Origin of the sequence: Actinomadura sp. NPDC048955 (assembly GCF_040649435.1) — a bacterium.
Classification (GTDB): domain Bacteria; phylum Actinomycetota; class Actinomycetes; order Streptosporangiales; family Streptosporangiaceae; genus Spirillospora; species Spirillospora luteofluorescens.
In genome coordinates, this window is sequence record NZ_JBEZJI010000063.1 from 1 (window position 1) to 50,871 (window position 50,871).

Here is a 50,871-nt window from a genome sequence, read left to right on the forward strand (position 1 = left end):
TTGTCCTCGGGCCTGGCCTCGGCCAGAAACCCGTCCACACCCGCCTCATCGGCGATCGCCTTGGCGGTCAGCGGATTGTCACCCGTGATCATCACGGTGCGGATGCCCATCCGGCGCATCTCCTCGAACCGCTCCCGCATACCCTGCTTGACCACATCCTTGAGGTGAATCACCCCCAGCACACGTGCCCCTCCACCCGCGGACTCCCCGACCACGAGCGGCGTCCCGCCGGACGCGGAAATGCCGTCCACGATCTGACCGAGCGCCGGCGGCACCGCACCACCCTGCCGCCGCACCCACTCGGCGACCGCTCCCGCCGCGCCCTTGCGCAGCGACCGCCTCGGCCCCTCGTCCAGGTCGACGCCCGACATGCGGGTCTGGGCGGTGAACGGCACCCACTCGGCGTGGGAGAGTTCCCCCGGCGTGCGCTCGCGGAGTCCGTACCGCTGCTTGGCCAGGACGACCACCGAGCGGCCCTCGGGCGTCTCGTCGGCGAGGCTGGACAGCTGCGCCGCGTCGGCCAGCTCGTCCTCCGTCACCTCGTCGAGCGGGAGGAACTCGGCCGCCTGCCGGTTCCCGAGGGTGATGGTGCCGGTCTTGTCCAGCAGAAGAGTGTTGACGTCGCCCGCCGCCTCCACCGCGCGCCCCGACATCGCCAGCACGTTGCGCTGCACGAGACGATCCATCCCGGCGATGCCGATGGCGCTGAGCAGCGCCCCGATCGTCGTCGGGATCAGGCACACCAGCAGCGACACCAGCACGATCCCGGTGACCCCGTGGGCATCGAGGGCCAGCGAGTCCGGCACGCCGGGATTGGTGTCCTTGGAGTAGATCGCCAGGGGCTGGAGCGTCGCGGTGGCGAGCAGGAAGATCAGCGTCAGTGCGGCGAGCAGGATGTTCAGCGCGATCTCGTTCGGCGTCTTCTGCCGGCTCGACCCCTCCACGAGCGCGATCATCCGGTCGATGAAGCTCTCACCGGGCTTCTGGGTCACCCGCACCACGATGCGGTCCGACAGCACCTTCGTCCCGCCCGTCACCGCCGAGCGGTCCCCGCCCGACTCCCGGATCACCGGGGCCGACTCCCCCGTGATCGCCGACTCGTCCACGCTCGCGATGCCGTCCACGACGTCGCCGTCCGCCGGGATGATCTGCCCGGCCTCGACGACCACGACGTCGCCCTGCGCGAGCTGGGGCGCGGGGACCGACTCCTCCCGCACGTCCACCGCCGCGGGCCGCCAGCCGACCAGGCGCCGGGCCGTCATGTCCCGCTTGGCCCGCCGGAGCGTGTCCGCCTGGGCCTTGCCGCGGCCCTCGGCCACCGCCTCGGCCAGGTTGGCGAAGACCACCGTGAGCCAGAGCCAGCCGACGACCAGCCAGGCGAACCACGTCGGATCGGTGGCCGCCAGAACCGTGGACCACACGGCGCCGATCTCGACGATCAGCATCACCGGGTTCCGCCACAGCGTCCGGGGGTCCAGTTTCCGGAGCGCGTCCGGCAGGGACCGCAGCATCTGCCGCGGGTCGAGCAGGCCGCCCTGGACGCGGCCCGAGGGTTCGGGAGCGGGTGACTGCGCGGGGACCCGCGCGGTCTGCGTCGTGGTCATCAGTGGATTCCTTCTGCCAGCGGCCCGAGCGCGAGCGCGGGCAGGAACGTCAGCGCGACGAGGACGACGGTGACGCCCGCGACCAGCCCGACGAACTGGGGCCGGTGCGTGGGCAGGGTGCCGTCCGATTCGGGGGTGTGCCCCTGGCGGGCCAGCGAGCCGGCCAGGGCGAGCACGAAGATGATCGGCAGGAACCGGCCGAAGGCCATGCACAGGCCGAGCGCCGTGTCGTACCAGACCGTGCTGACCGTGAGGCCGGCGAACGCCGAGCCGTTGTTGTTGGAGGCGGAGGTGAACGCGTACAGGACCTCCGACAGTCCGTGCGGCCCGGAGTTCAGCAGGCCCGCGCGGCCGCTCCCGGTCGCCATCGCCGCGGCGCTCCCGGTCAGCACGAGCGCGGGCGTGACCAGGAAGTACAGCGCGGCGAACTTGATCTCCCGGGACCCGATCCGCTTGCCCAGGTACTCGGGCGTGCGGCCCACCATCAGCCCCGCCACGAACACCGTGATCACGGCGAGGACCAGCATCCCGTACAGGCCCGCGCCCACGCCGCCGGGCGCCACCTCGCCGAGCATCATGTTGAACAGCGTCATCATGCCGCCGAGGCTGGTGTAGGAGTCGTGGAAGGAGTCCACGGCGCCGGTCGAGGTCAGCGTGGTCGCCGCGGCGAACACCGCAGAGTTCAGCACCCCGAAACGCGCTTCGGTGCCCTCCGTCGCCGCGCCGGCCGCGGTCGGCACCGTACCGTGGTGCAGGCCCTGGAAGATCATCGTGAGCGAGACGCTCACCAGGGCGAGGAGGGCCATGACCGCCGCGATCGCATACCCCTGGCGCGGCTGGCCGACCATGCGGCCGAAGGTCCGGGTCAGCGCGAACGGGATGACCAGGATCAGGAAGATCTCCAGCCAGTTCGTCCACGCCGAGGCGTTCTCGAAGGGGTGCGAGGAGTTGGCGTTGTAGAAGCCGCCGCCGTTCGTCCCGAGTTCCTTGATCGCCTCCTGGGACGCAACCGGGCCGCCCGTCAGCGTCTGGGCGCCCCCGGCGATCGTGTCCACGGTGTGGTGCGCGGGATCCCAGAAGTTCTGCACCAGGCCGCCGGACACCAGCACGACGGCGCCGACGAAGGCGATGGGCAGCAGGACCCGCAGCGAACCCCTGGTCAGGTCGACCCAGAAGTTGCCGAGGTGGTCGCTCCTGCGGCGCGCGAATCCGCGCACCAGAGCGACGGCCACGGCCATGCCCACGGCGGCGGAGACGAAGTTCTGCACCGCGAGCCCGGCCATCTGCACCAGGTGGCCCATCGTCGACTCGCCGGAGTACGACTGCCAGTTGGTGTTGGTCACGAAGCTGACGGCGGTGTTCCAGGCCTGGTCGGGCTTGACCGGGTCGAACCCCAGGCTGAGAAGCAGGTGGTTCTGCAGGCGCTGGAAGCCGTAGAGGAACAGCACGCTGACGGCGGAGAAGGCCAGGACGCTGCGCGCGTAGACGCTCCACCTCTGCTCGGCCTCGGGATCGACCCCGACCAGCCGGTAGAGCACGCGCTCCACGCGCGAATGCCGCGTCCCGGAATAGACCCTGTACATGTAGTCGCCCAATGGCCTGTGCGACAGAGCGAGGGCGAGCAGGAGAGAGCCGAGGAAAAGGACCCCGGCGACCGTGGGGCTCACTAGAAACGCTCCGGGAAAAGAAGGGCCGCGACCAGGAAGGCGACCAGCAGGACGGCCAGCGCCAGGCCGATTCCGTTCTCTACGGTCACAGTCGCTCGACCGCCTTCACGACCAGTGCGAACACGGCGAAGACCGCCACCGTGAGCAGGATGAACGCCAGATCTGACATCTCTCGGTTCCTTGGAGGGCGGCGCGCGGCCGCCGTGGTGCGCCGGGTGCTCGTCACACCCGCACCCGCTTCGGGGGTGCATCAGGCAGTTAACGGCACTTTCCCGGCATCTCCCCAGGTCGTTGACGCGTTCTTAGCGCAACGACGCGGTGCTTAACGCTTCTTTAACGCCGAACGGATTCGCGCGTCCGCCGAAGGCGCCCGTTCCCCCCGCCCCGGGGGTTTACCGGCCCTGCGCCCGCCGGGGAGCCCGCTCGGCCCGCCAGCGGTCGACCAGGGCGGGCAGCTCGCGGAACATGAAGCCGTAGAAGTCGCGCATCTCCTCGAGGCGGCGCGCGGCGAGGCTGTCGTGACCGGCGGCGGCGATGCCCTGCTCGGCGGCCTCGAACATGGCCTGGATCAGCCCGTTCTGCGTGGACATCAGCGTGGCCCAGGCGCCCTCGCGGAGCCGGTAGTGCTCCCGGCGGCTGCCCGGCGCGGGAACGCGTTCGATCAGCCCGACCGTGGACAGCATCTTGATCGCCCCGGACACCGACCCGGAGCTGATGGAGAGCCGTTCGGCCAGCTCGGGGGCGGTGACGCTGTCGGTGTCGGCGAACATCAACGCCGCCAGCACCCGCGCGTTCGCCTTCTGCAGGCCCCCCTCGGACAGGGTCAGCGCCATCCGCTCGGCGGCCTCGCCGGTGTCTGCCACGGTGCTCCCTCTCCCCCACGGTCCCTACGGAAGCTTAACAGCTCAGAATCTTCAGAAAACTTTGAAAGTTCTGATACTTTTCGGGGCATGCACACGCTGATCGAGCTGACCGAGCTCACCAAGGACTACGGCCCACGGCGCGCCCTGACGGGCTTGTCGCTGCGGGTCGGCGCCGGCGAGGTCGTGGGCTACCTGGGCCCCAACGGCGCCGGGAAGTCCACCACCATCCGGCTGATGCTGGACCTGATCCGTCCCTCCTCCGGCAGCGCCCGGGTGCTCGGCCTGGACCCGCGCTCCGACGCGGTCGAGCTGCACCGCCGCGTCGGCTACCTGCCCGGCGACTTCGTCGCCGACGGCCGCCAGCGCGCCGGGGAGTGCCTGATGTTCCTGGGCCGCCTGCGCGGCGGCGTCCCCGCCCGCCGGATCGCCGAGCTGGCCGAGCGGCTGGAACTGGACCTGGCGGCGCGCGTCAGGAGCCTGTCCAAGGGCAACCGGCAGAAGGTCGGCCTGGTCCAGGCGTTCATGCACGACCCCGAACTGCTGATCCTGGACGAGCCCACCTCCGGCCTGGACCCCCTGGTGCAGCAGACGTTCCTGGAGATGGTGGCCGAGGCCCGCGACGCCGGGCAGACCGTGTTCATGTCCAGCCACATCATGAGCGAGGTGGAGGCCGTCGCCGACCGAGTCGCCATCATCCGCCAGGGCCGGCTGGTCGCCACCGGGACCGTCGCCGGCCTGCGCGCCCGCTCCTCCCTGCGGGTGCGGATCGGCTTCGCCGCCCCGGTGCGGGACGCCGAGTTCGCCGCCCTGCCCGGCGTCACCGGCGCCGTGGTGGAGCCCGCCGCGGACGGCTGCGTCCTCACCTGCCGCGTGGACGGCAGCCCCGACGCCCTGGTCAAGGCCGCGGCCCGGCACACCGTCACCCGCCTGCACGCCGACGAGCAGGACCTCGAAGAGCTCTTCCACGCCTACTACACCGGCGACGACGGCGTCCCCACCGCCTGACCGGCCCCCACCGAGCGCCCCTCTCCGCCAAGGACGAAGCCATGACGACCACCGCCCGCAGCGCCGCACAGCCCGGAGCCTCCGGCCCCGCCCGCGCGTTCAGCCGTTCGATGTTCACCAGGACGCTCTTCGACAACCGGCGCGTCCTCACCGCCTGGGCCGTGGCCACCGGCCTGCTCGCCATGGCGTACGCCGGCTTCTACCCGCAGGTCACCGCGGACGCGGCCGGTGACGTGCCCGAGGCCATGAGCGGGTTCGGCTTCGACGACCCGACCTCGGCCGCCGGCTACCTCCAGGGCGCGGTGTTCGGGCTGCTCGTCCCATTGCTGGCCACCTTCTACGGCGCGGCCACCGGCGCCCGCATGATCTCCGCCGACGAGGAGTCCGGCTACCTGGACCTGCTGCTGGCCCATCCGATCGGCCGCACCCGCCTGCTGCTGCACCGCTTCGCCGCCCTCGCGGCCGGAGCCGTCGCGATCGCCGGCGCGGTGCTGGCCGCGATGCTCGCCGTCCGCACCGGCGCCGGACTGGACGCCGTCGCCGTCTCCGGCTTCGCCGCCCAGACCCTCAACCTGGCCCTGCTGGCCCTCGTCTTCGGCGCCCTTTCCACCGCTCTCGGCGCGGCCACCGGAAAAGGTCGCGCGTTCGTCTTCGGCGTCACCGCCGGGGCGGGCGTGCTGGCCTACGCCCTGAACGGCTTCGCCCCCCAGATCGGCGCCGACTGGCTCCGTGCCCTGACACCCTTCCACTACTACATCGGCGGCGAACCGCTGAAGAACGGCTTCCAGCTCATCGACGCGGCCGTCATGGCCCTGGCCGCCGCGGCGCTCCTCGCCCTCGGGGCCTGGCGGTTCGGCCGCCGCGACCTCGGCCGCTGATCGCGCCTCCCACCGGCCTCAGCGCCACCATTGGAGCCCGGTGGGGGCGCTGCGCAGCACGTTGGTCCCGCAGTGGATGGACCCCAGGCGGACGTGGTAGTACCAGGCCTCCACCCAGCTCACCCGGTAGCCGATCCGGTCGGCGACGGCCTCGGTCCAGGCTTCGAAGAGGTCGACCTTGCGCTCGGGGATCTGCAGCTTCCGCCAGGCACTTCCCCTGAGGAAGCCCCGCGAGTCGAACGCGCCGGGGTTGGCCCGGACGATCTCCTGCCGGATCTCCCCGCGATCGCTGTCCTTGGGCCAGCCGTCGCGGAACGCGGAGGTCAGCTTCTCGGCGTCGTCCCCGGCGAGGTCGCCCGCTATCGAGCCGGGACGCGCCCAGTGGACCGTGCGGTCGAGTCCGCGGGAGCGCAGCCACTGCGGGGTGAACCGCGACGCCTTCACGTCCCCGACCTGCTCGGCCACCACGCGCAGCACCCGGACGGCCGCCTCGACGTCCATTCGCGGGCCGTGCGGCCGCGGGACCAGCAGCCAGGGGGCGGCGATCTGGAGGTTCGCCAGGTTCGGGGTGAAGGCGGCGGTCTGCTCGGCGAGGGCCGACCGGTCGTCGAAGACGACCGGGAGCTTGAGGATGGGGATCGCGCCGTACTCGGTGGTGAGCTTCTCCTCGGTCTCGGTGAGCTGCCCCTTCGCCGGGATGGACGCACCGTCCGGGCCCGTCCGCGGTCCGGCCGGTTCGGGGTCCTCCAGGTCCTCGTTGGTGCCGTCGCGGAAGTGGTCCAGCTCGAAGATCGAGATGCCGGCCGGCAGCGAGGGGGTGACCGGCCGCCACGGCGAGTCGGGCAGCGGGAGCGGGGAGTTCTGGATCGGGCCGGTGAGGACCCGGTACAGCGCGGCCATCGACAGGTAGATCTCCGGCGGCTCGATCGGCAGGAGCTGCCCCTTCTCGTGCTGGTGCAGCCACTGCATGCCGCGAAGCAGATGGGTGACCGGGTTCGCGCCCTCGTAGGTGAGGCGGGTGCGGGGCGTGGGCAGCCAGTTCTTGTACCGCGTCAGCTCGCCCGGCGACAGGCCCGCCATGAACTCCTGCCGTGCGGCCTCGATCAGGCGCAGCGCGACGAACGGCGAGGATCGCAGCACGGCGCCCTTCTGGCTCTGCGGGTCGCGCAGGTCGGGGACGAACGCGAGGACCTCGTCGACGTGGCCGACGTCGAGCCAGCTGGTGTCGACCTCCAGCGTCCGCTGGCGGCCCTGCGCCTGCCCGCGCAGGAAGGCCAGCAGCTCGGGGTCCATGTCGGTGGCGGTGGACCCGTCCGGCTGCGGTGTGGTCTGGTTGCCGACGACCACCACACCGGCCGGGGCCTTGGCGTGCGGCGGCCCGACCTCGATGTTGCCGCCGAAGTTGTGGCTGGAGTGCCACTGCTGGAGTCGCTTCTCCAGCCGCCCCACCTCCGCCTCGGACATCAGGAACTCCTGCTGCGGCAACCTGCCCACGGCGGGCAGCCGCAGCCGGAGCTGGGGCGCGCCCTGCGGGACCGGGATCTCCCGCCTGACGTCCTCGACCTGCTTCTCGGCGTTCTGGACGAGCCGGCCGAGCTTGTCGTGCTGCTTGTACCAGGGCGAGTCCGGACGTTCGGCCGCCGACCTGGCGACCTGCTTCAACCGGCCGGCCAGCGCGGGCAGCTCGTTGCGGGCGCGGAAGAACTCGACGGTCGCGTCCCCGAACAGCGCCACGGTCGTGTTCAGCTCGACGTCGGTGCCGATCCGCGCGATGGACTCCATCAACTGCCGCCGCAGCATCTTCACCCGGATCATGATCACCAGGGCGCGGTCGCTGCCGGCGAAGCCGAGCCGCCCGGTCGTGCCGTCCGGGGAGGTGATGGTCAGCTCCCTGTCCCAGAACGACTGGCAGACCCCGAGGTTCCGGCTCGGGAAATGGCCGGTGACCACCGAGCTCAGGTTGGGCGCGACGACTCCCCGGGCGGCGTCGGAACGGGTGCGCGGCGTGTGGAGGAGCACGCGCAGCGGGCCGTCCGGCGTCTCGGTGAAGGCGAGCTGGTACTGGTCCTGGATCCAGCTGTCGCCGCCGTGCGCCTCCATCGGGATGAGGGTCGGCGCCACGCCGAGCGGCTGGAGCGCGGCCCGCACCTCGGCGACGGCGGGACCGTTGTCGTCCAGCGGCCTGGCCGGGTCGTCCGCGGTGACCTGGCACATGTAGAGCCGTTCCAGCGCGCCCGCGTTCCCGATCAGGACGAGCGGGGACAGGGTGAACAGCACCTCGTCCTCGACCACGGTGCCGGCGGGGTCGTCGCGCTCCAGCCAGACCGTGACCCGGCCGCCCGGGAGCGCCGGGGCCGGTCCGCTGAGCACCGTGGTAGCCGACGGCGCGGCCGGCAGGTCCACCGCCTCCAGCGCGAGCCTGCGGGGAAACGGGGCGACGGGCAGCCGGAAGCGGACCCGGTCGCCCGTCCCGGCCCCGGCGAGCCGCCGGCCGGTGGCGTCGACCACCGCGCACCGCAGGGCGTCGGCGCCCCGCAGCACGACGAACAGCGGTCCCGGGGCCGCGGTGACCTCCTCCACGAGGAGGCCGGCCGGTTCGTCGTCCCCGGCCGTCTTCACCGGAAGCTCGCGGTCCAGCCGGACGGGGTCGCCGGGGGTGACAGCCGCGGGCAGCCGCCGGGCGTCGCTGTCCAGGTTGGCGCGGACCAGCGCCCCCGGCGGCGCCTGCCGCCGCGCCCACTCGCCCGGCCGCGCGGTGAGCCGGCCGTCGCGGTCGAAGTCGGCGTGCAGCCGGTAGGCGGTCATCGGCCGCTCGCGGCCTCGTGCCCGGAGACGGGGGAAGCGTCCCCGGGCACTTCGGTCCCGGCGGCGGCCGGCCCGTCCGCCAGCGCCACCGGAGCGCCGGGCTTCAGCGCGTCCCGCAGCGGGGGCACGTCCGAGACGTCCTGGACCAGCACCAGGTCGGTGGGGACGACCACCTCCCAGGGCTTGGATCCCGCCGGGTACGGGACGCCGTTGTCGAGCTTGCCGAGGTTGGTGGTGATCTCGTCGATGATCGGCACGTACAGGTCGTCGTCGATCCGCGGTACGTCGTTGCCGTCCCAGATGTTGCCGGTGTAGACGAAGTAGGCGACGGCGCTCTCGAAGCCGGGCCGGACCGGGACCTGGACGCGCGCGGCGCCGGCGCGCAGGAAGGCGGCGAAGTCGGCGTCCGGGTCGGTGATGTTGAGCGCGGAGATCCACCGGGCCCGGCGGCCCCACATGTGGGGGTAGCAGACGTAGAGCATGTTCTGCCACTCGAAGGCGTTCTCCAGGAACCGGATGAACTTGCCGTTGGCGTTGGCCTTGTCGAGGTCCAGGATCGGCTCGGGCGGGGTCATGGGCACCGGCGGCTGGAAGGAGTCGAGGTTCAGGTCGGGCTTCTTGGCCAGCATCATGATGACCCACTTCTTCAGCTCGTCGCGCTCCACCCGCCGGTTGACCAGGGGGTTGCGTCCGAACTGCTGGTTGGTGCTGCGCTGGAGCTCGCGCTGCGCGGCCCGCTCGTTGTACTCCGCGAGCTGCTGCTGGTAGGCGGCGATGACGGCGTCGTAGACCGACTGCTGCCACCGGGCCTCGGCCTCCGGCGTGACGACGCACTCCACGTCCACGCCGACCGACCAGCACAGCGCCGTCACGGCGATCGAGATGGACAGCTCCTTCTCCGCGGCGGCGGTCCCGCTCTTGGCGCCGAAGATGTCGGTGTAGACGTACAGCTGACCGCCGATCACGATGTGGAAGTTGTGCACGCTGCCGGCCTCGAACAGGTGGGTCGCCTGCACGGTCACGCTCTTGGCCGCGTACCCCTCCGGGATCTCGATCTTGCCGGAGCGGCCGAAGTTGGTCGTGGTGGTGCCGTCCTGCTTGTCGGAGAACGTGACCGTGCGGGTCGACGGCGGCGGAGCGGGCGCGTTGACGACGCGGTACCGGGCGACGAACTCGGTGTAGTTGCCTCGGGTCAGGTAGGACGGTCGCAGCGGCTGCCCGTCGGGGGTGGCCGGAGCCTGCGGCTTCACCAGCTCGCTGTCCTGCGGCGGGTTCTCCACCAGCCCGTAGAGGTAGTAGGCCGCCGGCTCGGGCACGACGAAGTCGAACATGAACCGCTGGCCGTAGTTGAAGACCTGCGCGTCGTAAACCTTGTTCAGCCACCGGTAGATGCCGCGGACGTGCTTGGTGAAGTTGTTGCTGAACGCGTGCCGGTTGGTCTCCTCGAACTCCTCCAGCGTCCGCCGCCGGACGAGGCTGCGGACGCGCTCGCGCACCTTCTCCGCCGTGCGCTGCGTGACCTCCTGGCTGAACGAGGAGGCCTTGCGCTGGGACTCCTCGGTCGAGGTGGAGCTGCCGGCCTTGACGCTGGAGGAGAACGAAGCGGCCGGGCCGTAGCTGCCGCTCACCTGGAGCCCGGCCTCGATGTCGAGCTGGCTCTTGACGTGCTTCTCCGCCTCGTTCTGCAGCTCGTCCCGCTCGGTGGACTGCAGGTCCCGCTCCTTCTCGGTCTCGGTCTCCGTCTCGTCCTCCGTGGTCACCTCCACCTGGGTGAGCCGGCGGGTCGAACGCTCCCGGGTCTCCCCCGCCATGATGTTCTCGACGTGGGCGAACTCCCCCAGCTCGTAGGCCTTGATCTTCTGCCGCACCACCAGCAGGTCGGCCAGGCCGGCGGCGGAGTGCTGGGGCGCGGGCGGCGGATCGGCGGCGAGCCCCTCGCCCCCGCCGCTCATGGCCCGGTGGAACCGGTGCAGGTCGATCTCGCCCCCGTCGAAGGCCAGGGTCCCGCCCGGCCGGACGTCCGCCGCGACCCGCCCGGCCGCGTGGTGCAACTCGGCCTCGATCGCGGGGATCGCCCGGAACGGCCGCAGGTCGCCGGCGAGGAGGCCCAGCCGGTCCAGCACTCCCCGCGTCCGCTCGCCGAGCCCCGCCACGGCATCGGCGGAGAGCCGCGGCTCGGCACTCGCCGCCTCCGGGGCTTCGGCGGCGGCGCCCGGAACCGCCGCCGCGGTCACCGACGAGAAGACCAGGTGCCTGCCGTCATGGACCAGCCGGAGCAGCTCCCGGTGCGCGCGTCCCAGGTCGTCAAGCCACGTCCGCGCCTCGTCATCGCTTTCCGGCGGGACGGGCGGCGCCGGTGCGGACGCCCGAGCCGTGGGGAGCCGCGCGAAGAACGCCGGCAGCGTCGCCGGGGCGCCGACGACGTCTCCGAGTGACCGCTCCGGCCCGAACGCCGCGGCCGTGGCGGCCAGCCCGAGCAGCTTGGCGTCGAGGAGATCCCGCTCCGCGGTCCCCGCGGCGTCGCCGCGCAGCGCCGCCACCAGCAGCCGGTCGCTCAGCTCCGCCCGGGCCGCGGCGAACTCCGGGGCCTCGACCAGCTCGTCCAGGGACAGCCCGTAGGCACGCGAGACGCAGCCGCCCAGGTCGGCCTCCTCCAGCGTGCTCTTCTCGTTCGCGTAGAACCAGGCCCGCAGCGGGGCGAGGTCCAGCTCGGCGGCGCGCGCGGCCTCGTCCGGCGGCTGCCGGTCGCCGGCGATCTCGCGGAGCCCCTCCCTGCCGACGCCCGCCGCCGCGGCCTCGGCGAGGCGCCGGTACAGCCCGGACGACTCGACCATGACCGGCAGCCCCGCATGGGTCGCCTGCTTGCGCGCAGGGCGCACGGTCATGAACCGGAATATGCCTTCACTCGCCATCGAGGTTCCTCCACGGTCTTCCCGGCCGCCGTTCTGATGGACGGCTGCGAGCGGCTCACCGAAGAGTGCGCTGAGTAGCCGCCTTGCTACATCGTGGAAACCACTACCTTCGGCGGCCGGACCGCGCCACTCGGTTGCGGGAAACCCCGAGCACGTCCCTCATCTGCGTGTGGAGGAGGTCATCTCTGGTCGAAAAGGCGGGCTCGGTGGGCCCACGCGGCGGCTTCCAGACGGGTCGTCACGCCCAGCTTGGCCAGGATGTTCGACACATGGACGCCGGCGGTCTTGGCGGAGATGAACAGCCGCTCGCCGATCTGGCGGTTGCTCAGGCCGGCCGTCAGGAGCTCCAGTACTTCGAGCTCCCGGCCTGTGAGCCCGGCCGGGGCCTCCTGCCGGGCGGGCGCGGCGGTCGCGCCGGAGGGCAGGCGGGACCGCTTGGCCAGCTTCTCGACCTCGGTGCGCAGGGGCGCGGCCCCCAGCCCGGCCGCGATCGACGCCGCTTCGGTCAGGAGGACGGCGGCCTGCTTCCTGTCCTGGGCGGACAGGGCGGCGCGGGTGGCGCGGACCAGGGTCTCGGCCAGGGCATGGGGCTGCTCCAGGTCGCGCCACGCCGCTATCGCCTCGTGCCACGCGTCGAGGCCGTCCTGCCTCGTCTCGGCGTCGAACGTCGCCCGGTACGCCCGCTGGAGCCGCCCGGTGACCGTCAGCTTGCCGCTCCAGGTGATCAGTCGCTCCCTCGGGCTCCCGGCGCGCGGGTGGTCGTTCAGGCCCTGCGCGGCGGCGAGCAGCAGGGGCCAGCCGTACCGGGGGCTGACCAGCAGATCGTGGTCGTCGAGGACGTGGCCGATGATCGCGGCCACCGCGCCCGCGTCCTGCCTGGCCCGGGCCAGCCTGCACTCCAGCAGGTCGGGTTCCAGGCACGACTCCTCGCCGCGGCTGTTGCCGCGCATGACGGCCCTGGCCTGCCCGGCCGCCGCTTCGGCCCGGTCGAACTCCCCCCGCCTGAGGTCGACGGTGGCCTGGATGATCCGCAGGTACGCCTGGTAGAGCGGCGGCGGCGCCAGACTCAGCGCGTTCCGGTTGACCTCGCTCGCCTCGGCCCAGCGGCCGAGTGAGAGCAGCGACTCCGACAGGTTCGGCGCCAGGAGCGTGCCGCGGGTACGGGCCAGTCCGAGACCGTCCGCGAGGGCCATGCCCTCCTGCGCGACCTGCGCCGCCCGGGCGTGCTCGCCGGCGGCCTCCAGGGCGTCCGACTCGGTGACCGCCACGAGGAGCCGGGTGTCATGCGCCCCGGCGTCGGAGGCGGCCGCGCCGGCCTGGCCGAACAGCTCGCTCGCGGCCGCCAGGTCCGCGTTCGCCGCGGCCAGGGCGGCGAGCGTGACGAGCGCCTTCGCCTGGACGACGAGGTCGCGGGTCCCCCGCCCGATCTCCAGCGCCTCCTCGGCCGACGCCCTGGCCGGCGCGAGCCGGCGGTGGTTGCGCTGGGCGGTGGCCAGCTCGGCCAGCACCCGGCCGCGCACCGCGGAGGGCGGGGCCGACGGGAGCGAGCGGGCGGCCCTCACCAGGTCGGGCAGCGGATCCTCGCCGTTGCGGTCGCGCATCGCCGCCCGCGTCTCCAGCAGCACCGCAGTGCGCTCGGGGCCGGGCGACTCGTCCAGCGCGGCGGTCGCGGCGGCGATCCCGGCGTCCAGTTCGCCCGCGTTCAGGCATGCTTCGGCGGCCATCTCCATGACCGTGGCCCTGTCGGCGCCGATCCGCTCCGGCAGATCCGGCAACCGGTCCCACAGGCGCAGGACGCGGTCCAGCATGCGATGGCGCTCCGCGTACGCGTACGCGCGGCGGGCCGACTCGGCGGCCTGCCAGGCGGCCTCGGCGGCGCGGGCGTCCTCGCCGGCCGCGTGCCAGTGCACGGCGATCTCGACGGGCGCGCGGTCCGCGGGGACCAGCCGCCGGTCGGCGCTGATCGCCTCGGCGCAGCGCCGGTGGAGCCGGACGCGCTCGCCCGGCAGCAGCCCCTCGTAGACCGCCTCGCGGATCAGGTCGCGGCGGAAGGCGTACCCGCCCTCGACCACGTCCAGGAGCCTGCGGCGCACGAGCGGCCGCAGCGCGTCCTCGAACTCCAGGTCGCCCATCCCGGTGAGCGCGGCCAGCAGGGCGTGGTCCACGGGCCCGGCGGCCACCGCGGCCGCGTGCACGACCCGCCGGCTCGGCTCGGGCAGGCGCTCGACGTCCGTCCGCAGCAGTTCGCGCAACGACCGGGCCGGGGCGTCTCCGGCGTCCACCAGGGCCTCGACGAACAGCGGGTTCCCTCCGCTGCGGCGGAAGATCCGGTCCACCCTCGGCGCGTCGGGCTCGTGGCCGAGCAGCGCGGCGACCTGCCGCTCCACCGCGTCCCTGGCCAGCCCGGCCAGCGCGATGCGGTGGACGTTCTCCCCGCGCGTGACCAGCGCCCGCAGCGGGTGCGCGGCGATGATCTCGTCGGGCCGGTACGTCCCGACCAGCAGCAGGCCGGGCCCGCTGACGTTCTGCGCGAGGAAGGCCAGGAGTTCGCCGGTCGACCGGTCGGCCCAGTGCAGATCCTCCAGCACCACGACCAGGGGCCGGTCGGCCGCGCCGCCCTCCAGCAGCAGGAGGACCTCCTCGAAGAGCCGGGCACGGCCGAGGGCGCGGTCCGGGTCGCCGTCGTCCTCTCCCAGCTCCGGCAGCAGCCGGGCCAGCCCGCGCCGGCCGCCGCCCGGAAGCAGGCCCGTCGCCGCGGGGACTCCCATCGCGCGGACCAGCCGGCGCAGGGCCGTCACGAAGGCGCCGAAGGGCGGCCCGTCGACGCCCAGTTCGGTGCACCCGCCCGTCACCGTCCGCGCGGAGGACCCCAGCCCGGACGTGAACTCCCGCACCAGCCTGGTCTTGCCCATCCCGGCCTCACCGCCGACGAGCACCAGGGTCGCCGCGTGCCGGGCCTCACCGTGCGCGGCGAGCAGCGCCGCTCGCTCCGGCCCCCTGCCCACCAGCACCGGGCTCACCAAACGGCTCGCCATGGTCACAGAATAGCCCGCGCCCGAAATCTAAAGAGCCGATGCCGGTTCGCCTGGGGCATCAGCCCAATGTGCCGGGTCCCCGCGCCCGAGATGCTGGACGGACACCGAACCGAAAGGCACACCTCATGCGCATCCGCACGCACATCGCCGTCAGCGTCGACGGTTTCATCGCGTCACGGGAGGGGCTGCCCACGATCCTGACCGCGCCGGACTTCGAGTCCGGCGTCTCGCACGGCCATCCCGAGTTCATCGCCGGCTGCGGGGCGGTGGTCATGGGCCGCAACACCTTCGCTCCGGCGGTCGGGTCGTCGCACTGGCCGTGGCCGAACCTGCGGGTCTTCGTGCTGACCGGCGGCCCGCTCCCGGAAGGGACCCCGGCCGACGTCGTGTCCGCCTCGGACCCCGCCGAACTGCACCGGCTCATGCGCGAGGCGGACTTCGCCGGGGACGTGCATCTGGTCGGCGGCCAGCAGACGATACAGGCCTTCCGCGACATCGACGCGCTCGACGAACTCGGCGTGGTCGTCATGCCCGTCCTGCTCGGCGACGGCCTCAGGCTCACCATGGACAAGAGCGGCACCACCCCCCTTCAGCTCACCGGCTCCCGCACCTTCCCCGACGGGTCCGTCGAGCACCGGTACACCGTGGTCCGCGACCGCGACTGACCGGGCGCACCGGCGGCAGGCCGCGGTGGTCCGGTGAACGGGCCACCGCGCCGCACGCGGGCTTCCGAGGGGTGTGACGGAGAACGAAATCGGGTTATGTTGATCTCCAATTCCGCGCGGACCGGTCCACCCTTTCCGAAGATGTGAAGGTGGTGCAGGCATGACCCCGAACCCTGCGAACTTCCGTGACCGCGGCTGGTGGCGGGACGAGACCTTTCTCGACGACCTCCGGCGGCATGTGCGCGAAAGGCCGGAGAAGACGGCGGTGGTCACCCGGCGCCAGTCCGACGGGCGGACGCACCGGCTCGACTACGTGCGGCTCGCCGCCGCCGCCGACAGGTTCGCCGGCGCCCTGGTCGAGCTCGGGCTGCGGCCCGGGGACGTGTTCGCGGCGCAGCTCACCGACCGGTGGGAACTCGCCGCGATCACGCTCGGCTGCATCCGGGCCGGGGTCGTGTACTGCCCGCTGATGAAGACCTACCGGCGCCGCGAGCTCGACGTCATGCTGCGCGTCACCGAGGCGAAGGTCCTCGTCACCATGGCCGAGGACAACGGGGACCGGCTGGGTGAGCTGGGGGCCGAACTCGCCGCCGAACTGCCGTCCCTGGGGCGCGTGTTCGTCGCGGACGGCCAAGGGCCGGACGGCACCGAGGACTTCGAGTCGTTCTTCTTCGGGACCGCCTGGGAGGAGCGGCACGGCCACCTGCTCGACGAGCGGGAACTCGGCCCCGACGACCCGTACCTCGTCCTGTTCACCTCGGGGACGACGAGCGATCCCAAAGGGGTCCTGCACAGCCAGAACACGCTGTACGCCGCTGTTCGCGGCGAGGCGGAGACCTTCGGTCTCGACGAGACGCTCGTCATGTACACCACCGCGCTCTACACGCACTACACCGGTGTCGTGCAGGGCATGCTGATGCCGCTGTCGCTGGGGGGCACCATGGCGTTCCAGGACGCCAAGGAACCGGGGGCCGCCCTCGACCTCATGGCCGAGCACGGGGTCACGTTCTTCTACTGCGCGCCCTTCTACCTGCTGAGCCTGATCAAGGAGCAGCGGTCCGCGCCGCGCCCGCTGCCCGCGCTGGCGTGGCTGGTCAGCGGTTCGGCGCCGATCCCCCCGTACTTCATCGGCGAGACCGCGAGCGTCTTCGGGCTCCGGTTGTACTCGCTGTGGGGGATGACCGAGAACGGACCGGTGACGATCACCCGTCCGGACGACCCGGAGGACTGGGCCGCCCACAGCGACGGCAGTCCCATCTCGGACATGGAGCTGCGGATCGACCCCGTCTCGGACCGGACCGGGGGCGAGGGCGTGCTGTGGGTGCGGGGGCCGACGCAGTGCCTCGGCTACTACCGGCGGGACGAGCTGTACGCGGCCGACCTCGACGCGGACGGGTGGTTCAACACCGGCGACCTGGCCCGCGACGACGGCCGCGGCGGCATCCGGATCACCGGCCGGGCCAAGGACATGATCCTGCGCAACGCGAACATCGCGCCGGTCACCGATCTGGAGTCGATCATCGGCCGGCACCCCGGCGTGCGCGACGTCGCGGTCATCGGCCTTCCCGACGAGCACGAGGACGAGACGATCTGCGCGGTGGTGGCGCCGGTCTCCGCGGCCTCCCCGGTCACCCTCGAGGAGCTGCAGAGTTCGCTGGACGAGGCGGGGATGACCAGGGCGTACTGGCCGCGGCGGCTGGAGGTGCTGGAGGTCCTGCCCACGACTGCGACCGGGAAGATCCGCAAAGAGGAGCTGCGGCGGCGCTACGCGCGGGCGGAGCCGGCCCCGCGGTGACGGCGGCGGCGCGGTGACGGCGGCGGCGCGGTGGCCGCGCCGGGTCACGCCACGACGCGGACCCGGGTGAGCCACCGGTTCAGTTCGAGGAGGTAGGACAGGCCGATCGCGGAGGTCCGGGCGGTGATCGGGCCGGGCAGCTCGTCCAGTTCGGAGGTGACCGCCCGGCGGACCCTCGCCCGGTCCATGAGGTCGAAGAGCGGGGCCCCCGGCTCGTCGATCATCTCGATCACCAGGTTCTTCAGCGTCTCGACGTAGCCGGGGTCCCGGCTGGCCGGGTACGCGCTCTTGGGCCTGTTGACGATCTCCTCCGGGAGCAGGTCGGCGCAGGCCCGGCGCAGCAGCGCCTTCTCCGTCCCCCCGTCGGCCTTCAGGTCCGCGGGCACGTTGAACAGGTACTCGGCGAGCCTGTGGTCGGCGAAGGGGACCCGGACCTCGAGGCCGACGGCCATGCTCATCCGGTCCTTGCGGTCCAGCAGCGCGCCCAGCCAGCGGGTCAGGCCGAGGTGGAAGACCTCCCGCTGCCTGCGTCCGGTGCGGTCCTCGCCGTCCACGTGCGGGACCTCCGCCAGCGCCTCCCGGTAGCGGTCGGCCTCGTAGTCGTCCGGCCGGATCGCGCGCCTCACCTCCTCGCGGAGCAGGAACTGCGGCTGGCGCCGCGCGTGCATCCAGGGGAACGACGTATGCCGGACGTACCGGTCGTCGACCTGCCAGGTGTAGCCGCCGAACATCTCGTCGGCGGACTCTCCCGACAGGGCGACCGTGCAGTCCGCCCGGACCCCGCGGAACAGGTGGTACATCGAGATGTCGAGGTCGCCCCAGCCGGGGAGGTCGCGCGCCCGCAGGCCGCGGTCGAGCCCCTCGACGAGGCTGTCGGTGCCGACCTGGACGACGGAGTGCTTGAGGCCGAGCCGTTCGGCGACCAGTCGCGCGTACGGTTCGTCGGGGCTGGGCCGCCACAGGTCGCTCCCCGGCCGGGCGGGCGCCGGGACGCTCACCGAGTAGCTGGTCAGCTCCCCCGCGAACTCCCGCGCGGCCAGGGCCGTGATGGCGCTGGAGTCGATTCCCCCCGACAGCAGCGTCCCGACCGGGACGTCCGCCACGATCTGGCGGTTGACGATGTCGGTGAGCAGGGAGCGGACCTCCTCCGTCGTCGTGCGGAAGTCCTCGGTGTGGGGACGGGCCTCCAACCGCCAGTACCGGCGCTCGCGGATTCCGGAGGCGTCGGCGACCACGAGGCACCCCGGTTTGAGTTCCCGCATCCCGCGGTAGACGGCGTGGCCGGGCGTTCTCGCGCGTGGGACGGCCATCAGCTCGGCGAGGCCCTCCAGGTCCACCTCGGCCGTCATGCCGGGATGGGCCAGCAGCGCCTTGGGCTCCGATCCGAAGATGATTCCGTCGCCCAGCCTCGCGTAGTAGAGCGGCTTTATGCCGAGCCGGTCCCTTACCAGAAGCAGTTGTCGCGCGTGCTCATCCCAGATGGCGAACGCGTACATTCCGTTGAGGCGCGTGACGAGATCCGCGCCCCACTGGAGATAGGCCGTCAGCAGCACTTCGGTGTCCGAGCGGGTGGTGAACGACCAGCCGGCCGAGCGCAACTGCCCACGAAGTTCGTGGAAGTTGTAGATCTCGCCGCTGAACGTGATGACGACCGGCTCGCCGGCGCGCCCGCTCCGCAGCATCGGCTGGCGCCCGCCCTCGATGTCGATCACGGCGAGGCGCCGGTGGCCCAGTGCGGCGTGGCGCGAGAGCCACGTCCCCTCGTCGTCCGGGCCCCGCGGGGCCTGCGTCCGCGTCATGGCGGTGACCACGGAGCCCTCCCCGGAGAGGTCCCGCGTCCAGTCGGCCCATCCGGTTATGCCGCACACGTGCGCTCCTTCCGTCGTCTTCTTGGTGGGGCGCGGATCAGGCGGAAAGGAGACGGCTCCGCGCGAACGCGAAGAGATCGGGCAGGCCCGCGTTGACGAATTCCCAGTCGTGCCCGCCGGGCCGTTCGCGGTACCGGTGGGGAATGGAACTGCCCGCGAGCGCCTCGCGCATCTTCCGGTTCATGTCGATCATCCGGGGGTAGTCGTCCACGCCGATGTCGAGATGCACCTCGATCGGGTACCTCGCGTCCCGGTCCCGGACCGCGCGGTACGGGTCGTACTCGCGCCGGACCCCGCTGCCGACCGGCCCCCAGACGCGCTCATGGTCTCTCGCGGTCGGCATGGCCAGCCGCCGCCCCTCCCGCAGGTGGCCGTAGGGATCGCCCTCGCGTAAGGGAGCTTCGAAGGCACCGGCGCTGCTGCACACGACCGAGAACACCTCACCGTGCCGCAACGCCTGGTAGAGGGCCGCGGCCCCGCCCATGGAGAATCCGCCTATGCCCCGCCCGTCCCGGGACGCCACGGTGTTGAACGTGGCGTCGACATGGCCGACGACCTCCCCCACCAGGTAGTCCTCGTAGCGACGTCCCCGCGCGTCGTTGATGAACCATGAGCGCCCGGATTCGGGCAGCACCACGACCAGCCCCGCCGAATCCACCGCGGGCGCGAGGTCGCCGCACTGGAGCCACGTGTTCCGGTTGCCTCCGAAGCCGTGCAGGAGGTACAGCACGGGAAAGGCCCGCCCGGCCGACGAGTAGCTGGACGGCAGGAGGACGTTCACCGACTTGTCCCGGCCGATCGCCGCGCTCCGCCAGGTCTCCGTCAGGACCTTCATCGCGGATCCGCCCGGGTCTCCCCCAGCCGCCTCCGGTCGATCTTCCCGGTACCGGTGACCGGGAACGAGGTTCTGACGTGGAACCGCTCCGGGACCATGTAGCGCGGGATCTCGGTCAGGCAGTGCCGGCGTAGCGCGGAGACGTCGAGCGGGTGCGCCTCGGGCACCACGAACGCCTCGATCACCCGCTCCCCGGTGCCGTCGTCGACGGCGACGCACGCGGCCTCCCGGACGTTCTCCGCGGCCGACAGGACCGCCTCGATCTCACCGATCTCGACGCGGTGGCCGCGTATCTTCACCATGTCGTCCTCGCGTCCGCAGAACACGTAGTTCAGCTCGTCGTCGAGCCGGACCAGGTCCCCGGTCCGGTAGGCGTCCAGCGGCTCCGCGCCGTCCCGGGGGATCGGCACCGTCCTCTCCGCCGTGAACCCGTCGTCCCGCCAGTAGCCGAGCATCACCGAGTCCCCCGCGACGCAGAGCTCACCGGACGCTCCCGGCTCGTGCTCCACCAGGCGCCCGGCGCCGTCGACGATGAACGTCGCCGCGTATGGGCAGGCACGTCCGATCGGCACGGGGTGCCGGCGGCCGGCCTCGACGTCCGACTCGCGGACGCGGTGGGAGACGCAGACGTTGGTCTCCGTCGGACCGTAGAGGTTGTAGAAGTCCACTCCAGGAAGGAGCGCGTGCAACTCCCGGAGCCGGGCGATCGGGAACGTCTCACCGGCGAAGAGGACGACGCGCAGCCGCGACTCGGCCAGCAGCCCACTGTTCTTCGCGGCGAGCATCCGTGTCAGCGCGCCCGGGACGGAGTACCAGACGGTGATGCGCTGCTCGACGACGAACCTGTTGAGGGCGCCTCCGAGCCCGACGTGGCTCTCCGGCACCAGCACCACGCAGCCGCCCGCCATGCAGGTCGCGAACAGGTCCAGGACGGACAGGTCGAAATGGAAGGGCGCGTGGCTGGAGACCCGGTCGGCCGGGCCCAGACCGAATTCGTCGACCGCCCATTCCACGAACGCACGGGCGTTTCCGTGGGAGAGCACGACGCCCTTAGGGACGCCCTTCGACCCCGAGGTGTGGAGGATGAAGGCCGGGCTGTCGGGATCGAGAAGCGGTTCGGGTGCGCCCTCCGCCGGGGCGGTGAGCGCCTCCTCCCAGGCCGTCACGGACGCGTCCGCAGAGGGGCCGACGGACACGATCCGGGAGGAGACGTTCTTCCGCAGCCATTCCACCCGGTCGTCCTGAGCGATCACACAGGCGGCCTCGCAGTGGGCGATGATGTGGCCGGCCCTCTTGTAGGGCGCGCTCGGGTCGATGGGCACGTACGCCGCGCCCGCCTTCAGCACTCCGTGGACGGCGACGACCGACTCGATCGACTTGTGCAGCCACAGGGCGACCCTGTCGCCGGGGACGACTCCGCCGTCGAGCAGCGTGCGGGCCAGGGCCGAACTGCGCCGATCCAGCTCGGCGTAGGTCAAAGCCTCGCCCCGGAACTCGACCGCCGGGGCGTCCGGCCGCTCTCCGGCCCAGTGGCGCAGGCGGTCGCCGAGACCGTTCACCTTCCCTCCCCGTCTCCCTCGGTGTCCGGCCAGGCGAGGCCGAGCTTCCCGGAGATGATCACTCGCTGCAGGTCCGAGGTGCCCGACGAGATCGTCATGCCGAGGGCGTCCCGGAGGTTGCGTTCGGCGCGCCCGTCGGAGGAATAGCCGAGCGCCCCGTACACCTGCATCGCGCTGGTGAAGGTCTCCGCCGCCGCTTCGCTCACGTACAGCTTGCCGACCTCGGGAAAGATGGACGCCTCCGGGCCGTCGAGCTCCGCCGCGGCGCGGTGCAGCAGCATGCGGGAGATCTCCCAGCGGATCCGCATGTCGACGATCCGGTTGGAGACCGATTGGTACCGTCCGATGTGCTTGCCGAACTGGCGCCGACGGCGGCAGAAGCGCGTGCACTCGTCGATCTCCCGCCGCATGACGCCGAGCCACGGCGCCAGGAGGAGAGCCCGCTCCCACGCCATCGTCTGCGCGAACACGGCGGATCCCTGCCTCTCGGCACCGAGGCGCCGGGAGGCGGGAATGCGGCACCCGTCCAGCTCGACCTCACCCCAGCGGGCGGTGCGGAGTCCCATCTTCTCCGCGTGCTCCTTCACCGACACGCCTGGATCGTTCCGCTCCACGATGAAGGCGGTGACTCCGGTGAATCCGAGTTCCGGGTCGACGGTCGCGTAAACGATGAAGACATCGGCGACGGGCGCGTTCGTGACGTAGCGCTTGCGTCCGGTCAGGAGATAGGAGTCACCGTCCCGCTCGGCGGTGGTGGCGAGCGACAGCGCGTCCGAGCCGCTTCCCGGCTCGGTCATCGCGTTGGCCCCGATGAGACGGCCGGCGGCGAGTCCGGGCAGGTACCCGCGCCGCTGGTCCTCGTCGCCGAACTTCCAGAGCGGCACCTCGACGGCCAGGACGTGGGCGCCGATCGCCATCATGAGACCGTTGTCGAGGCACCCGTGGCCGAGCCCCTCCATCGCGTGGACATAGTCGACGGGACCGCATCCGGATCCCCCGTATTCGGACGGCAGGAGCAGGCCGAGCACACCCTGCTCGGCGCAGCTCGACCAATCGTCGCGGCTGAACGCCCCGGCCCTGTCCCGCTCGGTCACGTCCTTGCTCAGCGCCTCTTCGCCGAACGCGCGGAAAGCGCGGTACAGCCCGTCCTGGTCGCCGTCCCATTCGAACCGCATGGCTCTCCAATCCCCCGAGCGGGATGTCATGCCATATCGAGAATCGCCGGCGGCGGGACGGTCGCCTCCACCGCGCGGAATCGCAAGCGTCGCCCCTCCGGTCCGCCAGGCGGCCGCGGGAAACCCGGCCGCGCCGCACCGATCGCTGTCATTGTGCATCCGTGAAGCGATCTTGAGAAGCCCAACTTCTGCCAAATGGCCGCCCGCGGCGGGCTCCGTACGGCCTCTTGCGCCCCCCGGACGCCTGTCGTACGGTACGGACCGTCAGCCAATCGAAGCGGAAAACGTTCCGGCCATGGACGGCCCGCCACCGGTTCGTCGGCAAGAACCGGGCCTCGGACGGCCAGGCCGCCGGTCAGCGATGCGCCGTTCCCTTCAACGGGCGCCCTCCATCCGCGGGTATCGATTCCCGTCCCGCCGACTCACTCCTGCCGACTCACTCCCGCCATTCCCGGGCCGACGCCGCAGACGAGGTGCATGCCATGGATCGTGCCAGCAACGTGGATCCGTCGGCGCAGATCAAAAGCATCATGATCCGCGTTCTCGATCTGGACATCGCCCCCGAGCGACTGGACGACACGGTCTCGCTCTACTCGCCGGTCGTGGGCATGGACTCCCTGAGCCTGCTGCACACGCTCGTGGAGATCGAGAAAGAGTTCGGCATCGAGATCGACGACGAGGACGTGATGCTCGCCGAACTGCGGAACGTGGGAAGCCTTGTCGACATGATCAGCGGAATCATCGGCGCGGAGGGCGGAAAAGCGTAACATGCGCGATGTTTTCGAGCTGGACCGGGACCGGGTTCCCACGCATTGGTACAACATCCTCGCGGACCTTCCCATCGAGGTCCCACCGGCACGGCCGGCGGCGCCGAGGAACGGCGGTTCGGCGCCGCTGCAGCCGCAACTGCCGTTGTCGATGTACCGCCAGAGCATCGGCCGTGAGCGCTACGTCGAGATTCCCGGCCCCGTTCGATCGGAGTACCAGCGCTGGCGCCCGACGCCCCTTTTCCGGGCGTCCAGGCTGGAGAACGCCCTCGACACCCCGGCGCACATCTATTTCAAGTACGAAGGCACCAGTCCGTCCGGCAGCCACAAGATAAACACCGCGCTGGCACAGGCCTATTACTACGCCAGATCCGGCGTCAGGGAGATGGTGACGGGAACCGGCGCCGGCCAGTGGGGCACCGCGCTCGCGATGGCCTGCCACCCGTACGGGATGGCGTGCACCGTCTTCATGGTGCGGTCCAGCTACGAGCAGAAGCCGTACCGGGGCACGCTGATGCGGTTGAACGGCGCCGAGGTCGTCCCGAGTCCCAGCACGAGGACGGAGGTGGGCAGGGCCGCCCTGCGCGCCGACCCGGATTCGCCGGGCACCCTAGGGATCGCGAACGCCGAGGCGATCGAGTACGCCAACAGCCGGAAGGAGGCGCGGTTCTCGATCGGCAGCGGAGAGAACCACGTCCTCATGCACCAGACGGTCATCGGCGAGGAGGCCTTGCTGCAGATGGAGCTGGCCGGCGAGTTCCCCGACGTCGTGATCGGCGCGATGGGAGCGGGCAGCAACTTCGCCGGCCTGACCTTCCCCTTCTACCGGGCGGCGCTGGCGGAGGACGCCGGCACCCGGTTCCTGGCGGTCGAGCCCGACGCGTGCCCCAAGATGACCAGGGGCAGCTACATGCTGGACTACACCGACTACTCCGGTGTGACCCCCGCGGTCAAGATGTACACCCTGGGGCACACGTTCACGGCCTACCACATCCACGCCGGGGGCCTGCGCTACCACGGTGCCGCTCCGATCGTCAGCGCCATGTACGACAACGGGATGGTGGAGGCGACCTCGTACTCGCAGACCCGCGTCTTCGAGAGCGGCGCCGCGTTCGCCAAGGCCGAGGGCCTCGTTCCCGCCCCCGAGTCGGCCCACGCCGTGGCCGCCGCGATCGACGAGGCGGTACGAGCGCGCGAGGAGAACAGGAAGCGGGTCGTCCTGGTCGGTCTCAGCGGGCATGGGCTGCTGGACCTCGGCGCCTACGAGAGCCACCTCTCCGGAGAGACCGTCGACGTCGCTCCCACCGACGAGGAGATCAAGGCGTCCCTGCGCCTCATCGAATCGCTGTGACGGACGTCGGCACGCCACCGGCGGTGACGTGCCGAACTCTCCTGTGGGGACGTGCGGGTCAGGGAGCGGCGGGGGCGCGGACGCCCAGCTCGGCCAGGACGGCCGCACCGTTGGACCGGGTGATCTCGACCCGGATCTTGTCGATCGGAGTGCCGGCGTCGACGCGGAACCAGGTGAGGTCGTCTCCCCAGCGCACGGTGTAGTCGAGGTCCCCGACCGCGTGCCAGGCGCCGTCCGCAGCGGTCCGGACCTTGATCTGCGCCGCTTCGGCGTAACCCGGCTTGAGCGCCATGCCGGCCTCGGCCACCCGGGTCGGCTCGTCGAACGTGATCGTGTACTGGGCGGGGGCCGCCGTGGCCTTCCAGGCGGCGTCGTAGTAGCCGACCACGCCGTCGATCGGGCCGGTGCGCCCCACGTTCGGCTGGCTCGGTGTCGTGTAGAGCAGGTCGGTGTCAATGCCGAGCCGTCCCGCGGCGTTCAGCTTGGCCAGGTCCACGCGGCGCGGGTCCGCCGGCTCGGACCGGATGCTCGCGACGTCGACGAAGTCGCCGACCAGCTGGCTCCGGGCGGAGTCGAAGCCGAGCACGAGGACCCGGCCCGGGGAGACCTCCGCGACGGCGGGGTTGGCCTGGTCGCCGGTCCCCGAGTCGTACACCAGCTCGCGCGGCGCGCCCGTCCACGGCCGGTCAGGGTGCCGCAGCACGGCGCCGACGGTTCCGCGGCGGTTGGTGAAGTGCCCCGACAGGTCGCCGTAGGCGAGGAAGACGTCGCCGTTCCGCAGGACCTCGGTGTGGGCCGAGGAGGTCACCAGGTCGATCTCCGCCGGGGGCGTCCAGGTGCGGCCGCCGTCGCGTGACCAGGACTCCTGGGAGTGGACCGCGCCCATCGTGGAGGCTCCCGTGCCGATGCGCAGCAGGGCGTGGACGGTCCCGTCGCGCAGGACGGTGAGCACGGGCTCCTGGTAGTGGGTGCCCTGCGCGGACGCGATCAGCGACTCGGTGCTCGCGTGCCAGGACGCGCCGCCGTCCAGGCTGCGCACGACGGTGGCGCGCTGCCAGCGGTCGTCGGGGACGGTGCCGTAGAGCGGGATGATCAGTTCACCGGAGGGCAGTTCCTTGATCTGGCCGTGGCTCGCCGCCCATCCCAGCTCGTAGGTGTCGACGATGTCGGACTCGCCGCTCATCGAGGTCTGCACCGCCGCGGGCTCGGACCAGCTGGCCCCGCCGTCGTCGCTGTGCCGGACGAACTCGCCCATCGGCTCGGGCGGCGCGACCGAGTAGTCGATCTGGAACCAGCTCAGCAGGAGCCTGCCCGAGCGGAGCTGGGTGATCATCGGGTCGCGGTCGTCGTACGGGGAGTCGTGGACGGCCTCGGGCCGGGTCCAGGTGCGGCCGCCGTCCCGGCTGTCGAGGATCACCAGCCGGCCGTCCTGGCCGGTGTGCCCGGCCCCCTCCCGCGCCACCGCGACGAGGGAGCCGTCGTCGAGCCGTTCCATGTTCGGGAAATGCAGTTTCTTGCCCGGGGCGGCCTGCGCCACGATCACGTCGGGACGGTCCGGGGCCGATGGAGTGGGCGGGTTCGCGTGCGCCACGGCGCCCGGAAACCCCAGCGTGAGCAGCGCGCCTACGGCGATGGCAATACCTCGATGCATTCGCATGGTTCACGGATACAACACGGAATACCATTCCATGTCAATGTTCGAATTCGGTCAGTAGCGGGCCCGGATCGGGTGCCGTTCCACGGCGCGGCCGCCGTCCGCGAAGTACAGCTCGCTCCACATGTTGGTCGTGCCGCAGGCGTGGTTGGGAACGACGCGCAGCAGGTCGCCCACGCGCAGGCCGGCGGTGCCGGGCCCGGTGAGGTAGCCGTGCTCCTCGTTGCCGCCGGCGAACTCCACTCCGTCCAGCGGGCCGCCCTCCGCGTCGCACACGACGCCCAGGGATCCGGCGGTCGCGACGGAGTCGGAGCTCATGGCCTTGATCCCCGCGTCGATGATGACGGTCCAGGGGCGCTGGGCGCTGGTGACGCGGGTCAGGACGGTCTGCGCGCACTGGTCGATCCCGGCGCTGCCCAGGCCGACCTGGTTCGCGTCGAAGTAGACGTAGGTACCGGGACGCGCCTCGGTGACCCCCGCGGCGAACGGCGCGGACGTGGCGCCGGGCGTCGAGCCGACCGAGACCAAGGAGCACTCGTGCCCGGCGGCGCGCAGCGCCTCGGCGACCTGCGCCAGCGTGCGTCCGGCGAGGTCGCCCGCCGCCTCCAGCCCCGGGCGGTCGGGACCGTGCGCGGCGAGGTGCCCCTCGTGGGTGAGGACGCCCCGCATCTCCAGCGCGGACAGCGCGCAGAGCGCGGCGGCGGTCTCGACGGCCCTGTCGGGGTCGACGCCCGCCCGGTGCAGGCCCGTGTCGACCTCCAGGACGAAGGGGACGGTGACGCCGCCGGAGGCGGCCGCGTCCGACAGCGGCACCGCGACCTCCAGCGAGTCCAGCGCGATGGCCAGGCCGCCCCGGGCCAGGGCTTGGACGGCGAAGGCCACCTTGGCGGGTCCGACCGGCTGGTGCGCCCACAGGACGTCCTCGACGCCCGCGTCCTGCAGCAGCCGCACCTCGGCTGGCGTGGCGCAGGTGAACCCGATCGCACCGTGGGCGAGCTGGCGCCGCGCGACCGCGAGGCACTTGGAGGTCTTGAAGTGGGGCCGCAGCGCGACCCCGGCGGCGCCGATCGAACCCGCCATGGCGGCCAGGTTGGCCTCCATACGGGCCCGGTCGACGAGCAGCGCCGGTGTCGGCAGGGCGTCCAGTGACAGCCCTCCGGGCGGGAAGCCGGCGCTCATGCCAGTCCCATCTGGGGCCGCGGGTCCCCGTCCAGCAGCCACTCGACGGTCTCCTTCTTGATCTCGGGGAATCCGGAGGGGCGCTGCCCGGCCATCTCGCGCAGCCCGGCCACGGCCTCGGCGGGCGTCCAGAGCGGGAAGTCGGAGCCGAAGACGAGCCTGTCGACCACGTCCCACTCCTGGGCGCGGGCCAGCGCCAGGTAGCCGTCCATGGGACGGGCCCAGCACGCCGACACGTCGGAGTACACCCGCCGGTTCTTGCGCAGCGTCACGATCGTCTCGCGCTGCCAGGGATGCCCGAGGTGCGCGATGATCTGGACGAGGTCCGGGTGGCGGCGCGCGACGTCGTCCACGACCAGGGGGTTGCTGACCGACAGGTCCCCGGCCGGGCTCGGCGTGGCGCCCATGTGCCACAGGACGGCCAGCCCCGCGTCGGCCGCGGCCCGGTAGAACGGGTCGTGGGCGGTGTCGCGCGGGTCGAACAGCGCCAGCACCGGGTACAGCTTGATGCCGCGCAGCCCGCGCGCGACGCCGTCGGCGAGCTGGTCGAGCACGTCGGGATCGGCGGGGTCGAGCGCCATGAACCCGATCGTCTCGGTGGCGGTCTGCGCGCAGAAGCGCTCGGTGTACTCGTTCGGCGTGAGGATCCCGGCGGCCGTGGCGCGGATGCCGAACACGCACGCCGCGGTCACGTCCGCCATCGCGCGGTCGTAGTCGGCGGGAGTGAACTCGTGGGCCCCCCGTCCGTAGACGGGCTTCCAGTGGCGGTCCCACTCGTGGCCCCAGTGCTCGGGCCGCTGGCAGTGGGTGTGGAAGTCGATCAAGCATCCTCCCGGGTGCGGGGCGCGCCGGAGCGCAGGGACGAGCGCAGGTACTCCAGGGCGGCGACGACGTCGGCGTCGGCGGCGAGGCCGGCCGCCGCGGCGCGCAGCCCGTCCAGGTAGCGGGCGCGGCGGTCGCCGTCGAACTCGGCGGACGGCCCGGACACGCTGAGGGCGGCGACGCAGCCGCCGTCCACCTCGACGGGCACGGCGACGCAGCGCAGGCCGATGCTGCCCTCGTTGTCGTCGAGGGCGTGGCCGCGCTCGGCCGTGGCCCGCAGGTCCTCGGCCAGGGCGCGGGCGGTCGTGTGGGTGTGCTCGGTGCGGGCCGGGAAGGGCTCGGGCGGCAGATGCGCGGCGACCTTCGACGGGTCGAGCCGGGCGAGCAGCATCTTGCCGAGTCCGGTGCAGTGGGCGGCGTCGCGGGTGCCGGGCACGGTGTGGAAGCGGATCGGCCGGTCCGGCTCGCGGACGCACACGTGCAGCACCTCCCGGCCGTCGAGCACGCCGAGGTTCGCGGTCTGCCCGGTGGCCTCGGCGACCTTCGCCAGGTGACCGCCCGCCACCTGGGACAGGTCCAGCCCGGTCAGGTACGCGGTGGACAGCGTCAGCGTCTTGTGGCCGAGCCGGTAGGCGGGCCGCTCGTCGGCGCGGACCACGTAGCCCATCTCCTCCAGCACGCCGAGGAGCCGCACCAGCGTGCTCTTCGGCAGGCCGGTGCCGGCCGAGAAGTCGTTCAGGGTGAGGGTGCCGCCCTGCGCGGCGAGGCGTTCGAGCAGCGCCAGGCCCCGTGCCAGGGCGTTGGCGTGGTAGTTGGCCGCCGCCGGGCGGTCGTCGTCCACGTTGGCGCGGCGGGCCGCGGGCCGCGGGCCGGTGGCTCTCGTCCCTCGGGCTCTGTCCATGGGTGCCTCGTCTCTGTTCTGGGGATGCGCGGTTCAGGGGGCGCGCAGGATCTCGCCGGGCCGCGCGTCGCCGTGCGCGCCGTCCTCGACGACGGCGCGGCCCCCGACGATGACCGCGCGGATCCCGTCCGGATACCGCTGGGGTGCTGCGAACGTAGCCCGATCGGCGATGCGCGCGGGGTCGAAAACGACGATGTCCGCGTGCGCCCCCGGCTTCAGGACGCCGCGCCCCGCGAGCCCCGCGCGTGCGGCCGGCGCGGACGTGCACTTGCGGACCGCCTCGGCGAGCCCGAGCCGGCCCGGCCGGACGTACTCGGCGAACAGCCGCGGGAAGCAGCCGTAGGAGCGGGGGTGCGGCGTGCCGCGGCCGGTCGGCCCGGCGGGATCGAGGGCCTGGCCGTCCGAGCCGATGACGCCGGCGGGATGGGCCAGCGCGTCGGCGAGGTCCCGTTCGCTGCGGCCTCCCGCCACCATCTGGACGGCGTTGCCGTGCTCGGCGACGAGGTCGAGCGCGAGGTCCGGCGGGTCGGTCCCGGCGTCGGCGGCGAGGTCGGTGACGGCGCGTCCCCCGACGGCGATGTCGTCCCACGAGTTCGGCATGTCCCGCCACCCGTCGCGGACGCGGGCGCGGACGGCGCGGTCGGTGAGCCGGGCCCGCATCGCCCTCTCGCCTCCCTCCTGTGCCCACGCGGGCAGCAGCTGCGACAGTGGCGCGTTCCCCGCGAGATAGGGGTAGATGTCGAAGCCGACGTCCAGCCCGGCGGCGCGCGCGGCGTCGATGAGCTCCAGTGCGCGCGCGACCGAGCCGTGGTTGCGCCGCCCGACCGCGACCAGATGCGAGATCTGGGTGCGGCAGCCGGTCGCGGCCGCGACCCGCAGCGCCTGCCGCACGGAGTCGAGCAGCCCGTCGGCGTAGTCGCGGACGTGCCAGGCGAACAGCCGGCCGTGCGCGGCGGCGGTGCGGCCGAGCGCCTCCAGTTCGTCCTCGCGGGCGTAGCAGGCCGGCGCGTAGACCAGCCCCGTGGAGACGCCGGCGGCGCCCGCCGCGAGCGCGTCGCCGAGCAGACCCCGCATGCGGTCGAGCGCGGCGGCGCCGGCCGGGCGGTCGCCGAAACCGACGGCGGCGGCGCGCAGCGGCGTGTGCGCGACGAGCGCGGCCACGTTCACGGCGGGGCGCGCCGCGTCGAGCGCCACCAGGTAGCCGGGCATATCGGTCCAGTCCCAGCGGACGGCCGGATCCAGGTCGAGGTAGCCGGCGGCGGCGCGCAGCGCTTCCCCGTCGTCGCCGGCGGCGGGCGTCACGCCGAGGCCGCAGTTGCCGACCACGACGGTCGTGATCCCCTGCCGGACGGCGCTGCGCGCCTCGGGGGCCGAAAGGAGGGTCAGGTCGGAGTGGGTGTGGACGTCCACGAACCCCGGCGCGACGACGTGCCCGGACGCGTCCACGGTCCGGGCCGCGGGGCACCCGGCCAGGTCGCCGATCCGCGCGACCCGCCCACCGGTGACGGCGACGTCGGCGCGGCGCGGCGCCGCCCCGGTGCCGTCGGCGAGCGTCCCGCCGGCGATGAGCAGATCGATCACGGCGCCGCGGCCTCCGGGCGCACCCGGAACGTGGCCCCCACCTCGACCGGGCTGCCCGTGGGCAGGGCGGCGACGCCGAGCGCCACCCGCGCGTGCCGCCCGGCGCCGTCGCCGAGCACCTCGGTGAACAGGGCCGTCGCCGCGTCGGCCACCAGGTGCTGGTCGGTGAACCCCGGCGCGGAGGCGACCCACACCGACACCGCCTCGACGTGCTCGACCGCGCCGAGCCCGCCGGCACCGGACAGCTCGTCCCGGACGGCGGTCAGGACGTTGCGGGCGCACTGCCGCGCGCAGGCGCGGGCCGTGTCGAGCGTGACCTCGTCCCCGACGCGGCCCTCGGCGAGCAGCCGGCCGTCGCGGACGGCGACCTGGCCGGAGGCGATCAGTACCGCTCCCGAGCGGCGCGCCGGGGCCACCGGCGGGCGCTCCCCCGCGGGCCCCGGGTCCGGGGAGGCGGCGGCCAGGCGCTGGTCGGCGTCGTGCATGGTGACTCCTTCGATGGCGAGGTCAGGCGGTGGCCGGCGCGCCGGCCGGCTCGGCGAAGTGGCAGGCGGCCGGATGGCCGGTGCCGGGGCGGGCGACGAGCGGCGGCGCCTCGGTCGCGCAGATGTCCCGGGCCTTCCAGCACCGGGTGCGGAACCGGCAGCCGGAGGGCGGGTCGATCGGGCTCGGCACGTCCCCCGTCAGCATGATCCGCGTCCCGCCGCGGGCGCCCGGACGCGGCCGCGGGACGGCCGACAGGAGCGCCTGCGTGTACGGGTGCAGGGGGCTGCCGAAGATCTCGTCGCGGGTGCCGTGCTCCACGATCGTCCCGAGGTACATCACCGCGATCTCGTGCGAGACGTGCCGCACCACCGACAGGTCGTGCGAGATGAACAGGTACGCCACGCCCAGCTCCCGCTGCAGTTCCCGCAGCGTGTTGACGACCTGCGCCTGGATCGAGACGTCCAGGGCGCTGACCGGCTCGTCCAGCACGAGGACCTTCGGGCCGAGGGCGAGCGCGCGGGCGATCCCGATGCGCTGGCGCTGCCCGCCGGAGAACTCGTGCGCGTACCGGCGGGCGTGCGAGGGCGCGAGCCGCACCATGTCGAGCAGCTCGGCGACCCGCTCGGGGCCCGCGTCCTCGTAGCGGCCCTGGACGCGCAGCGGTTCGGCGATGATGTCGTGGACGGTCATCCGCGGCGACAGCGACGCGTACGGGTCCTGGAACACCAGTTGCAGGTCGCGGCGCAGCGCGCGGAGCTCGGCGCCGCGCGCGCGGGTGACGTCCCGCCCCGCCACGACGATCCGCCCGGCGGTGGGCTCCAGCAGCCGCACCGCCATCCGTCCCGTGGTCGTCTTGCCGCAGCCCGACTCGCCGACCAGGCCGAGCGTCCGCCCGGCGCGCAGGGAGAAGTCGACGCCGTCGACCGCGTGGACGCTGCCGGTCCGCCTGCGCAGCGGCCCCGACCGCACCGGGAAGTGCCGGGTGAGGCCGGTGACGCCGAGAACCTCGTCCGGTCCGGTCATCGGTCGCCTCCCTTCTCCCCGCCGGGCGGGGCCATCTCGGAGTGGAAATGGCAGGCGCTCGCGCGCCCCGGGCCAGACTGGACCGGTTCGGGGCGCTCCGCCCGGCAGCGGTCCCGCGCCATCGGGCAGCGCGGCGCGAACGCGCACCCCCGCCCGATCTCGCCCGGCACCGGCGGCGCGCCGGGGATCGGGGTCAGCTCGCCGGCGTCGCCGTCCAGCGAGGGCAGGCTGTCCAGCAGCCCCCGCGTGTAGGGGTGCCGGGGCGAGTCGAAGATCGCCTCGACGGGGCCGTGCTCGACGACCCGCCCGGCGTACATCACCACGACGCGGTCGGCGAGCTCGGCGACCACGCCGAGGTCATGGGTGATCAGCACGGTGGCGGCGCCCGTCTCCCGCCGGGTCAGCCGGAGCAGGTCGAGCACCTGGGCCTGGACGGTCACGTCCAGCGCGGTCGTCGGCTCGTCGGCGATCAGCAGGTCGGGGTCGTTGGCGATGGCCATCGCGATCATCGCGCGCTGCCGCATCCCGCCGGAGAACTCGTGCGGGTACTGCTTCAGGCGGCGCTCGGCGCCCGGCACCCCGACCAGGGTCAGCAGCTCGGCGGCCCGCTCGCGCGCCTGCGAGCGGGACATGCCCGGCCGGTGCAGGCGCAGCGCCTCGCGGATCTGCGCGCCGACCGACAGGACGGGGTTCAGCGCGGTCATCGGATCCTGGAAGATCATCGCGATCCGGCCGCCGCGCAGCCGGCGCAGCTCGCGCGGGGCCATCGCGCGCAGGTCGGCCCCGTCGAACACGACGCGTCCCGAGACGACCCGGCCCGGCGGCCGGATCAGCCCGAGCGCGGACATCGCCGTGACGCTCTTGCCCGATCCCGACTCGCCGACGACGCCGAGCGTCTCGCCCGGCGCGACGGTGTACCCGGCGCCGTCCACGGCCCGGACGGCCCCCTCGTCGCCGGTGAACTCGACGACCAGGTCCTCGATCTCCAGCAGCGGGCGGTCCGCGTTCCCGGCGGGCGCGCTCATGTGCGTCCTCCCGGCGTGACGGCGTCGCGGAGCCCGTCCCCGACGAAGTTGACGGCGAGGACCGTCACGGCGATCGCGACGCCCGGCGGTATCCACAGCCACGGCATCGTCTGGATCAGCGTCAGGTTCTGCGCGTCGTTCAGCATGTTCCCCCAGCTCGCCTGGGGCGGCCGCACGCCGAGCCCGAGGAAGGACGCGGTGGTCTCCAGCATGATCGCCTGCGCGACGGCCAGGGTGCCGGTCACCGTGACCGGGGCCAGCGCCGCGGGGACGACGTGCTTGCGGATCAGCCACCACGCGTTCGCCCCGCTCGCCTCGGCCGCCTGGATGTACTCGCGGTCGCGCAGCGACAGCGTCACGCCCCGCACCACCCGTCCCGCGACCGGCCACTGCGTCAGCCCGATGGCGACGATCAGCACGGTCACGCTCGGCCCGACGATCCCGGCGAGCACCAGGATCACCACGACGGTCGGGAACGACATGACGATGTCGGCGATCCGCATGATCACGTTGTCCACCACGCCGCCCAGCAGCCCGGACACCGAGCCGAACAGCGTGCCGACCACGACGGCGCCGAGCGCGGCGGCCAGCCCCACCAGCAGCGACACCCGCCCCGCGTGCAGGGTGCGGGCGAACACGTCGCGGCCGGAGGTGTCGGTGCCGAACCAGTGCGCGCCGGACGGGCCCTCGCGGACCGCGTCCAGGTCCACCGCGTTCGGATGCCCGGCGATCAGCGGCGCCAGCAGCGACGCGAGGATCACCGCGCCGAGCACGGCGCTCCCGGCGACGGCGAGCCGGTTGCGGCGGAACCGGCGCACGGCCCGCGCCCGGGGCGACGCGGACCCGGCCCGGGCCCCGCCGCCCTTGCGCGGCGGGGGGCCGTCCCCTCCCCCGCCGGGCGTTCCCGGCTTCTCGGTCGGCGCGCCGGCGGGCGTCACGGTCATCGCAGGCTCACTCTCGGGTCGACGACGGCGTACAGCACGTCCGCGATCAGGTTGCACAGCAGCACGAGCACCGCCACGTACAGCGCGAACCCGACGATGACCGGGTAGTCGTGCTGGCCGATCGAGCTGACCGCGAGCTGCCCCATGCCGGGCCAGGCGAAGACCTGCTCGATCACCACCGCGCCCGCCAGCATCTGCGGGATCTGGTACATCACCACGGTGATCAGCGGGATCAGCGCGTTGCGCAGCGCGTGCCGCAGGACGACGCGGGCCCGGGACGCGCCCTTGGCCTCGGCCGTGCGGACGTAGTCGGCGCCCAGCTCGTCCACCAGGCCGCCGCGCACGTAGCGGGTGAACGGCCCGGCGGTGACGAACGCCAGGATCAGCCCCGGCAGGATCAGGTGCCGGAGCTGGTCGGCGGGGCCGCCGCCGCCCGGCGTGGTCATCCCGGCCGACGGCAGCACGCCCCACTTCAGGGAGAACAGGTAGATCCCGACGATGCCGAGGAAGAACGGCGGCACCGACACCGCGGCCAGGCCGAGCACGGTGGCGCCGTAGTCGACCGCGGTGTTGCGGCGCACCGCGGCGGCGACGCCGAGCGCGATCGACACCGCGAGCGCGACCGCCAGGGCGGCGCTCATGAGCTGCAGCGTCGGTCCGACCCGCTCGCCGAGCACCGCCGAGACCGGACGGTGCCCGACGTAGGAGTAGCCGAAGTCGCCGTGCAGCGCGCCCGACAGCCAGTGGCCGTACTGGACGACGACGGACCGGTCCAGGCCGAGCTCGTGCCGTTTGGCCTCGATGAAGGCGGCGCCGCCGCCGCGCATCTGCTCGGGGTCGACCATCATGCGGACCGGGTCGCCGGGCGCGACCCGCACCAGCACGAAGATCCCGATGCTGATCAGCACGAACACGAGCGCGTTCACCAGCAGGCGCCGGATGACGTAGGCCGCCACGCCTCACCCCCTCTCGTCGGTGCCGGCCGGGCGCGGGGCCGGGGCGAGCGGCCCCGGCCCCGGTCCGGTCAGCTCAGCTTCCAGTTCGCGAAGTCCCAGGTCCCGACCTCGTTGGTCGGCAGGCCGGACGGTTCGAAGCCCGACAGGCGCGTCCGGAAGGCCCAGACCGCGTCGGGGTTGTAGAGCCACAGGTACGGGACCTGCGCGTTCTCGACCTCGGCGGCCTGCTGGAACAGGCCCTTGCGGCGCGCCGGGTCGGCGACCGCGTCGGCCCTGGACAGCAGTCCGTCGAGCTTCGGGTCGCAGAAGCGGCCGATGTTGCCGCCCGCGGGGTAGCCCTGGTCGCAGGCGTCGATGGTCGCGACGGTGGACGGCTCGGTCGCGTAGTTGCCGCCGCCGAACAGGGCCATGTCGAACGACTTCTTCTCGTACGAGGAGAGCAGCTCGTCGGCCTGCACCTGCTTGAGCTCCACGTTCACGCCGACGGCCTTCAGCTGGCTCTGGATCACCGTCACGGCGGTGTCGCGGTCGCGCTGCCCGGGGATCCACGACAGCGTGACGGGCTTGGAGCCGTCCCAGCCGGCGGCGGCGAGCAGGCTCTTGGCCTTCCCGGGGTCGTAGGCGTAGCCCTCCTTCGCCGACGCGCCGGCGTCCCCGTAGAAGCTGGAGTTCACGACCGTGCCGGCGCCTCCGAGCACCTTGTCGACCAGTCCCTTGCGGTCGATCGCGGTGAGGAGCGCCTGCCGGACGCGCGCGTCCTTGAACCGGCCCTGGGTCTGGTTGAGGGCGATCCGGGTGTAACCGGGGCTCTTGGCCGAGACCACCCTGACACCGTCCATCTTCTTGACGGTGGGCAGGTCGGTCGGCGAGACCTGGGTGAGGTCCATCTCGCCGGTGCGCAGCTGTGCGGTGGCCACGTCCGAGGTCACCGGCTTCAGGTACACCTTCTTGATCGCCACCGGTTCCCGGAAGTGGGGGTTGGCCTTCAGCTCGACGTACTGGTCGGTCTTGTAGTCGACGAAGGCGAACGCCCCCGAGCCCACGGTCGGCTTGGTGAAGAACCCGTTGTCGCCGAGCCCCTTCGCCGGGACGCCGCCGAGGACGTGCTCCGGCAGGATCGGGGTGTTGCCGATCAGTCCGGGCAGGCCCGCCGCCGGGCGCGTCGTGGTGATCTTCACGGTGGCGGCGTCGGGCGCGGTCAGCCCCGCCAGCGAGTCGGCCTCGCCGTCCGCGAGGGCCTTGGCGCCGGTCACCGCGGCGAACTTGCCCGCCTGCGCGCTCCCGGTCGCCGGGTTGGCGAGGGCGGTGTAGGTGAACACCACGTCCTTGGAGGTGAGCGGCTTGCCGTCGCTCCACTTCAGGCCCGGCCTCAGCTTGAGGGTGATGGTCCTGGCGTCGCCGGACACCTCCGGCGCGGCGGCGGCCAGGTGCGGCTTCAGCCCGTAGGACGCGTCCGCGCCGTACAGCGAGTCGAAGACGAACGACATGACCAGCTGGTCGGGGCCGTTGTTCGGCGCGAGCGGGCTGAACGTCTTCGGCTTCTGGTACAGGTACATGTTCAGTACGCCGGCGTCGCCGCCGGAGGACTTCTGCGTCGGGTCGGAACTGCAGGCGGCGAGCGCGGCGGCCGCGAGGACGCCGCCCAGCACGGCCGCGGCGGCCCGCCGGGCTGCGCCGGCCGCCGGTCTGCCGGAACGAATGGTCATTGACTTGCCTCTTCTCGGCGGTGGCCGGGAGCGCGCCCGGCCACTGGTCCGCTCAGCGGACGCGGTTCACCAGGCTTCCGAGCCCGCTCACGCGGACGGTCATCTCATCGCCTGCGGACAGGAACTCCCCCGATGCCAGTCCCACCCCGGACGGCGTGCCGGTGTAGAGCACGTCGCCGGGCTCCAGCGTCATCAGCCGGGACGCGAACGCCACCAGCTCCGCGACGTTGAAGATCATCTGACCGGTGTCGCCGTGCTGCCGGACCCGCCCGTTGACCTCCAGGGTCACCTCGAGCCTCTGCGGGTCGGGCACCTCGTCGGCGGAGACGAGGTAGGGGCCCAGCGCGGCGAACCCGTCGAGCCACTTGCCGTTCAGCCAGTCGAAGAACGCGACCGCGGGATCGCCGGTGTCGCGCTCGTGGCCGTAGTCCATCTTCCGCGCCGACACGTCGTTGCCGATGGTGTAGCCGGCGACGTGGGCGAGGGCGTCCTCGACCGGGATGTCCTTGCCGCCGCGCCCGACCACCGCGACCAGCTCGGCCTCCCAGTCGATGCTGGGGCTGACCGACGGCAGCGCGATCTCCTCCCCGGGGCCGCTGACGGAGGTGGCGGGCTTGATGAACAGCCGCGGCGAGATCCGCGCCTTGTCGATCGGATCCCCGCCCGTCTCGGTCACGTGCTCCTGGTAGTTGGCGGCGACCGCGAGGACCTTGCCCGGGCGCAGCAGCGGCGCGAGCAGGGTCACCTCGTCCAGGGCGCGGGCCGGTCCACCGGACGGCGCCGCACCGGGTCCGCCGTCCGCGAGCGCGGCGACCACGGGCGTGAGGTCGCCGGGGCCGAGGTCGGTGACGCGACCGCCGTCGACGACCTCGCCGTGGCGGACTCCGCCGTCCGGCAGGCGGTACGTCGCGAACTTCATGGATCAGACCTCCGGGGAGTCGATCGGCACGGGCGTGCCGAGGGCGAGCGAGCGGGCCGCGGCGTCGGTGACGCGCAGCGCGGCGAGGGCGTCGGCCGGGCCGGCCTCCGGCGGGCGCCCGGTGACGACGGCGGTGTGCAGGGCGGTGAGCATCCGGCCGACGGTGCCGGGGCCGTGCCAGGCGGCGCGGTTCCCCGTCACCGTCCGGACGGACGCGCCCGGCCGGGCGGCGTCGACGTCCATGACCCCGCCGGACCCGCTGACGCGGTAGCGGTGCAGCGCCATGCCGGGGGCGTCCGCGGTGCCGCGCAGCCGGCCGACGGTGATCGTGCTGGTCAGGCCGTGCTCGTGGTCGAGCAGCAGGACGGTGATCGCGCCGCGTCCGCCGGCCCGCAGGGCGTGCACGCGGCGGACGGCCTGACCGGTGAGGGCCCGTACGACGTCCACCGGATAGAGGCCGAAGTTGGCGAGTTCGCCTTCCGGGCACGGGTCGCCGCCGTCGACGAGGAAGTCGGCCTGCACGTTCCAGGGCAGCCCGACGCGTCCCGCGGCGAGCGCGCCCGCGGCGGCCTGGACGGCGGCGCCGAAGCGGTGGTGGTGCGCGGGCATGCAGACCCGGCCCGTCTCCGCCGCGGCCGCGGCGATCGCCTCGATCTCCGCGACGTCCAGGGCGAGCGGCTTGTCGGCGAGGACGTGGCAGCCGGCGCGCAGGGCCTCGATGACGCGGGCGGCCCGCTCGGCGGGCGGCGCGCACACGCACACGACCTCGGCTCCCGTCTCCCGGACGGCGCGCGTGAGGTCGGGCAGCCCGCTCTCCACGACCGTGAACCCGGCGTGCTCGTGGAACGCGGGAAGGTACATGTCGTGCTGGTGGTCCTGGGTCCCGAAACCGCCGGACCCCCAGGGCAGCACCCTCAGCGCGCGCATCAGGGCGCCTCCTTCAGGACGTCGGCGACCCGGACGGGCGCGCCGGTCGCGATCGATCGTTCGGCGGCGACGCCCATCGCCACGGCCAGCAGCCCGTCGGCGCCCGTCACGGCCGGCGGGCCTCCGGTGACGGCGTCGGCCCAGGCGCCGATCTGGGCGGCGAACCCGTCGGCGCCGCCGGGCGGGAGCAGCGCGGTGCCCGCCTCGTCGGTCACGGTCCCCGCCTCGCCGTCCCAGGGCAGGGTGAGGATCCCGCCGGTGCCGGCGACCATGACGTCGCGGCGGGCGAGCGAGGCCGGGCGGTGCCCGCGGCTCATCTCGCACACGGCGGTCGCACCGCCGCCGAACGAGACCGTCATCTCCAGGTAGTCGTGGACGCCGAGTTCGGCGGCGGTCTGGCGGCGGCCGCGCGCGTACACGCTCTCCGGGGTGTCGCCCGTCCACCAGGTGACGAGATCCAGCAGGTGGACGCCGTTGTGCAGGGCGTGCCCGCCGGAGCGGACGGGGTCGAGCATCCAGCCGCGCCAGTCCGGCCAGATCCAGCCGCCGAGGATGGACAGCCGGACGAGGTCGACCGTGCCGAGCTCGCCGGAACTCAGGACGTCCCGGACCGTCCGCGCGTAGTCGTAGTAGCGGTGGCTGTGCGCGGGCATCAGCACCCGCCCGGCCGCGGCGAACGCCTCCACGGCGCGCCGGGCCCCCGCCACCCCGGTGGCGAGCGGCTTCTCGATCAGCAGATGGGCGCCCGCCTCGGCGACCTGGACGGCGATGTCCGCGTGGGTGTCGTTCGGGGTGCACACGACGCAGCCGCCGGCGCCGGTCCCGGCCAGCGCCGCGGCGAGGTCGGCGAAGGCCGGGACGCCCCCGTTGGCGCGGGACGCGGCGGCGGCCCGCGCCGGGTCGACGTCGACCACGCCGGCGAGCTCCAGCCGGGGCTCGGCATGGATCGCGGCGGCGTGCTGCGCGGCGATGAAACCGGTGCCGACGAGCAGCACCGGAACCGGCACGGAATGGGATTCCATGCCGACGGATCCTGATCGTCAAACCATTCACATGTCAAGGGTCGGCCGGAAAAAACCTTGAGCCAACGCTGGTCAGGGCGCGACTGTCATCCAACCCGTTGACATGGAACACCTTTCCATGAACTATTCGACCGAACGGCTCCGATCCATCTTCGTCAACCACTTGGGGGCTCCCAGAATGACCACCGCCGAGCTGGCCGGGCAGAGATCGCGCGGCGCGGAACTGCTCGCCGCCGCGCGGACCGTGATCCCCGGCGGCGTCAACTCCGCGACCCGTCTGGTCGGCGCGCCGCACGCGCTCACCGCGGCGTCCGGGGCCCATGTCACCGACGCCGACGGCCGCCGCTACCTCGACTACCACGCGGCGTTCGGCGCGATCCTGCTGGGCCACGCCGCGCCCGAGGTGGACGACGCGGTGCGCGCCGCCGTCGGCGGGCTCGACCTGGTCGGCTGGGGCGTCACCGAGACCGAGATCGAACTCGCCCGGCTGGTCGTCGAGACGATCCCGTCCGCGGAGCAGATGATCTCCGCGATGTCGGGCAGCGAGGCCACCGCGCAGGCGATCCGGCTGTCCCGGGCGGTCACCGGCCGCCCGCTGATCGTCAAGTTCCAGGGCGGCTTCCACGGCTGGCACGACGCCGTCGCCCGCAACGTCATCTCCGCGCCGGAGCGCGCCTACGGCGACGATCCCCTGTCGCGCGGCATCCTGCCCGAGGCGCTGGGCTCCACGCTCATCGCCGAGTTCAACGACCTGGAGTCCGTGCGCGCCCTCTACGAGCGGCACCCCGGCCTGATCGCCGCCGTGATCGTGGAGCCGATCCCGCACAACGTCGGCGCCCTGGTGCCCGAGCGGGAGTTCGTGGAGGGGCTGCGCGCCCTGACCGCCGAGCGCGGCTCACTGCTGATCTTCGACGAGGTGATCACCGGATTCCGCCACGCGCCGGGCGGCTACCAGGAGGTCTGCGGCGTGCTGCCGGACCTGACCACCTTCGGCAAGGCGATGGGCAACGGCTACCCGATCGCCGGCCTCGCCGGCCCCCGGCGGCTGATGGAGCACTTCAGCTCCGCGGGCGGCGACGTGCTGCTGGCCGGCACCTTCAACGGCAACCCGGTCTCGTCCGCCGCGGCCATCGCCACCATCACCTACCTGCGCGACCATCCTGACTTCTACGAGCGCACCCACGCCCTCGGCGACCGCATGCGCGCCGGGCTCACCGGCATCTGCGAGGAACTCGGCGTCGCCGGGACCGCGGCGGGCTTCGGCGGGGTGTTCGCCCTCTACTTCACCGAGGCCCCCGTCCGCGGCTACCGCGACCTCATGCGCAACAACGACGCCGCCTACGTGGCCTTCCACCGCCGCATGACCGACCGCGGCTTCCTGATGCTCCCTCTCGCGCTCAAGCGCAACCACATCTCCGCCGCCCACACGGCGGAGGACATCGACCGCACGCTGGACGCGGCCCGCGACGTCCTCCGGTCGATCCGCGACGACGGCCTGCTCGCCCCCGCGCGGTAGGCACGTCCCCGGAACGCGGCGGGGCCCTCCGAACCGGGTGCCCGGCGGGCCCTGCCGCTCCGGGGCGCGGCGGCCGTGAACGCGCCGCCCATCAGGAGCCGGGGAACGGACCCGCGCGGCCGAGCAGGGCGGGCACGGGCTTTCCGAGGCGTTCGCCGAGCCAGGCCGCCGTCTCGGCGACGGCGGACATCCGGACTCCGGTGTCGACCCCCGAGCGGTCCAGGGCGTACAGCAGGTCCTCGGTCGCGATGTTGCCGGTGGCGGCGGGCGCGAACGGGCAGCCGCCGAAGCCGCCGGTGCTGGCGTCCAGGGCGCTCACCCCGCATTCGAGGGCGGTGAGGGCGTTGGCGTAGCCGGTGTTGCGGGTGTTGTGGAAATGGCAGCGCAGCGGGACGCCGGGGGCGATCTCGGCGGCGCCCGTGAGCAGCGTGCGGACCTGGGCGGGCACGCCGACACCGATCGTGTCGGCCACGGCGATCTCGTCGGGTTCGCTTTCGGCGACCCGCCGCACCAGGTCGAGCACGCGGTCCGCGGGGACCTCGCCCTCGAAGGGGCAGCCGAAGGCGGCGGCGATCGTCACGGTGCGGCGGAGCCCGGCGGCGCGGGCCTCCGCGGCGACGGCCGCCCAGGCGGCGACGCCCTCCTCGACCGTGCAGCCCTGGTTGCGGCGGCTGAACTCGTCGGTGGCCACGACGACGACGTTGACCTCGTCCACCCCGGCGGCGAGCGCGCGGTCGAGCCCGCGCCGGTTGAGGACGAGCCCCGCGTAGCCGACGCCGTCCGGCCTGGGGAGCCGCTCCATCACCGCCTCGGCGTCGGCCATCTGCGGGACGCGCTTCGGGTTCACGAAGCTGACGGCCTCGATCCGCCGCAGGCCCGCCGCGACGCTGCGCTCGATGAGCCGCACCTTGTCGGCGGTCGCGAGGATCGCGGACTCGTTCTGCAGCCCGTCTCGGGGCGCCACCTCGATGAGTTCGACCATGAGCATCCTTTGTATGCAATCTTGAGTCATCTGCAGGATTGTCCTGGCAAGACTCTTGCGTCAAGACTCACGTTCTGCCTATCTTGCATGCAATCGACCGAAGGAGGTTCGGATGGTCCGTGCCGTGGACCGTGTCTACGCACGGTTGCGCGCCGACATCCTGGACGGCGTCCACCCGCCCGGGGCGCGGATCGGCGAGGCCGAGCTGGCCGAGGCCACCGGCTCCAGCCGGACGCCCGTCCGGGAGGCGCTGCGGCGGCTGGAGGTCGAGGGCCTGGTGGAGGTGCTGCCGCACCGCGGCGCGCGGGTCCCGGACTGGACGCCCGAGGACCTGGAGGAGATCTACGACCTGCGGATGCTGCTGGAGGGCGCCGCCGCACGGCGCGCCGCCGCCCGCGTCACCGACGCGGACGCGGACCGGATGGACGAGCTGTGCGCGCTGATGGAGGCGGCCGTCGAGCCGGGGGCCGGGCAGGACCTGGACCGGGTCGCGGAGCTCAACGCCGAGTTCCACGACATCGTCCGCTCCGCCGCCGCCAGCGGCCGGCTCGTGTCCATGCTCAACGCGGTGGTGCAGCTCCCGCTCGTGATGCGGACCTTCCACCGCTACTCCCCCGCCGACCTGGCCCGCAGCTCCGCGCACCACCGCGAGCTCGCCGCCGCACTGCGCGCCCGCGACGGGACGTGGGCCGAGTCGGTGATGCGGGCGCACGTGCTCGCCGCGAAGGCGGTGCTGCTGCGCGCCGCCCGCACCCCGGGCGACCAGAACGACCAGGACGACCACACGGAAACGAGGACCGGCTAGATGTCAACGCACGACGGCGCCGCACCGGACGCCAGGGGCCCGCTCGCCGACCTGCGGGTCGTGGAGATGGGGCAGCTGCTCGCCGGACCGTTCTGCGGCCAGCTGCTCGGCGACTTCGGCGCGGAGGTGATCAAGCTGGAGTCGCCCGGCGCCGGCGACCCGATGCGCCAGTGGGGGCGCGAGAAGCCGCACGGCAAGTCCCTGTGGTGGCCGGTGGTCGCCCGCAACAAGAAGTCGGTGACCTGCGACCTGCGCACCCCCGAGGGGCAGGACCTCGCCCGGCGCGTCATCGACCGCGCCGACATCGTGGTCGAGAACTTCCGGCCCGGCACGCTGGAGCGCTGGGGGATGGGCTTCGACCGGCTCCGCGAGACGAACCCGGGCCTGATCCTGGTGCGCGTGTCCGGGTTCGGGCAGACCGGCCCCTACTCGCCCCGCGCCGGCTACGGGTCGATCGGCGAGGCGATGGGCGGCATCCGCTACGTCACCGGCGATCCCGGCGGCGCGCCCGCCCGCGCCGGGATCTCGCTGGGCGACTCGCTGGCGGCGGTGTTCGCCACGATCGGCGCGCTCGTCGCCGTCCACCACCGCGGCGCCACCGGGCGCGGCCAGATCGTCGACTCGGCGATCTACGAGGCGGTGCTGGCGATGATGGAGTCGCTGCTGCCCGAATGGGCGGTCGCCGGTTACCAGCGCGAACGGACCGGCTCCGTGCTGCCGAACGTCTCGCCCAGCAACGTCTACCCGACCGCGTCCGGCGAGATGATCCTGATCGCCGCCAACCAGGACACGGTGTTCGGACGGCTCGCGAGGACGATGGGGCGGCCCGAGCTGAGCGCCGACCCCCGGTTCGCCGGGCACGCCGACCGGGGCCGGAACATGGCCGAGCTGGACGGGATCATCTCGGCCTGGTCGGCCGGGATCGAGACCGGGGACCTGCTGGAGCTGCTGCACGCCGGCGGCGTCCCGGCCGGCCGCATCTACACCGCCAAGGACATGTTCGACGATCCCCACTTCGCCGCCCGGGAGGCGATCGTGCGCCTCGTCCACCCGGACTTCGGCGAGCTCCCGATGCACAACGCGTTCCCCAGGCTCAGCGAGACCCCGGGGTCGGTCCGCCGGCCCGGCCCGGGGCTCGGCGAGCACAACCGGGAGGTCTACGGCGGCCTCCTGGACCTACCAGAAGACGAGATCGCCGCGCTGTCGGAGCGCGGCGTCATCTGAGCACAGCACCGGGAGAGCAGATGGGATATCGACTGGGCGTCGACGTGGGCGGCACGTTCACCGACGTGCTGCTGGTCGACGAGCGGACCGGCGTCAGCCACCGCGCCAAGACGGCGTCCACTCCGGCGGACCAGTCGGAGGGCGTGCTCAACGGCATCCGCAAGGTGTGCCGGGACGCCGGGATCGAGATGCACGAGGTGGCGCACGTCCTGCACGGCACCACCGTGGCGACCAACGCGATCCTCCAAGGCCGCGGCGCGCGGGTCGGGCTGGTGACCACCGAGGGGTTCAGGCAGGTCCTGCAGATCGGCCGTTCGTTCGTCCCCGGCGGCCTCGCCGGATGGATCATCTGGCCGAAGCCCGAGCCGCTGGCCCGGCTGGAGCACACCGTGGAGATCCCGGGACGGATCGCCGCGGACGGCACGGTCGTCGCCCCGCTGGACGAGGACCGCGCGCGTGCGGAGCTGCGGCGGCTCGGCGGCGCCGGCATCGAGGCGCTGACGGTCTCGCTGATCAACTCCTACGCGAACGACGCGCACGAGCGTCGGGTGGCGGAGCTCGCCGCCGAGGAGCTGCCCGGCGTGCCGGTGTCACTGTCCAGCCACGTCCTGCCGGAGATGCGGGAGTACGAGCGCACCGTCACCACCGTCGCGAACGGCTACGTCCAGCCCGAGGTGTCCCGCTACGTGGGCAACCTGGACCGGTCGCTGAGCGGCAGCGGGATCGACGCGCCGCTGTCGGTGCTGCGCAGCGACGGCGGGCTGACCAAGGCCGCCAAGGCCGCCGAGGACCCGGTGTCGCTCCTGCTGTCCGGCCCGGCCGGCGGGGTGACGGGGGCGGTCTGGTTCGCCGAGCAGGCCGGGTTCCCCGACTTCCTCACCTTCGACATGGGCGGCACGTCCACCGACGTGGCGCTGGTGCTCGACGGGCGCCCCCGGATCGGCCGGGAGACCACCGTCGGCGACCTCACCGTCCGCGCCACCAGCGTCGACGTCCGCACGGTCGGCGCGGGCGGCGGCTCGATCGCGCACGTCCCGGAGCTGACCAGGGCGCTGCGGGTCGGCCCGCAGTCGGCCGGCGCCGACCCGGGCCCGGCCGCCTACGGGTCGGGCGGCACCGAGCCGACCGTGACCGACGCCAACGTCGTGCTCGGCTACCTGCCGACGCGGCTCGCCGGCGGGGAGATCTCGCTGGACGCCGAGGCCGCCCGCAAGGCGATGCGCTCCATCGCCGACGCGATGGGCCTGCCGAGCGTCGAGGCGGCCGCCGCCGGCGTGATCGACATCGTCAACGAGAACATGCTCGGCGCGCTCCGCCTGATCAGCGTCCGGCAGGGCTACGACCCCCGCGACTTCGCGCTGATGTCGTTCGGCGGCGCGGGCCCGCTGCACGCCAACGCGCTCGGCCGGCTGACCGGCTCCTGGCCGGTGATCGTGCCGCCGTCGCCGGGCGTCCTGTGCGCCTACGGGGACGCGACCACCTGCCCGCGCGACGAGAGCGCCCGCACCATGGTGCGCCGCTTCTCCACCCTCGACGACGACGAGCTGCGCACCGCGCTCGCCGAACTGGCCGACGCCGCCGCCGGGCGGCTGGAGGCGGAGGGCGTGCCGCGCGCGAGCCAGACCGCGACCTACCAGATCGACCTGCGCTACCACGGGCAGGGCTTCGAGATCCCGGTCGAGGTGGACCGTGCCACCGTCGACGGCGACCTGCTGGCCGGGCTGGGCGCCGCGTTCGACGCCGAGCACGAGCGGCTGTTCTCCTTCCTGCTCGACAACGAGCGCGAAGTCATCAACCTGCGGGTCACGGTGAGCGGGCCGCGTCCGGAGGTCGCGTGGCGCGTCCTGCCGGAGGGGTCGGGCGACCCGTCCGCCGCGCTCGTCCGCGAGACCGAGGTGTGGATGGACGGCGCCACGACGTCCGCCCGCATCTACGACCGTTCCCGGCTGCTGTCCGGTGACGTCGTGGCCGGACCGGCCGTGGTGGTCGAGATGGACTCCACCACGCTCGTGCTGGCCGGGCACGCCGCGACCGTGCACCCGAGCGGCAGCCTGCTGATCCGTCCCATGAACGAGGAGGGCTGATGGCCGAGATCCTGCAGACCGAGACCGCGCCCGTCGGCCGCGTCGACGTCGACCCGGTGACCCTGGACATCATCGAGAACGCGCTGCGCAACGCCCGCCAGGAGATGGACGAGGTGCTGTTCCGCACCGCGCTGTCCCCGGGCATCCGCGAGCAGCACGACGAGTTCCCGCTGATCGCCGATCCGTCGGGCAAGATGGTCGTCGGCCAGTTCGGGCTCTCGGTCCCCGACTTCCTGGAGAACTTCGACGGCACGATCGGCGAGGGCGACATCCTGATGACGTCCGACCCGTACGCGTGCGGCGCGGCGATCAGCCACGCCAACGACTGGCTGCTGGTGGTGCCGATCTTCCACGAGGGCCGGCTGGTCGGCTGGTCCTCGATGTTCGGGCACATGTCGGACGTGGGCGGCAAGACGCCCTGCTCGATGCCCGCCGACGCCCGCACCATCTACGAGGAGGGCGTGGTCGTCCCGCCGTTCAAGCTGTACGAGGGCGGCGTGCTGAACGAGCCGGCGCTGCGCATCATCCTCAACCAGGTGCGCATGCCCGACTGGAACCGGGCCGACCTGAACGGCCTGACCGCCGCGTGCACCACGGCCGCCCGGCGGGTCTCCGAGCTGTGCGCCCGGTTCGGCGTCGAGACCTACCTGTCCGCGCTGGACGCCCTGCTCGACCGCAACTACCAGGCCATGAAGGTCCTGCTGGCCACCCTCTTCGAGGACGGCCGGACGCTGGAGTTCGCCGACTACATCTGCGACGACGGCTGCGGGTACGGCCCGTACGAACTGAAGATCTCCCTCACCCGGACCGGAGAGAAGATCCATCTGGACTTCTCGCACGCGGCGCCGCAGGCCGTCGGGCCGGTGAACTACTTCATCAACGAGAACCTCGTCCGGATGTTCTTCGGGATCTACGTGATCACCGTCGCGGATCCGCAGATCCTCTGGAACGACGGCTTCTACCCGCTGATCGACGTGACGATCCCCGAGGACTCGTTCTGGAAGCCGCGCCGCCCCGCGGCGCTGAACGCCCGCAACCACGGCATCGGCCGGGTGTTCGACCTGTTCGGCGGGCTGCTCGGCCAGACCAACCCGGAGATCCTCAACGCGGCCGGCTTCTCGTCCTCGCCGCACTTCATGTACTCGGGCCACTACGGCTCGGGGCCGCGCGAGGGCGAGTGGTTCCAGCTGTACTCGATCGGCTTCGGCGGCGTGCCGGGACGCCCCGTCGGGGACGGCCCGGACGGGCACTCGCTGTGGCCGTCGTTCGTGAACATCCCCTGCGAGTACCTGGAGTCGTACTACCCGCTGCGCGTCGAGCGGTGGGAGACGATCGCCGACTCCGGCGGCGCGGGCCTGCACCGGGGCGGCAACGGCGTCGACGTCGCGTACCGCTTCGAGGAGCCCGGCACGATCGCGATCCACGACGACCGCTGGCTCACCTACCCGTGGGGGGTGAACGGGGGGCGCCCGGGCGAGCGGGGCCGCAAGTGGATCGACCGGGCGGACGGCACCCGGGAGGTGCTGCCCAGCAAGATCCATGACGTTCCGGTCGGGCCCGGGGACGTCCTGCACTTCGTGACCTGGGGCGGCGGAGGGTGGGGCGATCCGCTCGCCCGTCCCGCCGGGCTGGTCGCGCTGGAGGTCCTGCGGGGCCTGGTCACCGCGGACGGCGCCCGCGACGGCTACGGCGTCGTCTGCACCGCGGAGGGCGTCGTCGACGAGGAGGCCACCGGGCTGCTGCGGGAGCGGATGGCCGCGGAGCGCACGGAGATCCCGGTGTTCGACATGGGCCCGCCGCTGGAGGAGATCCTCGCCCGCTGCGAGGAGGAGACGGGCCTTCCCGCGCCGCGCCCGCCGGTCGACGTCCGGTCCGCCGCCGCGCTGAGGGACCGCCGGTGAGCGATGACCTCGCCGCCGGCTACCGGGCCTCGGGATTCGGCCGCGGCCTCGGCTGCGGCCGGTCGCCGGCGGTGCTGGCGGTGGACGTCGTCCGCGCCTACCTGGTGGACGGGTCGCCGCTGCGCGCCCCGGTCGAGGACGCGGTGGCCGCCGCCGCGGCCCTGGTCGGCGCGGGCCGGGCGGCCGGGCTGCCCGTGCTGTTCACCCGCGTGGCGTACCGGCCGGGAGGCGCGGACGGCGGCCTGTTCCGCCTCAAGATCCCCGCGCTCCGCGTGTTCGAGGAAGGGAGCCCCCTCGGCGACTTCGCCGAGGGGGCCGCCCCCCGTCCCGGCGAGACCGTGGTCACCAAGCAGTACGCCAGCGCGTTCCACGGCACGTCGCTGGCGGCCACCCTGACCGCGTCCGGCATCGACACCGTGCTGATCTGCGGCCTCACCACCAGCGGCTGCATCCGCGCCACCGCGACCGACGCGCTGCAGCACGGGTTCCGGCCGCTGGTGGTGGACGAGGCCTGCGGCGACCGGGACCGCCGCCTGCACGAGGCGAACCTGCTGGACCTGGGCGCCAAGTACGCCGACGTCCTGTCCCTCGACGAGGCCCTCAGCACCGTGCGCGGGTTCTCATCGGGCCGTGGGGAAGGCCATTGAGGAGGGTGGCGAGGACGTCCCGCCGGCCACGGCGGGAGCGGGCCACCGGGAGGTGACGGCCTTGGCGCGCGTGTAGAAGCGCACCCCTTCGGCCCCGTGGACGTGGGTGTCACCGAACAGGGACGACTTCCATCCGCCGAAGGAGTAGAACGCCATCGGAACCGGGATGGGGACGTTCACCCCGATCATCCCGACGTGCACGGCGCGCTGGAAGCGCCGCGCCGCCTCCCCGGAGGAGGTGAAGAGCGCCGTCCCGTTGCCGTAGGGGTTGGCGTTGATCAGCGCGATCGCCTCGTCGAGCGTCTCGGCGCGCAGCACCAGCAGGACCGGTCCGAAGATCTCCTCCTGGTAGGCCGCCATGCCGGTGGCGACGCCGTCCAGCAGGCAGGGGCCGAGGAAGAATCCCGGGCCGGCCGCGCCGCGCCCGTCCACGACGAGCTTCGCGCCCGCCCGCTCGGCGTCCTCGACATGGCCGGTGACGCGCTCGAGCGCCGCCTCACTGATCAGCGGCCCCATCTCGCTCGCCGGGTCGGTGCCCGGCCCGACCCTGATCGCGCGGGCCCGGTCGGCGAGCCGCTCGACCAACGGGTCGGCGGCGGACCCCACCGCGACCGCGACCGAGACGGCCATGCAGCGCTGGCCCGCCGATCCGTACGCCGCCGCCGTGATCTGGTCCGCGGCCAGGTCGAGGTCGGCGTCGGGCAGGACCACGGCGTGGTTCTTCGCGCCGCCGAGGGCCTGCACCCGCTTTCCGGCCGTGCTCGCCGCCTCGTGGACGTGCCGCGCGACGGGCGTGGACCCGACGAACGACACCGCCGCCACTCCGGGGTGCGTGATCAGGGCGTCGGCGGTCTCGCGGTCGCCGTGCAGCACGTTGAACACCCCGTCCGGCAGCCCCGCCTGCGCGTACAGCTCGGCGACCAGGTTGGACGCCGAGGGCACCCGCTCGCTCGGCTTCAGCACGAACGTGTTGCCGCACGCGATGGCGATCGGGTGCATCCACAGCGGGACCATCACCGGGAAGTTGAACGGGACGATCCCCGCGCACACGCCGAGCGGCTGCCGGAACGAGAACGCGTCCACGCCGGTCGACACCTGGTCGGAGTACTCGCCCTTGAGCACCTGCGCGATCCCGCAGGCGAACTCGACGACCTCCCGTCCCCGCACGACCTCTCCGCGCGCGTCGTCCAGGACCTTGCCGTGCTCGGCGGTGACGAGGCGGGCCAGCTCGTCCTCGTGCCGTGCCAGCAGGTCGCGCAGCGCGAACATGATCTGCGCCCGCCGGCTCAGCGACACCTCGGACCACGACTCGAACGCCCGGGCCGCGGTCCCCACCGCCAGGTCCGCCTCGGCGCGCCGCCCGAGGACGACCTCACCGGACCGGCGGCCCGTCGCCGGATCGTGGACGGCGGCCGAGGTGCTCCCGCCCACCGGGACACCACCGATCCAGTGCTGGATAGAACGCATCGGGTTCCTTTCAGAGGTAGAGGCGCTGGGCCTTCTTGTCGTCGTCGTAGCGGGCGCGCGCCTGCCGGGTGTCGTCCAGTCCGGAGACCTCGGCGACCGGGACGTCCCACCACGCCTCACTGCCCGGCGCCGCGACGAGCGGGTCGGTCTCCACGTGCACGACCGTCGTGCGGGGCGACGCGATCGCCTGGCGGAGCGCCTTCCTGAAGCCGTCGGCGTCGGCGGCGCGGATGACGTCGGCGCCGAGGCTGGCGGCGTTGGCGGCGAGGTCGACCGGGAGGGGGGCGCCGTCCAGGCCGGTGGGGGTGCGCAGGCG

The 50,871-nt window shown here is 73.0% G+C and carries 41 protein-coding genes; 12 read left to right on the top strand and 29 right to left on the bottom strand.

Translation table 11 applies throughout. From position 1 onward, the window contains the following. The 5 genes from kdpB to AB0C84_RS37720 form a co-directional block, all read right to left on the bottom strand. A partial coding sequence (kdpB, locus tag AB0C84_RS37700) for a potassium-transporting ATPase subunit KdpB (protein WP_361075589.1) occupies nt 1-1,511 on the bottom strand: 1,511 nt, incomplete at its 3' end. A gap of 92 nt (nt 1,512-1,603) precedes the next feature. Then, nucleotides 1,604-3,271 (bottom strand): potassium-transporting ATPase subunit KdpA, encoded by a 1,668-nt coding sequence (gene kdpA / locus AB0C84_RS37705; protein ID WP_361075516.1) that lies wholly within the window; start codon nt 3,269-3,271, stop codon nt 1,604-1,606. Beyond that, nucleotides 3,271-3,360 (bottom strand): K(+)-transporting ATPase subunit F, encoded by a 90-nt coding sequence (kdpF, locus tag AB0C84_RS37710; protein ID WP_258945708.1) that lies wholly within the window; start codon nt 3,358-3,360, stop codon nt 3,271-3,273. The genes kdpA and kdpF overlap by 1 nt, the downstream gene beginning before the upstream one ends. After that, nucleotides 3,357-3,497: a hypothetical protein gene (locus AB0C84_RS37715; protein ID WP_361075518.1), complete on the bottom strand. Its 141-nt coding sequence runs from the start codon at nt 3,495-3,497 to the stop codon at nt 3,357-3,359. The genes kdpF and AB0C84_RS37715 overlap by 4 nt, the downstream gene beginning before the upstream one ends. 166 nt (nt 3,498-3,663) lie before the next feature. Further along, the gene (locus AB0C84_RS37720; protein WP_361075520.1) at nt 3,664-4,134 is read right to left on the bottom strand and encodes a MarR family transcriptional regulator; all 471 of its coding nucleotides are present in this window, start codon (nt 4,132-4,134) and stop codon (nt 3,664-3,666) included. Nucleotides 4,135-4,221: 87 nt separating this feature from the next. Between AB0C84_RS37720 and AB0C84_RS37725 the strand changes: the two genes are divergently transcribed. Then, nucleotides 4,222-5,139 carry an ABC transporter ATP-binding protein gene (locus tag AB0C84_RS37725; protein ID WP_361075522.1) on the top strand — a complete coding sequence of 306 codons (918 nt, stop codon included), beginning with the start codon at nt 4,222-4,224 and terminating at the stop codon, nt 5,137-5,139. Between the two features lie 41 nt (nt 5,140-5,180). Then, the gene (locus tag AB0C84_RS37730) at nt 5,181-6,017 is read left to right on the top strand and encodes an ABC transporter permease subunit (protein WP_361075524.1); all 837 of its coding nucleotides are present in this window, start codon (nt 5,181-5,183) and stop codon (nt 6,015-6,017) included. An 18-nt stretch (nt 6,018-6,035) separates the two neighbouring features. Here the strand turns inward: AB0C84_RS37730 and AB0C84_RS37735 are convergent, their stop codons facing one another. The 3 genes from AB0C84_RS37735 to AB0C84_RS37745 all read right to left on the bottom strand — a co-directional run bounded on the left by AB0C84_RS37735 (nt 6,036) and on the right by AB0C84_RS37745 (nt 14,769). Further along, nucleotides 6,036-8,822, bottom strand: coding sequence for a protein-arginine deiminase family protein (locus AB0C84_RS37735; protein WP_361075526.1), 2,787 nt, complete (start codon nt 8,820-8,822; stop codon nt 6,036-6,038). Beyond that, nucleotides 8,819-11,707 carry a hypothetical protein gene (locus tag AB0C84_RS37740; protein WP_361075528.1) on the bottom strand — a complete coding sequence of 963 codons (2,889 nt, stop codon included), beginning with the start codon at nt 11,705-11,707 and terminating at the stop codon, nt 8,819-8,821. Before AB0C84_RS37740 ends, AB0C84_RS37735 begins: the two co-directional genes overlap by 4 nt. A gap of 206 nt (nt 11,708-11,913) precedes the next feature. Further along, nucleotides 11,914-14,769, bottom strand: coding sequence for an AAA family ATPase (locus AB0C84_RS37745; RefSeq protein WP_361075530.1), 2,856 nt, complete (start codon nt 14,767-14,769; stop codon nt 11,914-11,916). A 125-nt stretch (nt 14,770-14,894) separates the two neighbouring features. Between AB0C84_RS37745 and AB0C84_RS37750 the strand changes: the two genes are divergently transcribed. Beyond that, complete coding sequence (locus AB0C84_RS37750) at nt 14,895-15,434, top strand: dihydrofolate reductase family protein (protein WP_179842006.1); 540 nt, start codon at nt 14,895-14,897, stop codon at nt 15,432-15,434. A 160-nt stretch (nt 15,435-15,594) separates the two neighbouring features. Continuing rightward, on the top strand, nt 15,595-17,229 hold the full coding sequence (locus AB0C84_RS37755) for an AMP-binding protein (protein WP_361075532.1): 1,635 nt from the start codon (nt 15,595-15,597) through the stop codon (nt 17,227-17,229). Between the two features lie 44 nt (nt 17,230-17,273). Here AB0C84_RS37755 and asnB read toward each other — a convergent pair whose 3' ends face one another. The 4 genes from asnB to AB0C84_RS37775 are packed head-to-tail and all read right to left on the bottom strand — an operon-like array spanning nt 17,274 to nt 22,666. Next, on the bottom strand, nt 17,274-19,097 hold the full coding sequence (asnB, locus tag AB0C84_RS37760) for an asparagine synthase (glutamine-hydrolyzing) (RefSeq protein WP_361075534.1): 1,824 nt from the start codon (nt 19,095-19,097) through the stop codon (nt 17,274-17,276). A 37-nt stretch (nt 19,098-19,134) separates the two neighbouring features. Next, nucleotides 19,135-19,932 carry an alpha/beta hydrolase family protein gene (locus AB0C84_RS37765; protein ID WP_361075536.1) on the bottom strand — a complete coding sequence of 266 codons (798 nt, stop codon included), beginning with the start codon at nt 19,930-19,932 and terminating at the stop codon, nt 19,135-19,137. Beyond that, on the bottom strand, nt 19,929-21,491 hold the full coding sequence (locus AB0C84_RS37770; protein ID WP_361075538.1) for an amino acid adenylation domain-containing protein: 1,563 nt from the start codon (nt 21,489-21,491) through the stop codon (nt 19,929-19,931). Before AB0C84_RS37770 ends, AB0C84_RS37765 begins: the two co-directional genes overlap by 4 nt. Continuing rightward, nucleotides 21,488-22,666, bottom strand: coding sequence for an acyl-CoA dehydrogenase family protein (locus AB0C84_RS37775; RefSeq protein ID WP_361075540.1), 1,179 nt, complete (start codon nt 22,664-22,666; stop codon nt 21,488-21,490). Before AB0C84_RS37775 ends, AB0C84_RS37770 begins: the two co-directional genes overlap by 4 nt. A 482-nt stretch (nt 22,667-23,148) precedes the next feature. On the opposite strand from AB0C84_RS37775, the gene AB0C84_RS37780 reads away from it, so the two are divergent. Both AB0C84_RS37780 and AB0C84_RS37785 read left to right on the top strand, forming a co-directional pair. Further along, complete coding sequence (locus tag AB0C84_RS37780) at nt 23,149-23,433, top strand: acyl carrier protein (RefSeq protein WP_179842012.1); 285 nt, start codon at nt 23,149-23,151, stop codon at nt 23,431-23,433. 1 nt (nt 23,434) lies between these two features. Next, nucleotides 23,435-24,784 carry a TrpB-like pyridoxal phosphate-dependent enzyme gene (locus AB0C84_RS37785; protein ID WP_361075542.1) on the top strand — a complete coding sequence of 450 codons (1,350 nt, stop codon included), beginning with the start codon at nt 23,435-23,437 and terminating at the stop codon, nt 24,782-24,784. Nucleotides 24,785-24,842: 58 nt separating this feature from the next. On the opposite strand, the gene AB0C84_RS37790 is transcribed toward AB0C84_RS37785, so the two are convergent. From AB0C84_RS37790 to AB0C84_RS37855, 14 genes are all read right to left on the bottom strand, one after another. Beyond that, complete coding sequence (locus tag AB0C84_RS37790; RefSeq protein ID WP_361075544.1) at nt 24,843-26,441, bottom strand: sialidase family protein; 1,599 nt, start codon at nt 26,439-26,441, stop codon at nt 24,843-24,845. A 51-nt stretch (nt 26,442-26,492) separates the two neighbouring features. After that, a complete protein-coding gene (locus AB0C84_RS37795) occupies nt 26,493-27,617 on the bottom strand; it encodes an alanine racemase (RefSeq protein WP_361075546.1) in 1,125 nt (374 codons plus the stop codon). Continuing rightward, entirely contained in the window at nt 27,614-28,441 is an 828-nt protein-coding gene (locus AB0C84_RS37800; RefSeq protein WP_179842016.1) for an amidohydrolase family protein, read from the bottom strand. Before AB0C84_RS37800 ends, AB0C84_RS37795 begins: the two co-directional genes overlap by 4 nt. Next, nucleotides 28,438-29,340 (bottom strand): IclR family transcriptional regulator, encoded by a 903-nt coding sequence (locus AB0C84_RS37805; protein ID WP_361075548.1) that lies wholly within the window; start codon nt 29,338-29,340, stop codon nt 28,438-28,440. Before AB0C84_RS37805 ends, AB0C84_RS37800 begins: the two co-directional genes overlap by 4 nt. A 33-nt stretch (nt 29,341-29,373) precedes the next feature. After that, nucleotides 29,374-30,921: a D-aminoacylase gene (locus AB0C84_RS37810; RefSeq protein ID WP_361075551.1), complete on the bottom strand. Its 1,548-nt coding sequence runs from the start codon at nt 30,919-30,921 to the stop codon at nt 29,374-29,376. After that, nucleotides 30,918-31,406 (bottom strand): RidA family protein, encoded by a 489-nt coding sequence (locus tag AB0C84_RS37815; protein ID WP_361075553.1) that lies wholly within the window; start codon nt 31,404-31,406, stop codon nt 30,918-30,920. Before AB0C84_RS37815 ends, AB0C84_RS37810 begins: the two co-directional genes overlap by 4 nt. A 22-nt stretch (nt 31,407-31,428) precedes the next feature. Then, the gene (locus AB0C84_RS37820) at nt 31,429-32,430 is read right to left on the bottom strand and encodes an oligopeptide/dipeptide ABC transporter ATP-binding protein (RefSeq protein WP_179842020.1); all 1,002 of its coding nucleotides are present in this window, start codon (nt 32,428-32,430) and stop codon (nt 31,429-31,431) included. Then, a complete protein-coding gene (locus tag AB0C84_RS37825; RefSeq protein ID WP_179842021.1) occupies nt 32,427-33,455 on the bottom strand; it encodes an ABC transporter ATP-binding protein in 1,029 nt (342 codons plus the stop codon). The genes AB0C84_RS37820 and AB0C84_RS37825 overlap by 4 nt, the downstream gene beginning before the upstream one ends. Then, nucleotides 33,452-34,399, bottom strand: a complete 948-nt coding sequence (locus AB0C84_RS37830) for an ABC transporter permease (protein WP_338743630.1) — start codon at nt 34,397-34,399, stop codon at nt 33,452-33,454. The genes AB0C84_RS37825 and AB0C84_RS37830 overlap by 4 nt, the downstream gene beginning before the upstream one ends. Continuing rightward, the gene (locus AB0C84_RS37835; protein WP_258945508.1) at nt 34,396-35,355 is read right to left on the bottom strand and encodes an ABC transporter permease; all 960 of its coding nucleotides are present in this window, start codon (nt 35,353-35,355) and stop codon (nt 34,396-34,398) included. Before AB0C84_RS37835 ends, AB0C84_RS37830 begins: the two co-directional genes overlap by 4 nt. Before the next feature lie 68 nt (nt 35,356-35,423). Beyond that, nucleotides 35,424-37,061 carry an ABC transporter substrate-binding protein gene (locus AB0C84_RS37840; RefSeq protein WP_361075558.1) on the bottom strand — a complete coding sequence of 546 codons (1,638 nt, stop codon included), beginning with the start codon at nt 37,059-37,061 and terminating at the stop codon, nt 35,424-35,426. Between the two features lie 52 nt (nt 37,062-37,113). Next, entirely contained in the window at nt 37,114-37,980 is an 867-nt protein-coding gene (locus tag AB0C84_RS37845; protein ID WP_338743631.1) for a fumarylacetoacetate hydrolase family protein, read from the bottom strand. Between the two features lie 3 nt (nt 37,981-37,983). Further along, nucleotides 37,984-38,907, bottom strand: a complete 924-nt coding sequence (locus AB0C84_RS37850) for a Gfo/Idh/MocA family oxidoreductase (protein ID WP_361075561.1) — start codon at nt 38,905-38,907, stop codon at nt 37,984-37,986. Further along, the gene (locus AB0C84_RS37855) at nt 38,907-39,929 is read right to left on the bottom strand and encodes a Gfo/Idh/MocA family oxidoreductase (protein ID WP_361075564.1); all 1,023 of its coding nucleotides are present in this window, start codon (nt 39,927-39,929) and stop codon (nt 38,907-38,909) included. The genes AB0C84_RS37850 and AB0C84_RS37855 overlap by 1 nt, the downstream gene beginning before the upstream one ends. A gap of 178 nt (nt 39,930-40,107) precedes the next feature. On the opposite strand from AB0C84_RS37855, the gene AB0C84_RS37860 reads away from it, so the two are divergent. Then, nucleotides 40,108-41,445 (top strand): aspartate aminotransferase family protein, encoded by a 1,338-nt coding sequence (locus AB0C84_RS37860; RefSeq protein ID WP_361075566.1) that lies wholly within the window; start codon nt 40,108-40,110, stop codon nt 41,443-41,445. Nucleotides 41,446-41,536: 91 nt separating this feature from the next. Here AB0C84_RS37860 and AB0C84_RS37865 read toward each other — a convergent pair whose 3' ends face one another. After that, nucleotides 41,537-42,427 carry a hydroxymethylglutaryl-CoA lyase gene (locus AB0C84_RS37865; RefSeq protein ID WP_361075569.1) on the bottom strand — a complete coding sequence of 297 codons (891 nt, stop codon included), beginning with the start codon at nt 42,425-42,427 and terminating at the stop codon, nt 41,537-41,539. Nucleotides 42,428-42,539: 112 nt separating this feature from the next. On the opposite strand from AB0C84_RS37865, the gene AB0C84_RS37870 reads away from it, so the two are divergent. The 5 genes from AB0C84_RS37870 to AB0C84_RS37890 are packed head-to-tail and all read left to right on the top strand — an operon-like array spanning nt 42,540 to nt 49,088. Further along, nucleotides 42,540-43,232, top strand: a complete 693-nt coding sequence (locus tag AB0C84_RS37870) for a GntR family transcriptional regulator (RefSeq protein ID WP_361075572.1) — start codon at nt 42,540-42,542, stop codon at nt 43,230-43,232. Beyond that, nucleotides 43,233-44,456 (top strand): CoA transferase, encoded by a 1,224-nt coding sequence (locus AB0C84_RS37875; protein WP_361075574.1) that lies wholly within the window; start codon nt 43,233-43,235, stop codon nt 44,454-44,456. Nucleotides 44,457-44,476: 20 nt separating this feature from the next. Beyond that, nucleotides 44,477-46,540, top strand: coding sequence for a hydantoinase/oxoprolinase family protein (locus AB0C84_RS37880; protein WP_361075576.1), 2,064 nt, complete (start codon nt 44,477-44,479; stop codon nt 46,538-46,540). After that, a complete protein-coding gene (locus AB0C84_RS37885; RefSeq protein WP_361075579.1) occupies nt 46,540-48,441 on the top strand; it encodes a hydantoinase B/oxoprolinase family protein in 1,902 nt (633 codons plus the stop codon). The genes AB0C84_RS37880 and AB0C84_RS37885 overlap by 1 nt, the downstream gene beginning before the upstream one ends. Beyond that, nucleotides 48,438-49,088 (top strand): isochorismatase family protein, encoded by a 651-nt coding sequence (locus AB0C84_RS37890; RefSeq protein WP_361075582.1) that lies wholly within the window; start codon nt 48,438-48,440, stop codon nt 49,086-49,088. The genes AB0C84_RS37885 and AB0C84_RS37890 overlap by 4 nt, the downstream gene beginning before the upstream one ends. Here the strand turns inward: AB0C84_RS37890 and AB0C84_RS37895 are convergent. Continuing rightward, the gene (locus tag AB0C84_RS37895; RefSeq protein WP_361075584.1) at nt 49,062-50,555 is read right to left on the bottom strand and encodes a CoA-acylating methylmalonate-semialdehyde dehydrogenase; all 1,494 of its coding nucleotides are present in this window, start codon (nt 50,553-50,555) and stop codon (nt 49,062-49,064) included. The genes AB0C84_RS37890 and AB0C84_RS37895 overlap by 27 nt on opposite strands. Nucleotides 50,556-50,565: 10 nt before the next feature. Next, nucleotides 50,566-50,871, bottom strand: a 306-nt coding sequence (locus AB0C84_RS37900; RefSeq protein ID WP_361075586.1) for a thiamine pyrophosphate-dependent enzyme, incomplete at its 5' end; no start/stop codon positions are given.

Coding starts and splice junctions, on each gene's coding strand:
- AB0C84_RS37895 (WP_361075584.1), bottom strand. CDS start 50,555: ATGCGTTCTATCCAGCACTGGATCGGTGGTGTCCCGGTGGGCGGGAGC.
- AB0C84_RS37865 (WP_361075569.1), bottom strand. CDS start 42,427: ATGGTCGAACTCATCGAGGTGGCGCCCCGAGACGGGCTGCAGAACGAG.
- AB0C84_RS37785 (WP_361075542.1), top strand. CDS start 23,435: ATGCGCGATGTTTTCGAGCTGGACCGGGACCGGGTTCCCACGCATTGG.
- AB0C84_RS37815 (WP_361075553.1), bottom strand. CDS start 31,406: ATGCACGACGCCGACCAGCGCCTGGCCGCCGCCTCCCCGGACCCGGGG.
- AB0C84_RS37875 (WP_361075574.1), top strand. CDS start 43,233: ATGTCAACGCACGACGGCGCCGCACCGGACGCCAGGGGCCCGCTCGCC.
- AB0C84_RS37850 (WP_361075561.1), bottom strand. CDS start 38,907: ATGCGCGCGCTGAGGGTGCTGCCCTGGGGGTCCGGCGGTTTCGGGACC.
- AB0C84_RS37820 (WP_179842020.1), bottom strand. CDS start 32,430: ATGACCGGACCGGACGAGGTTCTCGGCGTCACCGGCCTCACCCGGCAC.
- AB0C84_RS37870 (WP_361075572.1), top strand. CDS start 42,540: ATGGTCCGTGCCGTGGACCGTGTCTACGCACGGTTGCGCGCCGACATC.
- AB0C84_RS37775 (WP_361075540.1), bottom strand. CDS start 22,666: ATGCGGTTCGAATGGGACGGCGACCAGGACGGGCTGTACCGCGCTTTC.
- AB0C84_RS37755 (WP_361075532.1), top strand. CDS start 15,595: ATGACCCCGAACCCTGCGAACTTCCGTGACCGCGGCTGGTGGCGGGAC.
- AB0C84_RS37725 (WP_361075522.1), top strand. CDS start 4,222: ATGCACACGCTGATCGAGCTGACCGAGCTCACCAAGGACTACGGCCCA.
- AB0C84_RS37730 (WP_361075524.1), top strand. CDS start 5,181: ATGACGACCACCGCCCGCAGCGCCGCACAGCCCGGAGCCTCCGGCCCC.
- AB0C84_RS37860 (WP_361075566.1), top strand. CDS start 40,108: ATGACCACCGCCGAGCTGGCCGGGCAGAGATCGCGCGGCGCGGAACTG.
- AB0C84_RS37790 (WP_361075544.1), bottom strand. CDS start 26,441: ATGCGAATGCATCGAGGTATTGCCATCGCCGTAGGCGCGCTGCTCACG.
- AB0C84_RS37880 (WP_361075576.1), top strand. CDS start 44,477: ATGGGATATCGACTGGGCGTCGACGTGGGCGGCACGTTCACCGACGTG.
- AB0C84_RS37845 (WP_338743631.1), bottom strand. CDS start 37,980: ATGAAGTTCGCGACGTACCGCCTGCCGGACGGCGGAGTCCGCCACGGC.
- AB0C84_RS37740 (WP_361075528.1), bottom strand. CDS start 11,707: ATGACCGTGCGCCCTGCGCGCAAGCAGGCGACCCATGCGGGGCTGCCG.
- AB0C84_RS37855 (WP_361075564.1), bottom strand. CDS start 39,929: ATGGAATCCCATTCCGTGCCGGTTCCGGTGCTGCTCGTCGGCACCGGT.
- AB0C84_RS37795 (WP_361075546.1), bottom strand. CDS start 27,617: ATGAGCGCCGGCTTCCCGCCCGGAGGGCTGTCACTGGACGCCCTGCCG.
- AB0C84_RS37825 (WP_179842021.1), bottom strand. CDS start 33,455: ATGAGCGCGCCCGCCGGGAACGCGGACCGCCCGCTGCTGGAGATCGAG.
- AB0C84_RS37745 (WP_361075530.1), bottom strand. CDS start 14,769: ATGGCGAGCCGTTTGGTGAGCCCGGTGCTGGTGGGCAGGGGGCCGGAG.
- AB0C84_RS37830 (WP_338743630.1), bottom strand. CDS start 34,399: ATGACCGTGACGCCCGCCGGCGCGCCGACCGAGAAGCCGGGAACGCCC.
- AB0C84_RS37765 (WP_361075536.1), bottom strand. CDS start 19,932: ATGAAGGTCCTGACGGAGACCTGGCGGAGCGCGGCGATCGGCCGGGAC.
- AB0C84_RS37780 (WP_179842012.1), top strand. CDS start 23,149: ATGGATCGTGCCAGCAACGTGGATCCGTCGGCGCAGATCAAAAGCATC.
- AB0C84_RS37750 (WP_179842006.1), top strand. CDS start 14,895: ATGCGCATCCGCACGCACATCGCCGTCAGCGTCGACGGTTTCATCGCG.
- AB0C84_RS37840 (WP_361075558.1), bottom strand. CDS start 37,061: ATGACCATTCGTTCCGGCAGACCGGCGGCCGGCGCAGCCCGGCGGGCC.
- AB0C84_RS37735 (WP_361075526.1), bottom strand. CDS start 8,822: ATGACCGCCTACCGGCTGCACGCCGACTTCGACCGCGACGGCCGGCTC.
- AB0C84_RS37885 (WP_361075579.1), top strand. CDS start 46,540: ATGGCCGAGATCCTGCAGACCGAGACCGCGCCCGTCGGCCGCGTCGAC.
- AB0C84_RS37805 (WP_361075548.1), bottom strand. CDS start 29,340: ATGGACAGAGCCCGAGGGACGAGAGCCACCGGCCCGCGGCCCGCGGCC.